This is a genomic window from Shewanella litoralis (genome assembly GCF_009828585.1).
Lineage (GTDB): Bacteria > Pseudomonadota > Gammaproteobacteria > Enterobacterales > Shewanellaceae > Shewanella > Shewanella litoralis.
The window spans coordinates 57672-114640 of sequence record NZ_WSRZ01000018.1; the positions used below are offsets into that span (position 1 = coordinate 57672).

General features: G+C 40.7%; 46 protein-coding genes, 2 tRNA genes and 2 pseudogenes (1 of these 50 only partly in view). 25 read left to right on the forward strand and 25 right to left on the reverse strand.

Going from position 1 to position 56969, the window contains the following annotated elements; translation table 11 throughout:
• The 6 genes and pseudogenes from GQA99_RS14540 to GQA99_RS14560 form a co-directional block, all read left to right on the forward strand.
• On the forward strand, nucleotides 1-1208 hold the 3' portion of the coding sequence (locus GQA99_RS14540; protein WP_160054823.1) for a heparinase II/III domain-containing protein. 946 nt of this gene lie to the left of the window's left edge; only the last 1208 of its 2154 coding nucleotides appear in the window; the start codon falls outside the window, past its left edge; its stop codon occupies nucleotides 1206-1208.
• Nucleotides 1209-1210: 2 nt separating this feature from the next.
• Nucleotides 1211-3361: a heparinase II/III domain-containing protein gene (locus tag GQA99_RS14545; protein ID WP_160054825.1), complete on the forward strand. Its 2151-nt coding sequence runs from the start codon at nucleotides 1211-1213 to the stop codon at nucleotides 3359-3361.
• Between the two features lie 128 nt (nucleotides 3362-3489).
• Entirely contained in the window at nucleotides 3490-3894 is a 405-nt protein-coding gene (locus tag GQA99_RS14550; protein ID WP_160054826.1) for a PaaI family thioesterase, read from the forward strand.
• A gap of 65 nt (nucleotides 3895-3959) precedes the next feature.
• A complete protein-coding gene (locus GQA99_RS20670) occupies nucleotides 3960-4100 on the forward strand; it encodes a hypothetical protein (RefSeq protein ID WP_206194580.1) in 141 nt (46 codons plus the stop codon).
• A 15-nt stretch (nucleotides 4101-4115) separates the two neighbouring features.
• Nucleotides 4116-4358: pseudogene (locus GQA99_RS20955) on the forward strand (DUF1801 domain-containing protein); the annotation flags it as partial.
• Nucleotides 4359-4394: 36 nt separating this feature from the next.
• The gene (locus GQA99_RS14560) at nucleotides 4395-4769 is read left to right on the forward strand and encodes a hypothetical protein (protein ID WP_160054827.1); all 375 of its coding nucleotides are present in this window, start codon (nucleotides 4395-4397) and stop codon (nucleotides 4767-4769) included.
• Nucleotides 4770-4944: 175 nt separating this feature from the next.
• Here GQA99_RS14560 and GQA99_RS14565 read toward each other — a convergent pair whose 3' ends face one another.
• The 3 genes from GQA99_RS14565 to GQA99_RS14575 all read right to left on the reverse strand — a co-directional run bounded on the left by GQA99_RS14565 (nucleotide 4945) and on the right by GQA99_RS14575 (nucleotide 8581).
• Nucleotides 4945-5658: a 3'-5' exonuclease gene (locus tag GQA99_RS14565; RefSeq protein WP_160054828.1), complete on the reverse strand. Its 714-nt coding sequence runs from the start codon at nucleotides 5656-5658 to the stop codon at nucleotides 4945-4947.
• A complete protein-coding gene (locus GQA99_RS14570) occupies nucleotides 5658-7523 on the reverse strand; it encodes a DUF294 nucleotidyltransferase-like domain-containing protein (RefSeq protein WP_160054829.1) in 1866 nt (621 codons plus the stop codon). The genes GQA99_RS14565 and GQA99_RS14570 overlap by 1 nt, the downstream gene beginning before the upstream one ends.
• Before the next feature lie 338 nt (nucleotides 7524-7861).
• The gene (locus GQA99_RS14575; RefSeq protein WP_229785911.1) at nucleotides 7862-8581 is read right to left on the reverse strand and encodes a FadR/GntR family transcriptional regulator; all 720 of its coding nucleotides are present in this window, start codon (nucleotides 8579-8581) and stop codon (nucleotides 7862-7864) included.
• Between the two features lie 502 nt (nucleotides 8582-9083).
• Between GQA99_RS14575 and GQA99_RS14580 the strand changes: the two genes are divergently transcribed.
• From GQA99_RS14580 to GQA99_RS14605, 6 genes are all read left to right on the forward strand, one after another.
• Nucleotides 9084-10448, forward strand: coding sequence for an MATE family efflux transporter (locus tag GQA99_RS14580; protein ID WP_229785912.1), 1365 nt, complete (start codon nucleotides 9084-9086; stop codon nucleotides 10446-10448).
• Between the two features lie 150 nt (nucleotides 10449-10598).
• The gene (locus GQA99_RS14585; protein ID WP_160054830.1) at nucleotides 10599-12032 is read left to right on the forward strand and encodes a LysM peptidoglycan-binding domain-containing protein; all 1434 of its coding nucleotides are present in this window, start codon (nucleotides 10599-10601) and stop codon (nucleotides 12030-12032) included.
• A gap of 263 nt (nucleotides 12033-12295) precedes the next feature.
• Nucleotides 12296-14332 carry a TonB-dependent receptor plug domain-containing protein gene (locus tag GQA99_RS14590; protein ID WP_160054831.1) on the forward strand — a complete coding sequence of 679 codons (2037 nt, stop codon included), beginning with the start codon at nucleotides 12296-12298 and terminating at the stop codon, nucleotides 14330-14332.
• Nucleotides 14333-14341: 9 nt separating this feature from the next.
• The gene (locus GQA99_RS14595; RefSeq protein ID WP_160054832.1) at nucleotides 14342-14875 is read left to right on the forward strand and encodes a YfiR family protein; all 534 of its coding nucleotides are present in this window, start codon (nucleotides 14342-14344) and stop codon (nucleotides 14873-14875) included.
• Complete coding sequence (locus GQA99_RS14600; protein ID WP_160054833.1) at nucleotides 14872-17223, forward strand: ATP-binding protein; 2352 nt, start codon at nucleotides 14872-14874, stop codon at nucleotides 17221-17223. Before GQA99_RS14595 ends, GQA99_RS14600 begins: the two co-directional genes overlap by 4 nt.
• Complete coding sequence (locus tag GQA99_RS14605; RefSeq protein WP_160054836.1) at nucleotides 17220-19307, forward strand: two-component system response regulator; 2088 nt, start codon at nucleotides 17220-17222, stop codon at nucleotides 19305-19307. Before GQA99_RS14600 ends, GQA99_RS14605 begins: the two co-directional genes overlap by 4 nt.
• Before the next feature lie 129 nt (nucleotides 19308-19436).
• Here GQA99_RS14605 and GQA99_RS14610 read toward each other — a convergent pair.
• The 3 genes from GQA99_RS14610 to GQA99_RS14620 all read right to left on the reverse strand — a co-directional run bounded on the left by GQA99_RS14610 (nucleotide 19437) and on the right by GQA99_RS14620 (nucleotide 21638).
• Nucleotides 19437-19513: transfer RNA gene (locus GQA99_RS14610), tRNA-Val, on the reverse strand.
• A gap of 48 nt (nucleotides 19514-19561) precedes the next feature.
• Nucleotides 19562-19638: transfer RNA gene (locus tag GQA99_RS14615), tRNA-Val, on the reverse strand.
• Nucleotides 19639-20276: 638 nt separating this feature from the next.
• Nucleotides 20277-21638 carry an MATE family efflux transporter gene (locus GQA99_RS14620; RefSeq protein WP_160054839.1) on the reverse strand — a complete coding sequence of 454 codons (1362 nt, stop codon included), beginning with the start codon at nucleotides 21636-21638 and terminating at the stop codon, nucleotides 20277-20279.
• Between the two features lie 29 nt (nucleotides 21639-21667).
• On the opposite strand from GQA99_RS14620, the gene GQA99_RS14625 reads away from it, so the two are divergent.
• A complete protein-coding gene (locus GQA99_RS14625; protein ID WP_160054842.1) occupies nucleotides 21668-22288 on the forward strand; it encodes a riboflavin synthase subunit alpha in 621 nt (206 codons plus the stop codon).
• A gap of 69 nt (nucleotides 22289-22357) precedes the next feature.
• Here GQA99_RS14625 and GQA99_RS14630 read toward each other — a convergent pair whose 3' ends face one another.
• On the reverse strand, nucleotides 22358-22558 hold the full coding sequence (locus GQA99_RS14630) for a CPXCG motif-containing cysteine-rich protein (protein WP_160054844.1): 201 nt from the start codon (nucleotides 22556-22558) through the stop codon (nucleotides 22358-22360).
• A 531-nt stretch (nucleotides 22559-23089) separates the two neighbouring features.
• Between GQA99_RS14630 and thrS the strand changes: the two genes are divergently transcribed.
• The 5 genes from thrS to GQA99_RS14655 all read left to right on the forward strand — a co-directional run bounded on the left by thrS (nucleotide 23090) and on the right by GQA99_RS14655 (nucleotide 27840).
• Nucleotides 23090-25018, forward strand: coding sequence for a threonine--tRNA ligase (gene thrS, locus GQA99_RS14635; protein WP_160054847.1), 1929 nt, complete (start codon nucleotides 23090-23092; stop codon nucleotides 25016-25018).
• A gap of 3 nt (nucleotides 25019-25021) precedes the next feature.
• Nucleotides 25022-25564: a translation initiation factor IF-3 gene (gene infC, locus GQA99_RS14640; protein WP_160054931.1), complete on the forward strand. Its 543-nt coding sequence runs from the start codon at nucleotides 25022-25024 to the stop codon at nucleotides 25562-25564.
• 82 nt (nucleotides 25565-25646) lie between these two features.
• Complete coding sequence (gene rpmI, locus GQA99_RS14645) at nucleotides 25647-25841, forward strand: 50S ribosomal protein L35 (protein ID WP_011865828.1); 195 nt, start codon at nucleotides 25647-25649, stop codon at nucleotides 25839-25841.
• An 18-nt stretch (nucleotides 25842-25859) separates the two neighbouring features.
• Nucleotides 25860-26219, forward strand: coding sequence for a 50S ribosomal protein L20 (rplT, locus tag GQA99_RS14650; protein WP_011637486.1), 360 nt, complete (start codon nucleotides 25860-25862; stop codon nucleotides 26217-26219).
• Nucleotides 26220-26646: 427 nt separating this feature from the next.
• Nucleotides 26647-27840: an amino acid aminotransferase gene (locus GQA99_RS14655; RefSeq protein ID WP_160054850.1), complete on the forward strand. Its 1194-nt coding sequence runs from the start codon at nucleotides 26647-26649 to the stop codon at nucleotides 27838-27840.
• A gap of 51 nt (nucleotides 27841-27891) precedes the next feature.
• On the opposite strand, the gene yvcK is transcribed toward GQA99_RS14655, so the two are convergent.
• Entirely contained in the window at nucleotides 27892-28860 is a 969-nt protein-coding gene (gene yvcK / locus GQA99_RS14660) for a uridine diphosphate-N-acetylglucosamine-binding protein YvcK (protein WP_160054853.1), read from the reverse strand.
• A gap of 247 nt (nucleotides 28861-29107) precedes the next feature.
• Here yvcK and GQA99_RS14665 point away from each other — a divergent pair, with 247 nt between their 5' ends.
• Complete coding sequence (locus tag GQA99_RS14665; RefSeq protein ID WP_160054856.1) at nucleotides 29108-29926, forward strand: glucosaminidase domain-containing protein; 819 nt, start codon at nucleotides 29108-29110, stop codon at nucleotides 29924-29926.
• Nucleotides 29919-30557: a DUF2987 domain-containing protein gene (locus tag GQA99_RS14670; RefSeq protein WP_160054859.1), complete on the forward strand. Its 639-nt coding sequence runs from the start codon at nucleotides 29919-29921 to the stop codon at nucleotides 30555-30557. The genes GQA99_RS14665 and GQA99_RS14670 overlap by 8 nt, the downstream gene beginning before the upstream one ends.
• Nucleotides 30558-30695: 138 nt before the next feature.
• Here GQA99_RS14670 and ttcA read toward each other — a convergent pair whose 3' ends face one another.
• The 11 genes from ttcA to ccoN all read right to left on the reverse strand — a co-directional run bounded on the left by ttcA (nucleotide 30696) and on the right by ccoN (nucleotide 40669).
• Nucleotides 30696-31640, reverse strand: a complete 945-nt coding sequence (ttcA, locus tag GQA99_RS14675) for a tRNA 2-thiocytidine(32) synthetase TtcA (RefSeq protein ID WP_160054863.1) — start codon at nucleotides 31638-31640, stop codon at nucleotides 30696-30698.
• 89 nt (nucleotides 31641-31729) lie between these two features.
• Complete coding sequence (gene uspE / locus GQA99_RS14680; RefSeq protein WP_160054866.1) at nucleotides 31730-32659, reverse strand: universal stress protein UspE; 930 nt, start codon at nucleotides 32657-32659, stop codon at nucleotides 31730-31732.
• A 99-nt stretch (nucleotides 32660-32758) separates the two neighbouring features.
• The gene (gene etrA, locus GQA99_RS14685) at nucleotides 32759-33511 is read right to left on the reverse strand and encodes an electron transport transcriptional regulator EtrA (protein WP_160054869.1); all 753 of its coding nucleotides are present in this window, start codon (nucleotides 33509-33511) and stop codon (nucleotides 32759-32761) included.
• Nucleotides 33512-33566: 55 nt separating this feature from the next.
• Nucleotides 33567-34256 carry a sulfite exporter TauE/SafE family protein gene (locus GQA99_RS14690; RefSeq protein WP_160054872.1) on the reverse strand — a complete coding sequence of 230 codons (690 nt, stop codon included), beginning with the start codon at nucleotides 34254-34256 and terminating at the stop codon, nucleotides 33567-33569.
• 5 nt (nucleotides 34257-34261) lie between these two features.
• Nucleotides 34262-34447 carry a cbb3-type cytochrome oxidase assembly protein CcoS gene (ccoS, locus tag GQA99_RS14695; RefSeq protein WP_160054875.1) on the reverse strand — a complete coding sequence of 62 codons (186 nt, stop codon included), beginning with the start codon at nucleotides 34445-34447 and terminating at the stop codon, nucleotides 34262-34264.
• Nucleotides 34444-36843, reverse strand: a complete 2400-nt coding sequence (locus GQA99_RS14700) for a heavy metal translocating P-type ATPase (RefSeq protein ID WP_160054878.1) — start codon at nucleotides 36841-36843, stop codon at nucleotides 34444-34446. The genes ccoS and GQA99_RS14700 overlap by 4 nt, the downstream gene beginning before the upstream one ends.
• 3 nt (nucleotides 36844-36846) lie before the next feature.
• Nucleotides 36847-37326 (reverse strand): FixH family protein, encoded by a 480-nt coding sequence (locus GQA99_RS14705; RefSeq protein ID WP_160054880.1) that lies wholly within the window; start codon nucleotides 37324-37326, stop codon nucleotides 36847-36849.
• Between the two features lie 116 nt (nucleotides 37327-37442).
• Nucleotides 37443-38411: a cytochrome-c oxidase, cbb3-type subunit III gene (gene ccoP / locus GQA99_RS14710; RefSeq protein ID WP_160054882.1), complete on the reverse strand. Its 969-nt coding sequence runs from the start codon at nucleotides 38409-38411 to the stop codon at nucleotides 37443-37445.
• A gap of 5 nt (nucleotides 38412-38416) precedes the next feature.
• Nucleotides 38417-38593 (reverse strand): cbb3-type cytochrome oxidase subunit 3, encoded by a 177-nt coding sequence (locus GQA99_RS14715; protein ID WP_160054885.1) that lies wholly within the window; start codon nucleotides 38591-38593, stop codon nucleotides 38417-38419.
• A gap of 9 nt (nucleotides 38594-38602) precedes the next feature.
• The gene (ccoO, locus tag GQA99_RS14720; protein WP_160054888.1) at nucleotides 38603-39229 is read right to left on the reverse strand and encodes a cytochrome-c oxidase, cbb3-type subunit II; all 627 of its coding nucleotides are present in this window, start codon (nucleotides 39227-39229) and stop codon (nucleotides 38603-38605) included.
• Nucleotides 39230-39241: 12 nt separating this feature from the next.
• Nucleotides 39242-40669 carry a cytochrome-c oxidase, cbb3-type subunit I gene (ccoN, locus tag GQA99_RS14725; RefSeq protein WP_160054890.1) on the reverse strand — a complete coding sequence of 476 codons (1428 nt, stop codon included), beginning with the start codon at nucleotides 40667-40669 and terminating at the stop codon, nucleotides 39242-39244.
• A 269-nt stretch (nucleotides 40670-40938) separates the two neighbouring features.
• Here ccoN and GQA99_RS14730 point away from each other — a divergent pair, with 269 nt between their 5' ends.
• The 3 genes from GQA99_RS14730 to GQA99_RS14740 all read left to right on the forward strand — a co-directional run bounded on the left by GQA99_RS14730 (nucleotide 40939) and on the right by GQA99_RS14740 (nucleotide 43393).
• Nucleotides 40939-41391: a hypothetical protein gene (locus GQA99_RS14730; RefSeq protein WP_229785913.1), complete on the forward strand. Its 453-nt coding sequence runs from the start codon at nucleotides 40939-40941 to the stop codon at nucleotides 41389-41391.
• 327 nt (nucleotides 41392-41718) lie between these two features.
• Nucleotides 41719-41979 (forward strand): hypothetical protein, encoded by a 261-nt coding sequence (locus GQA99_RS14735; RefSeq protein WP_160054893.1) that lies wholly within the window; start codon nucleotides 41719-41721, stop codon nucleotides 41977-41979.
• Nucleotides 41980-42106: 127 nt separating this feature from the next.
• Nucleotides 42107-43393 carry a tyrosine-type recombinase/integrase gene (locus tag GQA99_RS14740; protein ID WP_160054896.1) on the forward strand — a complete coding sequence of 429 codons (1287 nt, stop codon included), beginning with the start codon at nucleotides 42107-42109 and terminating at the stop codon, nucleotides 43391-43393.
• A 565-nt stretch (nucleotides 43394-43958) separates the two neighbouring features.
• On the opposite strand, the gene GQA99_RS14745 is transcribed toward GQA99_RS14740, so the two are convergent.
• From GQA99_RS14745 to hsdR, 6 genes are all read right to left on the reverse strand, one after another.
• Nucleotides 43959-45119: a PcfJ domain-containing protein gene (locus GQA99_RS14745; protein WP_160054899.1), complete on the reverse strand. Its 1161-nt coding sequence runs from the start codon at nucleotides 45117-45119 to the stop codon at nucleotides 43959-43961.
• The gene (locus GQA99_RS14750) at nucleotides 45104-45415 is read right to left on the reverse strand and encodes a type I restriction endonuclease (protein WP_229785914.1); all 312 of its coding nucleotides are present in this window, start codon (nucleotides 45413-45415) and stop codon (nucleotides 45104-45106) included. The genes GQA99_RS14745 and GQA99_RS14750 overlap by 16 nt, the downstream gene beginning before the upstream one ends.
• 206 nt (nucleotides 45416-45621) lie before the next feature.
• Nucleotides 45622-47418: a DUF262 domain-containing protein gene (locus GQA99_RS14755; RefSeq protein ID WP_160054902.1), complete on the reverse strand. Its 1797-nt coding sequence runs from the start codon at nucleotides 47416-47418 to the stop codon at nucleotides 45622-45624.
• Between the two features lie 118 nt (nucleotides 47419-47536).
• On the reverse strand, nucleotides 47537-49219 hold the full coding sequence (locus GQA99_RS14760) for a restriction endonuclease subunit S (protein ID WP_240904654.1): 1683 nt from the start codon (nucleotides 49217-49219) through the stop codon (nucleotides 47537-47539).
• Nucleotides 49220-49422: 203 nt separating this feature from the next.
• Nucleotides 49423-50916, reverse strand: coding sequence for an N-6 DNA methylase (locus GQA99_RS14765; protein WP_160054907.1), 1494 nt, complete (start codon nucleotides 50914-50916; stop codon nucleotides 49423-49425).
• Between the two features lie 171 nt (nucleotides 50917-51087).
• Nucleotides 51088-53571: an EcoAI/FtnUII family type I restriction enzme subunit R gene (gene hsdR / locus GQA99_RS14770; RefSeq protein ID WP_160054909.1), complete on the reverse strand. Its 2484-nt coding sequence runs from the start codon at nucleotides 53569-53571 to the stop codon at nucleotides 51088-51090.
• A gap of 405 nt (nucleotides 53572-53976) precedes the next feature.
• On the opposite strand from hsdR, the gene GQA99_RS14775 reads away from it, so the two are divergent.
• Both GQA99_RS14775 and GQA99_RS14780 read left to right on the forward strand, forming a co-directional pair.
• Nucleotides 53977-55908, forward strand: coding sequence for a S9 family peptidase (locus tag GQA99_RS14775; RefSeq protein WP_160054911.1), 1932 nt, complete (start codon nucleotides 53977-53979; stop codon nucleotides 55906-55908).
• 358 nt (nucleotides 55909-56266) lie between these two features.
• A pseudogene (locus tag GQA99_RS14780) lies at nucleotides 56267-56848 on the forward strand (helicase HerA-like domain-containing protein); the annotation flags it as partial.
• Nucleotides 56849-56969: the final 121 nt, after the last annotated feature.

Here is a 56969-nt window from a genome sequence, read left to right on the forward strand (position 1 = left end):
GTATGGCTAAAATTCAAGATCGAGTTTGGATGCATTCATGTGGATTAGTCTTGTCGCGTGCACTTGAACAAGCAGAGCAAAAGGCCAGTGTTGGTATGCCATTTTGGCCAAGTGTAGAATTAAATGAAGGCCCTGATGGTACCCATGGCGCTCAAGGTTTTATCCGCATGCAGGATAAAAAAGGCGATGTGTCGCAACTGGTGATGAATTACGGCCAGCATGGTATGGGTCATGGAAACTTTGACACCTTAGGGATCAGTTTCTTCAACCGTGGTCAGGAAGTATTGCGTGAATATGGTTTTGCCCGTTGGGTTAATGTAGAGCCTAAATTTGGCGGTCGTTACCTTGATGAAAATAAATCTTATGCACGGCAAACGATCGCCCATAATGCCGTTACCGTAGATGAAAAGTGCCAAAACAACTTTGACGTCACCCGTGCAGACAGTGTACACGGCATGCCGCACTTTTTTAGTGTCGACAGTGATGTCATTAGCGGCATGAGTGCTTTTGCTAATCAACATTATGATGGTTTATCGATGCAGCGTAGCGTGTTTATGTTGGCGTTAGATGAGCTTGAATCGCCACTGTTAATCGATTTATACCGTTTAGCGGGCGAGGATGAGCATCAATATGACTATTCACATCAGTATGAAGGGCAAATTATTCGCACCAATTTTGATTATCAAAGCCATCAAGAAGTGTCGACGTTAGGCGCTGACAATGGTTACCAACATTTGTGGAATATCGCCGGCGGTAAAACGAGTGATACCGCTTTAGTGAGCTGGTTACAGAACAATACTTACTACACCTGGCTTGGCACAAGCAGCAATGACTCTAGTGAGGTATTTTTTACACGCACAGGCGCTAATGACCCAAGCTTTAACTTGCGCAGTGAACCTGCTTTTATATACCGAACACACGGCAAAACCAGTTTGTTAGCATCAGTATTAGAAACTCACGGTTATTTTAATGAAGAGTTTGAGCAGTCGGTAAATGCTCGCGGTAAAGTGACTTCCATCAAGGTATTAGGTCACGATGATGTCGGTTCGGTGGTACAAATATTTACGTCTAATTCGCTTATTGTCCTAATGGTTTGTAACCAATTAACTACAGCGACAAGTCAACACAGAGTGACTTTTAATCAAATAAACTATCAATGGACTGGCCATTACGCTGTCGATATTACTGCCATTAAGCAGGAGAAATAAACATGAGTTACCAACCTTTACTATTAAATTTTGATGAAGCCGCGCAGCTAAGACAGTCGCTCAATACAAAGACACTATTAGGTAAAGCGTTAACCCGTGACATCGCTCAGACTGACGAATACATGACATCTGTTGGTATTGAAGTACCAGGCCACGGTGAAGGTGGGGGTTATGAGCATAATCGCCACAAGCAAAATTACATACATATGGATTTGGCTGGACGGTTATTTTTAATCACTCAAGATGATAAATACCGTAATTACATTGTGGATATGTTAAGCGCTTATGCCACTGTGTACCCAACATTGGAAAGTAATGTTAGCCGTGACAGTAATCCACCGGGTAAGTTGTTTCACCAAACATTAAATGAAAACATGTGGATGCTCTATGCCTCATGCGCGTATAGCTGTATTTATCACACCTTAGATGAATCACAAAAACGCCATATTGAAGACAACCTGCTTAAGCAAATGATTGATATGTTTGTGGTCACCTATGCCCATGACTTTGATATTATTCATAACCATGGTTTGTGGGCCGTGGCTGCTGTGGGTATTTGTGGTTATGCGATAAACGATCAAGCATCAGTGGATAAAGCACTGTATGGCCTTAAATTAGACAAAGTCAGTGGCGGATTTTTAGCGCAGCTAGATCAATTGTTTTCGCCAGACGGTTATTACATGGAAGGGCCGTACTATCACCGTTTCTCGCTACGTCCAATTTATCTATTTGCCGAAGCCATTGAGCGCCGCCAACCTGAAATCGGCATTTATCAATTTAACGATTCAGTGATTAAAACCACCTCATATGCCGTAATGTCGACCGCGTTTCCTGACGGCACATTGCCTGCGCTTAATGATTCATCTAAAACCATCAGTATTAATGATGAAGGTGTGATCATGGCCACCAGTGTGTGTTATCACCGCTATGAGCAAAACGATACCTTACTTAGCATGGCAAACCATCAACAAGATGTGTGGGTGCATATATCCGGATTAACCTTGTCTAACGCGGTTAATGATACCAAAGACATTAAACCCTTTAGCTGGGGAAGCTTGTTTGTAACCGATGGCCCAGAAGGCGAAAAAGGCGGCGTGGGCATTTTGCGTCATCGCGATGCTAAAAATGACGATACCATGGCACTGATATGGTTTGGTCAACATGGTAGCGATCATCAATACCATTCTGCGCTCGACCATGGCCATTACGACGGCCTGCATTTAAGTGTGTTTAACCGTGGCCAAGAAGTATTACACGACTATGGCTTTGGCCGTTGGGTCAACGTTGAACCTAAATTTGGTGGCCGTTACATTCCTGAAAACAAGTCGTATTGTAAGCAAACCGTGGCTCACAATACGGTTACTGTTGACCAAAAGACCCAAAATAACTTTGATACCGCCCGAGCTGAATCTAAGTTTGGTCAAAAGCATTTTTTCAAGGCTGATGACTCAAGCTTACAAGGTATGAGCGGCCGTATATCCGGTTATTACGATGGCACCGACATGCAGCGCAGCATTATTATTGCTGAGCTCGCTGAATTTGAAAAACCATTAGTGATTGATGTTTACCGTATTACGGCAGATAAACCACATCAATACGATTTACCTGTGCATTATTCTGGGCAAATAATCCGGACTGATTTTGACTATCAAACTGAGTCAACGATAAAACCACTGGGCGCTGACAACGGTTACCAACATTTATGGAATGTTGGTTCAGGTAATGTCAGCGGTAGCAGCTTACTTAGTTGGCTACACGGCAATAGCTATTACAGTTTAGTGTCGAGCGCGACACCAGACAGCAAAGTGATATTTGCACGTACTGGGGCAAACGATCCTGACTTTAACTTACGCAGTGAACCGGCGTTTATTTTACGTCAATCTGGACAAAATCATGTGTTTGCCTCTGTGTTAGAAACTCACGGATACTTTAATGAATCGATTGAAGCTTCAGTGGGTGCACGCGGTTTAGTCAGTAAGGTTGAAGTGGTTGGCCATAATGACAGCGCCACCGTGATTAACATCAGCACTACGAGTGGTAACGGTTACACCATCGCGATTTCAAACCTCAGTGGTGATGCCCTAGAAGGCCAGCATACTGTTGAGTTTAATGGTCAAACTTACCAATGGCAGGGCGCTTTTGCCATAGTTTAAAGCCAAATGTTGTGTTAGCTTACAAAAAGGTTGAACATCATGTTTAACCTTTTTTGTTTGCGTTAACGATATATGTACGGTTTTATGCATTTAAAAAGTTGAAAACAATTAAACAAAGAGCAGCGAATATGGCCACACAACAACAGATCCAGCATTTCTTTGATACTGAATTTACCGACTCAAATATAGTCATAGAGAGTATCGGACAGCGACAGTCTACCATTCGTAGAATCGTGACTGAGCGAGACCTTAGACCCGGTGGAACTGTATCTGGCCCATTTATGATGGCGCTTATTGATGCTTCACTTTACGCCACTATTTTCAGCGAACTTGGGTTAGTGGTATCTGCGGTTACCACTAATTTAAATATCAACTTTCTAAACAAGCCATCGAGTGAACTCGATGTCATCGCGGTTTGCACTTTAATTAAACTCGGTACTAAGCACGTGGTTGGCGAAGTGACTTTGTATTCAGATGGCAAACGAGAGCCTATTGCCCATGCTGTTGGTACGTATTCGATACCAAAGATGTAAACGGTATTTTAAATTGAGCTTGATGTTATCTCGTTCAGTTTATTAAGCGTAAAAGGATTTTGAAAATGAATGATATTCAGTTGTTTATATCAAAGATAGACAATAAAGCCCGCCAGCAAGATGCGCATAGCATGTTATCACTACTTGAAAGTGCATCGGGTTATCAGCCCTATTTAATGGGCCGTATTATTGGGTTTGGCCACTAGCATTATCATTATGAGAGTGGTCGTGAAGGTGACTCTGCGGTGATTGCTTTCTCGCCGCGAAAACAAAATACAGTCGTTTATATCATGCCAGGGTTTGATGAATATCAAGATTTACTTGCTAATCTTGGCAAACACAAATTGGGTAAATCGTGTCTGTACATCAATAAGCTGTCAGATGTAAATCAGAGTGTACTAAAAGAAATTGCTGAGCTATCGGTAAAACACATGCAACAACAGTATCAATGTACAGCGAGCTGAAGTCTTAATAGTTAAAAAACGGGATAGGAGATCCTCATGGTTAATAACGGCGATATAGAAATGCTTGCTCAATTTGAACTGGTCATTACCCATGAGTTTACCGCTGATAATTTAGCCGATGCAGGTGGCGATAGGGTGTTGATGCAACATCATTTTGAACAAGAAACTCAAATGGCATTTGCTGAGTGGGACATCGACATTCAGCTCGATAAAGATATTAAGCATACTAGTGCACAACACCACAGCTTTTTAGGCCGTTTACAGCGCGTCGTTGAATTACAAGCAGTTGAATCACCAAGCGATGATTTAATCACTAATGATTTGATGCTTAATCAGATGAAGTCAGATTTGGAACAATGTTGCGATATGATCCCCTATGAGACAACGCTAGTGTCGTTCCGGGTCTTGTAAATTATCGTTGTTTTTATTGCGTTGAACAATCGCCACAAAAGAGCGGATTATTCACAATGCTTGACTCTTAAAATAAACAATTTATTTCGCTCGTGCCACCTGCTGAACATAATTTTACATGGGTTACGTTTAGCCAATACCTGCTTTTTGTGCAAAGCCCACGTTATGGTCATTGTTACTGACTCATTTTATACAGCTGCCCAAAGCGCATTTTATGATTTGGTTGCAGCTTTTTTTGCTGTGCTAAAAACAACTCAGCGGTCGATACCGCGTCAGCTAATGCATTGTGGCTATTATACTCTGGTAAATTATAGCGCTCACGAGTACTGGCAAGTGTGAGATCGATATCAGGATTGTTTACCGACATTGCCATGTTTTTTTCGATGCTTAAGGTGTCAATCCACAACAAAGGTAGTGCCGTTAACTGAAAATTACGTTGCATATATTTTTGTAGGAACTGCGCTTCGACTATGCACCCGTGGGCAACAAGAATTTTGCCTTTTGATGCATTAAACAAAGCCTTAATGGCATCGTGAATCGATTCTCCCTCATCAAGCATTTGCGGGGTAATGTGATTAATGACTGCGGTCATCGGTTTAATTTGTGACTTTGAATTGATGTAGTGATGTTTGCATGATGCCAAATCAATGTATGAGTGATTAATCTCGACCCAGCCAATCGATAAGATTAAGTCATTATTCACATCCAGGCCTGTGGTTTCAAAATCGAGTGCTAAGTAATCAAACGAGTCGGCGGTATCGGTAAGTGTTGGTACGGTTTCGAGTAAATTTACATTGATAAAGTCAGGGACGTTTTCATGGTTTAAAAATTGTTGACGCTCACGCATTATGCGCATCAAAGGATGAAAGTAATGAAGAAATAATTTCATTAACGGCTCCCAAACCTGACTTTTGCCGCTTCTTGCAAGTCGGCGATAATTCTAAAGGCATCTTTTAAATGTTTTCGCTCAAAGCTGCCGAAATGATCTGGATTGATATTGTTATTAGGCTCTTCGCCTTGTTTTAATGCCACTAATTGATGATTAAACCTAAACGATAAAATGAATTTATACGCGCCAATGATATTTTTAAACGAATCATCACTGAGCATGCCTTTTTCGTTAGCGGCTTTAAAACGCTCATCGGTTGCAGAAAGATCGCACTCAACTGCAAGCCCATAGATGCGGGCGAGATCGATAATCAAGTTAATGGCGTATTTTTTAACGTCGAGTGTTTTCTTGTTTTCACCGGACTTTTCCAATACCAGTTTATTAAAAATCCCTAATGGTGGGTTGGTATTGACGGCATCTTTTACCAATGAGCTTAAAAATTCGCGGTTATTTTTAATGTTGTTGTGTAGCTCATGACGCAGTTCGGTTTCGTAATCTGCATTGCCATAGATGGTGCGGATTTCGAGAAAGACGCTGATATTAAGTAGGCATTCATATTCTGGGTTAGCGACCCATTTTTTATAATATGCTTTCCAGATAGACAAAGATTGGCACCATTTAGGGGTCGATGCCATATAGTTGCCTGAGCACAGTGAGTAATGACAACTGGCTAAGCCATGAGTGACTAAATTAGCCAAATGTTTAAAGTAAATTTTGTCGTTGTCGGTAGCGTTGTCCGCTAACACGATTGCGTTGTCTTGATCTGACAACATGTGCACTTCATTTCGGGCATGGGAGCCAGCCACTATCCATGAGAATTCACAAGGTGGTGGGCCTAATTTGTCGATAGCAATTTGAATTAACCGCCGATTATAAGCGTCCATAATCATGGTCATTACTTTACCAATGGTTTCAGGAGCAACTTTTCCTTCTACCAGGGCTTCAAATATTGCCTGGCGTTCAGGTGTAAAGCTGGCTAATACCGTGGTGCTTCCGGCATATTTAATTTTATCAATTAAGAATATTGCCTGCATACGGTGATTTTGTACCAGGTGGCTAGTAGTTAATAAGCCAATGACTTTGTTGTTTTTTACAACCGGAAGGTTGCGAATATTATACTGCATCATTAATGATGCAGCATGCAGCACTAAATCGTCGGGTTTGATGATGTGGGGTGATAATGTCATCACATCTTCGATGGGGCGGTCAACCGATACACCATCGGCAATCACTCGTTTAGTCATATCTCGATCGGTAATTAAGCCGACAATCTGACTGTCTTTATAAATCACTGCACAGGATGTCCGCAGTACGTTACGCATTTCATGGGCGACTTTTTTAATGCTCATGTCTGCAGTGACAATAGCAATGCGTCCGGTGGCAATATCACCGACCCGGCGCAAAAACAAGCCTTTCTCTTTGTTTGACCACACCACATCTAAAGCTGACTTTAATCTCACCTGTGCTTGTGAGGCAAAATGTTCTGCGACATGTGGAGAATGTTTGAATAAGGTTTGCAGTGCAGAATGAGGAATTAAGTAGAGTAGGGTATTTTCAATTGCGGTAGCGTAATAGCCTTCGTTATCGTTAACATCCGAATTTAAAAAAGTGAAACCAAAAAGATCTTCTGGCCCAAGCCTCGCACGCAATACTCCATCAGTTTTACGCTGTTCCATAGAACCGGTACGGACAATATACAATGACTTTTCTTTGTCTACTTCATCAAGGTCAACTTTTTCGCCTTTGCCCAAGTAGCAAATTTTAACATGAGCGCATAATTCTCTTAATTCGGCTTTATCTATTTTGTCGAAAGGATCGATCTGGCTGATAAAAAGCATAATATTAGGCAATAAAGATTGCGGCATGATAAAACCTCTAGCGTTTTATTAAATAAATCTACATACCATCGCCATGTCTTGATATGAGAGTCAGTAAATACGACAGTTTGGTAATTGTTGAAAGAGTATTGGCTTGTTGTGTATGGCACTAATCGTGAAGGGATTAGGTTTTTACAAGTCTGGGTTAATACCATTTCCATTAATTATGTGACCAATCAGAGTCACTCAGATTGTTCAGTTTGAGGCGCATTGTTGAAATAATGGTTATTCCCTTCTAAGACAGGTATAACACCAATATGCAGTTCAATAAGCACATCGTAGCGATGTGCTTATTGATTCAATCATACCGTGGTTCACTCCAGCGTTTATTCAACCGGATATTTGTCTTTGACCGTTAATAAATGAGCGGCTGATGCTGCACGAGCCTTGTCACTGTTACCCGCCATAATGGCACTGTATATTTTGCGATGCTCTTCAATGCAGGTGCTGCCATCTTCAGAGGTGTGATGAATAAAATTGGCAAACATAGTCGTTAAAATATTGCCAAACGGCAAATAGAACACATTTCCCGTCGCGTTAAAAATTAAGCTGTGAAATTGAGTATCTATTGCAATCCATTGTTGCTGATCAAACACATCAGCTTTTGCAATTTCACACATCGTTTCGAATATTTCCGATAACTTCATGCGTTGTTCTACAGTGGCATGACGAGCGGCAAGGGCACAGGCTTCAGGTTCAATTGCACCGCGTAGGCCTAAAAATTGTGAACAGAATTCGTCGTTATCCGAAATGCCATCCATCCATTCTATTAATTGAGAATCTAGAAAATTCCAATAAGCACGCTCAACCACTTTAGTGCCCACTTTAGGTTTAGATTTGAGTAAGCCCTTTGATGTTAAAAGTTTTACCGCTTCTCTCAGCGCTGTGCGGCTAACACCAAATTGTTCGCAGAGGTCAACTTCGCTCGGAATTATGGAATTTTGAGCGAGTTCACCCGATAAAATCTTCCTCGCAATTTCACGAGCAACTTGCACATGCAAACTTCGTTTAGAGCCTGCAATTGATTCAAAATCACCGATCATCATAATCTCTATTTGGATTAATACTATTTAAGAACAACTATACACCTAAAAAATAGCGATACAAACGACTAATCTGTTAAATGTGACATAAATGCTTTTTGTTTAATTTGGGCGATGAATATTGAGAGAATATGTGGAGGGCAACACTAAAAAAACTAAAGGTTAATGTTGAATTTGTACGCTTGGATAACGGTTTAAGCTAATGGGCAAGTATTGATACGACTATTTATTGGTGAGGTTATTCGATACCGATAAACATGACCGTCGTTTAAATTTTCTCTTATTTAGCACAAAAATTAAAAATAGATCTGTTAATTTTTGCTGATTAGCTTAATGTATTTGTATTACTTAATACTTAGGGGCTGATGTTGATTAACTCATCTCTCAATATCGTTGCCAATGAGTGCGAGTCCATCAAGACTGATGGTTATTTTAGGATGGTTAATTCTTGCAGAAAGCAGTTTTAAATTAATCATTTACAAGATTACTAGTTCGAGGGCGTACTGTGTTTTTATCAATGGCATCTAATGCTTATATCAAACGTAATATCTCGTTAGGCTGGCCACTGGCACTCAATGCATTATTAATGCAGTCGATGTTAATGATTGATACTTTGCTGGTAAGCCCTCTGGGTGAAGTGTCATTAGCGGCGATGGGCATTGCTACGACTATTGTGTCGTTTATTTTGGGTATCCAAATGGCGCTGGCCAATGGAACTCAATTGGTGATGAGCCGCGCAGTGGGATCCGCTAGTAAGCAAAAGCTAGCTAACGCATATTGGTCTGGTATGTTGATTAACTTGTTAGTTGCAATCGTGTTCTGGGTATTACTTTCATATTTTGATCAAGATTTGATTCATTGGCTGACCGACAATAAGACGCTGTACGTTGAAGTGGGTGCCTACCTTGATTTTGCAAAATACTTGGTATTATTTACTGCGTTTACCCAAGTGATTACCGCCATGTTCAACGCGTTAGGTCACAGTAAAATACCGTTTAAAAGCTATTTGATTGAGTTGCCAATTAATGCATTTGCTTCTTATTTTTTAATCCATGGTGTTGGAGATTGGTCTGGTTTAGGGGTTGTGGGTGCTGCCATCGGCAGTGTGATTGCAATCAGTTTAAGAATGATTTTTTTATCGGTTTGCTTAAAGTATCAACAAGATCTAGACCTGACCTTTAGCAGCAAAACGGCATTATTTGTAAATAATATGAAGTTGCACTTCATTGAGATATTTCCCGTCGCGGCCAATGTCACTATGTTGTCTATAGGGGCAACGATTTATCAACTATTGTATTCACAACTTTCAATTAATGCCTATGCAGCCATTACCGTATTAATGCCATGGATAAGAGGCGGTACGCAGTTTATCACCTCATGGGCGCATGCATCTGCCATCACCATTAGCCAGGCAATAGGTTCAGCAAAATTAGACAATCTCACTGAGGATGTTGATATTAGCATTAACATGGCGGTGATATTGTCTGTGCTGTCTTGCGGGTTATTTTTGGGGTTAAGCTTTGTTATTGACGATATTTATCCGGGTTTAGATCCCGAAACTTACTTAGCGCTCACCTTAATTGCACCTTTATATATATTACTTCCACTTATTCGTGGCTATAACACTGTGCATGGTCATATATTGCGTGCATTAGGCAAAACCACTGCGGTGTTTAAAATTAATTTTACAGGGCAATGGCTAATCTCAATTCCTCTGTGTGCGTTATTAATTTTGTATTTCGATGCATCCATTTTTTGGGCTTTTGCCGTGATGCCTTTTGAAGAAGCGGTTAAAGCATTTCCTTTTAGATACCTGGCGAGAAAGACGCTAGCCGAATTTGACCATACCCAAGCCCAAAAGCTGATATAGCCGATTTTGTAAATGTTAATCAGCTAAAATTTGGCTCATTGATTTCAATAGCAAGGTCTAGCGATCTAAATTATAATGACCGACTTTTGCTTCAATTTTGCTTACGCATTAATCCAATAATACAGCGTAATATCTGAGGAATACCATTAATTGAAAACATCACTTTTCCTTATCTCAACGGGATTTATGCTGTTAAGTGGTTGCCAAACCGCAGCAGTAAACGATGTAAAATCAGATAAAACCGTCAATAAAATCAAAAAGCCGACAGAGTTTTCCATCCCCAAGTCATTAGTTCGTCGACAATATAAAGAGTCTGGTGATGTATGGGAACGTATCCGGTTTTCTATGGATATGCCTATACCTGACCAGCACTTAGTCAATCGTTATCGCCAATGGTACATTGATAATCCAAAGCACCTTGAACGTATTTCACAGCGCGCTCGGCCTTTCTTGTATTTAATTGTGCAAGAGTTTGAGCACCGTGATTTGCCGATTGAACTGGCGTTGTTACCGATTGTAGAAAGCTCATTTAATCCGCTTGCCTATTCCAGTGCTGATGCCTCTGGTTTATGGCAATTTACCTCACCAATGGCGAGCCACTTTGGCTTAGACATGAACTGGTGGTATGACGGACGCAAAGATGTCCCTGCTGCCACATCTGCGGCGTTGGATATGTTGGAATATCTGTATAAAAAAACCGACAACTGGCTTTACGCTTTAGCGGCATACAATGCGGGCGAAGGTAGGTTGAGAGAAGCAATAAGATATAATGAGGCAAGGGGGCTTGATACCGATTTCTGGTCGTTGAAGTTACCGACCGAAACCAGACAATATGTGCCACAACTCTTAGCCATTGCTGATGTGGTTAAGAACGCTGAAACTTATGGCATAAACCTGAACTCCATTCCCAATAAACCACTGGTAGAGGTGATTGATGTGGGCAGCCAAATCGATTTAGCGGTGGCGGCTAAACTGGCGAAAATACCAGTAACACGACTGCAGAAATTAAACCCAGGTTTTAATCGTTGGGCGACATCACCACAAGGGCCGCATCAATTAGTGGTGCCGGTAAGTAAAGCACATAAGTTTAAGCAGGCGTTAGCCAACACGGATGTGAATGAGCGGGTGAAATGGTACAAATATCAAATCCAAAATGGTGACAATATAACGGTTATCGCGCACCGCCATCAAACCACGGTCGATAAAATTAAAGCCATGAACGATATTAACGGTGATAAAATTGTCGCCGGTAAATTTTTATATATGCCTCATACCGCATCGCAGGTGATTTTAGATGTTGAACTAGCGGCGACGAAATCAGCCGCAAAGCAGACACATCTAAAGCAAGTCGACACAGATCCAGTACAATCGCAACATGCCAGTGTATCTTCATCACCTGAATCCAAGGCAGGACATACTGTTCAGTATGGTGATACGTTATGGAGTATCGCGAGAGTGTATAAAGTCAGTGTCGAGCAAATTATCAGTTGGAATAATATGACCGACAGAGACAAGCTCAGCGTCGGTAAAACACTTAAGCTTTATCAACAGGTGCAACATAACAATCCACAAATGCGCCTATAATTAGCAGAGCTCCCAGATTTAAACTAGAGTAAAATTCTAATTAAAACCTAGATTAACCCCCTAGGTTTTTACTTGATCAATTTGCAAACGTCACAATTGTGGTATTTCAATTGCCTGTTTATTGGGTATATCCATCAATTTTGATAAAAATAAATACCCTACGGCATACTTTTATTGTTTGTTAGTGTAAATTAATTGTATAAATGTATAAGTTTGTTCGTAAAATTTTACATCGACAGATTATTTACGAGGGTATTGCTGCAATGTTGAAATCGAATGTGTTTCCTTATTCTGCGTTAGCGGTTTTATGTGCAAGTTCAACTGTTATGGCACAAGAATCAAATTCATTAGACCTCAGTTTGCAAGAGTTGATGAATGTTGAAGTCACATCGGTTTCAAAGCAAAAGCAGCCTTTATCCAATTCTCCCGCTGCGATTTATGTCATTACTAACGATGCCATCCGCCATTCTGGTGCGACATCCATCCCTCAAGCTTTGCGTGATGTACCCGGCTTACATGTTGCTCAAATTGACGCGCAAAAGTGGGCTGTCAGTAGCCGCGGCTTTAATGGCCGATATAACAATAAACTGTTAGTGATGATGGATGGCCGAACCCTTTACTCTCCTGCATTTTCTGGCGTTTATTGGGAAGTTCAAGATACGTTAATGGCTGATATTGAGCGCATTGAAGTCATTCGCGGTCCCAGTGCTGCATTATGGGGCGCCAATGCGGTTAATGGCGTGATTAATATCATTACCAAACACAGTGCTGATACGCTTGGTGGTTATGCTGAGCTCGGCGCAGGTGATTTTGAGCAAGGTTTTGTTGGCGCACGATACGGCACTAAATTAGCTGACAACGCTAGCTCAAGACTATATATCAAAGGCAATAGTCGTGATTCTTTGGAGCATAACCCTCAAGATCTCGACAGTTCACTTGCTGACGCTGCGACTTCCGTTGATAAAAATAATGATTGGCACCATTTGCAATTAGGCGGCAGGGTAGACATTCAGCTAGAAAACGACACTAGCCTCACCTTAAGCAGTGATTTATATACCAGCAAAATGCATCAAGCATCCAATATCGCATCAATGGATTCGCCGGTGTACCGTGAGTTTTATTCTGAAGAAGTTGAAACTCAGGGGGTTAATTTATTATCTCGATACACTAAAGCGTTATCTGCTACTTCCGAATACAGCCTGCAAATGTATTATGATTTTGCCGACAGAAATGAACAACTTTATCATTTACGGACCAATACCGTCGATATTGATTTTCAGCATCAATTTATCGCAGCTCAAGACCATAATATCGTTTGGGGTTTAGGCTATCGGTATATTAGTGATGATTTAGATATGATGTCTATTTTAACCAGCTTTGAACCCGATTCAACACAAACGAATTTATGGAGTGCATTTGTCAGCGACGAAATTACCATTTTAGACGATGCGCTGTGGTTAACGTTAGCGTCACGGTTTGAGCACAATGATTATACTGGGTTTGAAATTCAACCCAATATTCGATTAATGTGGCAAGTCGATACCAAAAACAGTGTATGGACGTCCATTGCCCGAGCAGTAAGAACGCCGTCTCGTGTAGAAAATAACTTATCAGTTAATGCCCTCAATATTCCACCTTCGGATGTGTCACCACCGGTTAAAGTGTTTGTTGAGGGCAGTGATGATTATCAATCAGAAGAGATAGTCTCTTACGAAATAGGTTACCGTTTTGTACCTGCTAATAAATGGTCTTTTGATACCACATTTTTCTATAATGCTTACGATAAACTGCGCAGTACATCTGATGGCACCACCGATTTCAGCGCTTTCCCTAATTACCTTTCACAATACACCGTTTTTGAAAATCAATATGATGGCTATAACTATGGCGCCGAGTTGTCGTCCATGTGGGCTGTGACTGATTCATTGCAATTAAAGCTCAACTACAGTTACATTCAAAACGAATTTGGTGACATCTTAGGTCAAAATACGCAAGCGCCACAAAATATGGCGTCAACCATTATTGATTGGAGCATGACCGAAAACATTGATGTGAATATTGTCTGGCGTTTTGTTGATAGTACAGAGCTACTCAGCAGCAACGGTACCAGCTTTAAAACCATAGATGGTTATAAAGGAGTTGATTTAGGCGTAGCCTGGGCGGTGACTCCAGAGCTCATGTTGTCGGCATACGGTAAAAATTTATTTTACTCATCACACCTTGAATATGAAGCCGAAAGTATTTTGCTGCCATACCAAGTCGGCCCAAGCTATTTTGTTAAAGCGAGCTTGAGTTTTTAAGCCTTATTTATGAAAAAAGATAACCTGTATCGACCGTTACTTTATTCATTGTTAGCGATAGTGACCCTGTTTTCAGGCCACACAATCGCAGAGGATTCGTTCGACTTAAAAGCGGCTTTTACCTATAACTTTGCCAAATTTACTCAATGGCCTCAAACACGTCTTGAGCAACCTTCTGCCTGGAAAATCTGCTTTTATGGCAATCAATACCGAGAAAGCTTTAAAGGGCTTGAGAATAAAAAGATAGCCACTCACGCCATTTCGGCTATTCAACTCTCAGAAACCAGCCAACTTGATCAATGTGATGTGGTCTTTATCGACTCAGGCTCACGTGAATTAACGCGACGTATATTTTTGGCTGTTGACAGTAAGGCCATTTTAACTGTGTCTGATATTGCTGGTTTTACCTCACAAGGCGGCATGATTGAAATTGTTGAACAAGATAAGCGGCTATTTTTTAAAGTGAATATGCAAGCGTTAGAGCAATCTGGATTAACGATAAGCTCACAGGTATTAAAGCTAGCGCTTGAGGTTAAACGATGAGCATAATCAATTTATCTTCTATTAGAACAAAACTGATAAGTTCAATGCTTGCCATTGCTGTCATCGTAATCGTGATTATTTCTAGTGCGTTAATTAGCCAACAATTCACCATTACCAGGCAAAAAGCAGAGCAAAACTTAACCGTGCTCAGTGATATTGTTGCCAGTAATAGTTTGTCTGCTGTGCTATTTAACGACCCCGATTCAGCTCAGAAAACCTTATCTGCTTTAACTGCTCAGCCCGATATTATTAATGCGGTCATTTATGATCCCCTTGGTGATGTTTTTGCAGTTTATCCGGGCGATAAAAAATATCAAACGGATAAGCAAGCAGAAAACGTGATAGATACACAGACCGGTAATAAGAAACAGATTGTTTTTATCAAAGACAAAGTGCATTCATATACGCCTTTATTATCAGAAGGTGAGTTTGTTGGCATGCTCCACATTACTGACAACATGAACACCTTGACCAAGCAACTTGATGATTACCTGTTGCTAGTGATTTCTGCCAGTGTGTCGGCATTTTTTGCCAGTTTGTTGGTTATGTTCTGGTTACAGTCGTTATTTACTCGGCCCATGAATACACTGTTAGGTGTTATTGAACAAATTTCAAATAATAAAGACTATAGTCAACGTGTTACGATCAAATCTAATGATGAGTTCTCACAACTTGCTGATAGTTTTAACGTTATGATTGCCGAAGTTGATACTCGTGGTCGACAACTCGAAACCATCAACCGTGAATTAGAACATCGTGTTTCTGAGCGAACGTTTGAATTACAGCAAACCTTAGAAATTGCCAAAAATGCCAATCAAGCTAAATCTGAGTTTTTAGCGGTAATGAGTCATGAGATAAGAACCCCACTTAATGGGATCATTGGTTTTTCAGATCTGCTTAAATCTTATGAATTAAATAAAGATGTTAGCCATACCGTTGATATGATCAACGATTCTGCGCAAACCTTATTGGTGTTGTTAAATGAAGTATTGGATTTTTCAAAAATCGACGCCAATAAAATGGATTTAGACATCCGTGAGTTTAATCTACCAGATTTAGTTCATTCAACCTGCCAATCTCATCAGGTTGTTGCACAAAAGAAAAAACTCTCATTTACAATTGATATCGCCCCATTAACGCAATTGAACTATTTAGGCGACCCTGTACGGATCCGCCAAATTATTAACAACTTTATTTCTAATGCGATTAAGTTTACCCGCATAGGTGGCATAAATATCAACGTAAGCGAACAGATCCAAGGTTCTGATACGGTGATAAAATTCATTGTTAACGATACTGGGATAGGGATTTCTGATAATAAATTAGAATCCATTTTCACCCCGTTCACGCAAGCCGATAACTCCATTACCCGCGAGTTTGGTGGAACTGGTTTAGGATTAGCTATTTGCCAGCAACTGATTGTATTAATGAACGGTCGCTATGGCGTTGAAAGCACCGTTAATCAAGGCAGTTCATTTTGGTTTAGTATTCCGCTTGTTGCTGTTAATAGTTCATCTGAGCCCGTCAGTGAACTGTTTAACAGCAATAATGTCAGCGAAGCAGTTTACCGTAAAACGCACGTCCTCGTCGCTGAAGATAACGTCGTCAATCAATTAGTGGTTAAAAGTTTACTGGCATCGTTAGGGCATGAGTGTGAAATCGTCGATAATGGTGAAGAGGCCATTAAACGGGCCAGCGAGAAAAAGTTTGATGTCATTTTTATGGATTATCATATGCCAATAGCCGATGGGATTGCTGCTACTGAAGCGATTACCAAACAAGGTCCTGAGGGTGTAAACTTTACCACGCCCATTATTGCACTAACCGCAGACATTCAACCTAATGTGAAACGCCGTTTTCGAGAAGCAGGCGCCAAAGATACCTTGCTTAAGCCTTTCACTCGACAAACACTCAGTGAGTGCTTAAATAACTGGGTATTTGACTCAATTAAACCACCCGTGCAACAGGATCAATCTAACGATGATGAGCCGCACATCTTTGTGGAAGGCCCACTTAATGACATTATGCAAATATCGCCAGATGATTCAGTGGATTTGGTGAAAACCATTGTTGATATTTATATTAACAGCACGCCTAAATTGATCAGCGATATTACTCAGGGTCTAGCAGAGCGAAATGCCGATCGGGTGTTCAAAGCGGCGCATTCGTTAAAGTCCAGTTCAGCCAATCTAGGCGCGAGTAAAATGCAATCTTTAGCCAGTCAAATTGAGTTATTAGCACGCAATAGCCAATTAGATGACGCCAAACCGTTAGCTGCAACGCTGCAACCTGCATTTCAACAAACTCAACACGCATTAATGGACAAAATTGTGGAGCTGAGTCAATGATGCATAATGTAATACATGATGTCATTTTAATTGTGGATGACGACCCTGTCATACGCATGCTAATGCGCCGAGCATTGAATCCATCGATGACTCATATTCTAGAAGCAAGCAGTGGTGAAGAAGCCATTGAATTATTCCGTTTACATTCGCCCGATCTTATCCTGCTTGATGTCTCTATGGATAAGATGAATGGCTTTGAATGTTGCTCTGCAATTCGCGATATGCCAGAAGGTGATAGCGTTGCGATTATTATGGTGACTGCGCTAGACCAGCCAGAAGACATTAAAAAGGCTTTCGATGTTGGTGCCACTGACTTTATGACCAAACCTGTCAAATGGCCTTTGTTGAATCATAGAATCCACTATGTCCTAAAAGCCAATAAAACCATCAAGGAACTCACTAAAAGTAAAAATAGATTGGCCAGAGCACAAAGTATTGCCCATCTAGGGTCTTGGGAGTGGGATTTTAAAAATCAAACATTAGACTGTTCTGATGAGGTTTATCGCATGATTGGCATGCAACCGCAAGAACGCGAACTCGACTTTGCAAATTTAATCGAAATCGTTCACCCAGACGATCGTGAGTTTTTGACCAAAACGCTCAAAGATGCACTAAAAAACAAACAGCCTTACGATGTAGAGTATCGAATATTACAAGGCAATGGTGACATTATAACCCTACATGACCGAACCGATATCACTGATGATTTTGGCGGTCAGCGTTTAAATGGCACGTTACACGACATTTCTAACCGTAAAAAGTCAGAACAAGAAATTGCCTATTATGCTTATTTCGATACCTTAACTGATTTGCCTAATCGACGTAAGTTTTTGGTCCAGTTAGATTCTTCCATCGCATTAGCAAAGCGCCACGGAACAAAATTAGCATTACTCTTTATCGATTTAGACCATTTTAAACGTATAAATGACACATTAGGACACAAAGCGGGTGATGAATTATTATGCGAAGCAGCCAGACGTATTAAAACGTCCGTCCGTGGGGCTGACGAGCTCAGTATTACCATAAATCATACCGCCTATGATAACGAACACATTGCACGATTAGGCGGTGATGAGTTTACTTTATTACTCACTGAGCTTGATACATTTGACAGTGTCGCCATTATTGCTCAACGCATTATTGATGAGTTGACGAAGCCATTTTTTATCCAAGATAAGCAAACCTTTATATCAGCAAGTATTGGTGTGTCGTTTTATCCAGACGATGGACTCACTGGCGACATACTGTTGCAACATGCCGATACCGCAATGTATGAAGTCAAAAACAATGGTAAAAACGGATACCAGTTTTTTTCTCATGAAATGCACAAATCGTTAATGAATAGATTACAACTAGAGGCCGAACTCAGAGAAGCGATCAGCTTAGGGGATCAACTTCAATTACATTACCAACCTCAAGTCAGCTCATTAAGCGGTAAAGTTGTTGGCTACGAAGCATTATTACGCTGGAACCATCCTACTAAAGGCATGTTGTCGCCATTCGATTTTATCGCTATTGCAGAAAGTAGCGGATTAATTATTCCGATAGGTGAGTGGGCGTTAATTGAAGCCTGTAAAAAAGCCAAGAAAATCCACGCTGCTGACAGTCATTTTACTCGAATGGCGGTAAATTTATCTGCGCTGCAATTTAACCATGCCAACATTGTCGACCACGTTAACAATGCATTGTTGCTAACATCGCTTCCAGCTCATTTACTTGAACTTGAAATAACAGAATCTGCCATTATCAGTAACGTAGACGATGCCATCGCATTATTGTTTAAACTCAAAGAACTCGGCGTTCTTTTAGCTATTGATGACTTTGGTACGGGATACTCGTCACTCAATTATTTAAAGAACTTTCCAATCGACACCTTAAAAATCGATAAGTCATTTGTCGATGGTATCGTTAATAATCAAAAAGATGCTGCCATCGCCCGCACTATAGTCCAGCTCGCACTCAACCTGGGTTTAGGTACAATCGCTGAAGGAGTAGAGCACGAAGAGCAGTATGAATTATTAAAAGCAATGGGATGCAATGATTTACAAGGCTATTTGTATGGCAAACCACTCGCGCTAGAATAGTTTTAATATGGAGAATAGTTTACTTAATAGCAGATAGTGCAGACTATTCTAGTGCATTTACATCGAGAGGTCATAAAATTTAGATATTAAAAAACCAACTTTCGTTGGCCTGAATTTCTTTTTAAGAAATGGTACACCCGAGTGGACTCGAACCACCGACCCCTACCATGTCAAGGTAGTGCTCTAACCAGCTGAGCTACGGGTGTATTGTTTGACTTGTAATAAAATCTCACCTTTTAAACTCTGTGAAAGAGTGGTACACCCGAGTGGACTCGAACCACCGACCCCTACCATGTCAAGGTAGTGCTCTAACCAGCTGAGCTACGGGTGTATTGTTTACTTTTAATAAAATCTGACTGTTTATACTCTATCAGAAGAGTGGTACACACGAGTTGACTTCTCTTTGTTAGAGAATACCGACCCCAACCGCCAGCATTCAAAAGAGTAGGTAGTGCTTCTCTTTTTTACCAGCTGAGCTACGGGTGTATTGTTTACTTTTAATAAAATCTGACTGTTTATACTCTATCAGAAGAGTGGTACACACGAGTTGACTTCTCTTTGTTAGAGAATACCGACCCCTACCGCCAGCATTCAAAAGAGTAAGTAGTGCTTCTCTTTTTTACCAGCTGAGCTACGGGCGTATTGTTTACTTTTAACAAAATCTGACTGTTTATACTCTATCAGAAGAGTGGTAGACCCGAGTGGACTTCTCTTTTTTAGAGAACACCACCACTACCGCCAGCTTTCAAAAGAGTAGGTAGTACTTCTCTTTTTACCAGCTGAGCTACGGATGCTTTGTTTGAAGTAAACATTAATTACGTTTTGCTTCAAATCGGTCGCTATAGTAAGTGGGATAGCCTACCGCTTGCAAGCAAAAAAAACAATTTTATGACTAAATGGTGATTTGCTGTGCAACTTGATTCAAGGTTAAGCAATCTACATGGTTAAACCTTGAAAATGTTGCCCTAATTACCCAATCTGTTGAAACTCAAATCCTTTCTTTTGTATGTACTTTAAGCGGACAGCAAACAATATAGCGGCTACGGTTAAACCGGCGATTAAACCAATCCAAAATCCATGTGCACCAATTGGCTCAACAATGATGTTTGTATAACCTAAAATATAGCCCGTCGACATACCCACAAACCAATATGAAAACAGCGTAATGTAAAATGCACTGCGGGTGTCTTTATAACCGCGTAAAGCACCTGCTGCGACAACCTGGACAGAATCCGATATTTGATAAAAAGCTGCAAGCATCATTAAGCTGCCAGCTAATGCAACCACTTCAGGGTTGTCGTTATAAAGCAAAGCGATTTCATGTCTGAATGTCACCGTTAATAATGCAGTACAAACAGCTAATACTAACGATAGTCCTAATCCGACTCTGGCAACTAACGCTGCAATTTCTGGTTGATTACGGCCAAGGTAGTAACCTATACGGATTGAAACTGCAATGCCGATAGATAACGGCAACATAAATACAATAGATGAAAAGTTAAGCGCAATTTGATGGCTAGCGACGACATTAGCGCCCAAAGGCGCAAGAAAGAGTGCAATCACCGCAAATAAGCTCACTTCAAAAAACAAAGCCATTGCGATTGGCATACCGAGTTTTGTCATTGACCACATGCTGGTTAAATGCGGACGGTAAAACTGCTTAAAGGGTTCAAGTTCTTTAAAAGTCTTATCGACCAACATATAAATAATCATCGCGGCTAACATTGCCCAGAATACTAATGCTGTTGCAACACCACATCCTGCGCCGCCCATTGCGGGTATACCGAAGCCACCATAAATGAAGATATAATTAGCAGGGATGTTTACCGCTAAACCAACAAAGCCAATTATCATGGTTGGCATAGTGTAAGAGATCCCTTCACTGCACCCACGTAAAACTTGATAAAGTACAAAGGCAGGAGCACCCCATAAAATAGCATCGATATAACCCACAGTGAGCGCGTGTAATTGCGGTTCTAAATTCATCAAATCAAGTAAATAGGTAGAAGATGCGAGAAAGATCATCACACCGATGCCGCCAATTATGGCAATATAGCCAGCCTGAAAGATAAGAGATGGGATCACTTTTTGATTATTTGCACCATGGTGTTGAGAAAACACAGGTGTAAAAGACATTAATAAGCCTTGAACAAATAAAATGGCAGGTAACCAAAGACTAGTACCTACAGCCACAGCAGCCATATCGACTGCACTCACTCGACCCGCCATCACAGTATCGATAAATCCCATCATGGTCTGAGTCACTTGGGCAATAAGTACTGGAAGCGCTAATTTTATTAAGCGCTGAATTTGAAAACCTGTATTATTCATTAAAAAGCCTATTATGGAACGAGAGAAATATGTTTACTGGTATAGTTCAAGCCACTTGTGAAGTGGTCTCGATACACAAAGCAGCAGGACTTAACACCTTTGAGGTCGCGATGACACCAAAGTTGACACAAGGATTAGTAACAGGCGCAAGCGTAGCCAATAACGGCGTTTGTTTAACAGTAACCAAGATACTAAATGATAAGGTTTTCTTCGATGTAATGGAAGAAACATTAGCCCTAACTAACTTAGGTAATACCAGTGTCGGTGACCACGTCAACATTGAACGTTCTTTGACCTTTGGAACCGAAATTGGTGGTCATATTTTATCTGGACATGTGCATACTCAAGCAACTGTAAAAGCCGTCAGTAATACTGCCGAACATTATAATATTGAGTTACAAGTCGACTCTAAATGGATGAACTACATTTTTTATAAAGGTTTTGTTGGCATTAATGGATGCAGTCTAACAGTAGGTAAGGTGAGTGATAGCGGCTTTATGTTGCATTTGATCCCTGAAACATTGAAATTGACAAATTTAAGTCAGTACAAAGTTGGCGATAAGATTAATATTGAAATCGATAGCCAAACACAGGTCATTGTCGATACGGTTGAGCGGATACTAGCAAAAAAGCAATTGCTTAATAATTAAGCTAGTAGTAGATGTTAAGTGATGAGCATATAGTGCTTTAGGTATGCTCATCTACTGTGGTGGTTATACCTAATAAATTTGCTCATCATCTGAATCGACATGCAGCTCAATCATCCGTCGGTTATCATCTAAATGCATCCGGATATGAATAGGGTTACAACAAATACGGCAATCATCGTAATATTCTTGATCGCCAGCACTCGCGTCGATAGTGACATGTTGATGATGACCGCAATGCGGACAACAAATTGTTCGTGACAATAATCTCATTGTAAAACCTCCCACATATATTGTTATAAACAGTATAGTTGGCTTCTGTTATTACAGTTCATCCATTAGATTGATTTTTCTTGCATCAAAAATATTGAGGCAAACTTTGAATGGTAGTTTTAAGTTAAATATTATCCATATATATCAATAGTATTTATGCTTAATAATATTCACTCTTATAAATCTATTTATCAAAAAACACGGTGTATATCGCTGTGTTAATAGCTAATTGCTTGTATTTACATGTAAATAATATTGAATAACCAGAGTACTTACTGACAATATTTAATCAGATTTTCAGTCGATTTAAACTGATGCGATGGTTAATGACACAAAACGGTTAAATAATGGCGTTATTTAGCCTTTAAGGTTGCGCCCTAAATGGCTTATCACATAGAATAACCACCACGTTTATGGGTAACTAAGACTCCTGTACTGTCTTGATTTCATTAACGTGTCTCTCGTTCCAAAAGAACATACTTAATTACCATGTGGCCCTACGTGTGGGTCACCACTGGACAAGGACATTTCATGCCTATTATTACATTGCCTGATGGCAGCAAACGCGAGTTTGCCAATCCTGTTTCAACTCTTGATGTTGCATTAGATATCGGCCCTGGTTTAGCCAAAGCGTGTATCGCTGGCCGTGTTAACGGTGAGCTAAAAGATGCAACAGACTTAATCACAGCAGATTCAGAGTTAGCTATCATTACGGCTAAAGACGACGAGGGTGTTGAAATCCTTCGCCATTCTTGTGCGCATTTGTTGGGTCACGCGATCAAACAAATGTGGCCTGAAACAAAAATGGCAATTGGCCCTGTTATCGATAACGGTTTTTATTACGACATCGACCTGGACCACAAATTAACGCAAGATGATATTGAAGCACTTGAAAAGCGTATGCTTGCACTTGCAAAAACCAATTATGATGTCGTTAAGAAAGTGGTTTCATGGCAAGACGCGCGTGACGCATTTAGCGAACGTGGCGAAGACTATAAAATTGCTATTGTAGATGAAAACATCAGTAAAGATGCAACACCAGCACTGTATCATCACGAAGAATACGTTGATATGTGTCGTGGACCGCACGTACCGAATATGCGTTTTTGTCAAAACTTCAAATTAATGAGTGTCGCGGGTGCGTATTGGCGTGGCAACTCTGATAACAAAATGCTGCAACGTGTATACGGGACAGCATGGGCAGATAAGAAAGCCCTTAAAACTCACTTAGTGCGTTTAGAAGAAGCAGCCAAACGCGATCACCGTAAAATTGGTAAGCAGCTAGATTTATATCATATGCAAGAAGAGGCACCAGGAATGGTGTTTTGGCATAATGACGGCTGGAGCATATTCCTTGAACTTGAAAAGTTTATTCGCCAAAAATTGGGCCAATACACCTATCAAGAAGTGAAAGGGCCATTAATGATGGACCGTTCATTATGGGAACGCTCAGGTCACTGGGATAAATACTCAGAAGCCATGTTCACAACAAACAGTGAAAGCCGTGAATATGCCATTAAGCCAATGAACTGTCCTGGCCACGTGCAAATCTTTAATCAAGGTTTAAAATCGTACCGTGACCTGCCATTGCGTATGGCTGAGTTTGGTTGTTGTCATCGTAACGAGCCATCGGGTTCATTACACGGATTAATGCGCGTACGCGGATTTACTCAAGATGACGCGCATGTATTTTGTACCGATGATCAAGTGCAACAAGAAGTGAGTGCATGTATCCAAATGGTATATGACACTTACGCCACGTTTGGTTTTGAAAACATCGTTGTTAAATTATCAACACGCCCAGAAAAGCGTATAGGTGATGATGCAATGTGGGACCGTGCAGAAGAAGCACTTAAGCAAGCTTTAGCCGCAAATAATATTAAATATGAAATATTACCAGGCGAAGGTGCGTTTTATGGCCCAAAAATCGAATTTACCTTACATGATTGTTTAGATCGTGCATGGCAATGTGGTACAGTACAGCTCGATTACGCATTACCGACTCGTTTAGGTGCTACTTATGTCGCAGAAGACAACAGTCGCCAGACGCCGGTAATGATCCATCGTGCTATTTTAGGTTCATTAGAACGCTTCTTAGGTATATTGATAGAAGAATACGCAGGTAAATTCCCAACTTGGCTTGCTCCAATGCAAGTCGTTGTAATGAATATTACCGATAAACAAGCTGATTATGTTGAAGAAATCGTTAAATTCTTCAAAGAACAGGGTATTCGAACATCTTTTGACTTGAGGAATGAGAAAATAGGCTTTAAAATACGCGAACACACACTAAGACGTGTGCCTTATTTGTTGGTCGTTGGTGATCAAGAAATGGAAAATAAGGAAGTCGCGGTGCGTACACGTGACGGTATTGATTTAGGCAAGTTAAAACTAGAAGATTTCGCCTCTAAAATACGTCAACAAATTTCGCTCCGTAGTCTCAAATTGTTGGAGGAATAGGTCATAAAGATCAAAAGAACAGCAGGGCGACAGCCAGCCCCTAATAGAATCAATGATGAAATCACTGGTGTTCCTGAAGTCCGTTTATCGGATTTAGAAGGTGAAGCAATTGGTATCGTTAGCATTAAAGAAGCTCAGAGTATTGCAGATGAAGCAGGCGTTGATCTCGTAGAGATTAGCCCTAATGCTGAGCCTCCGGTCTGTCGCATAATGGACTACGGTAAGTTCCTTTTTGATAAAGCGAAAGCTCAAAAGGAACAAAAAAAGAAGCAGAAACAGGTCCAGGTTAAGGAAATAAAATTCCGTCCCGGCACTGATGAAAACGACTATCAGGTAAAACTACGCAACCTGATTCGTTTTCTAGAAGATGGTGACAAAGCGAAAATTACGCTGCGTTTCCGTGGTCGCGAAATGGCACACCAAAACCTAGGTATGGATCTTTTGAACCGTATCAAGGCTGATTTGGAAGAGTATGCGGTTGTCGAATCTTTCCCGAAAATGGAAGGTCGTCAAGCAATTATGGTGCTAGCACCTAAAAAGAAATAGTAGGGCAACCTAAAGTAGCAAAAGTCTCTTGAGGCTTTTGCTCGCCTTACGTTTATTAACGTCCCAATGCGGAGTTTTAGAAATGCCTAAAATGAAAACAGACAAGGGTGTACAAAAGCGTTTTAAGAAAACCGCTAATGGTTTCAAGCGCAAACAAGCACACTTACGTCACATTTTGACCAAGAAGAGCACTAAGCGTAAGCGTCACTTACGTGCTAAATGTTTAGTTGCTAAGTCTGATGTGCCAGCAATTGCACGTCAACTACCATACGCTTAATTAAAGGAGAGATAAACAATGCCTAGAGTTAAGCGTGGTGTAACCGCTCGTGCTCGTCACAAGAAAGTACTTAAACTAGCTAAAGGTTATTATGGCGCTCGTAGCCGTACTTACCGTGTTGCTGTTCAAGCAGTAACTAAAGCTGGTCAATATGCTTACCGTGACCGTCGTCAGAAAAAACGTCAATTCCGTCAATTATGGATTGCACGTATTAATGCGGCTTCACGTCAAAATGGTCTGTCTTACAGCCGTTTCATTAACGGTCTGAAAAAGGCGTCTATCGAAATCGATCGTAAGATTTTGGCTGACATCGCTGTTTTCGATAAAGTTGTATTTGCAACTTTAGTTGAAAAAGCAAAAGAAGCATTAACTAAGTAATTAGTGAAACGCTTTGGAAAAAGGAGCCTTCGGGTTCCTTTTTTTATGCCTAAAATTCAACATGCCGCTCCAATTTACAATGTCTGTCCGCCTTAGTTCGATTTTCAGTTTAATTAACACACTATCTTATCTACTGTGAAAATCATACGCTAAACACCGTCTTTAAAGCACGGTATTCAAAACAAAGCCTGTTTAACCGTTATCGCAAAAATGAATATAATCCCAATATTAACCGACGTAATCAGATGCAATATTGTTAAAATGTCATCAAGCTTAATCATTTTATTGCGATATCCTCAAACTTTATCAATTTAATTTATTGATTGTGACTTTTTATCTCAACAATCAAAAATCTCACTACTCAGCTTGCCGATACAATGGTATAAATAAGCCAAATATGTCTCTTCCCTCACTTAGGATAGTTGTAATGATCTTTTCTGACGTAACGCTTGCTCCAGCGGACCCCATTTTAGGCTTAACAGATGCATTTAAGGCCGATACTCGCGCACACAAAGTCAACCTAGGTGTTGGTATTTACAAGGATGAGGCAGGGCAGACGCCTGTGTTGAAATCAGTAAAAAAAGCAGAAGCGATTTTACTTGAAACAGAAATGACCAAAAACTATTTAGGCATTGAAGGCGTTCAAGCTTATAACCTAGTTGTTCAAGGTTTATTGTTTGGTGAAAACAGTCATATCGTTAGCGAGAAGCGTGCCGCAACTGCACAAGCCCCAGGTGGAACAGGTGCACTGCGTGTTGCTGCTGAGTTTTTAGTTCGTAATACTCAATCTTCAACGATTTGGGTCAGCAACCCGACATGGGCCAACCACCAAAATATTTTTGAAACAGCAGGTTTAACGGTTAAAGAGTATCGTTATTATAAAGCTGAAACCCACGACATGGATTTTGATGCAATGCTGGCCGATCTTAGCCAAGCACAAGCAGGCGACGTGGTGTTATTACACGGTTGTTGCCATAATCCAACCGGCATCGATTTGTCATTAACGCAATGGGCTCAAGTGGCTCAAATTTGTTTAGACAAACAGCTTTTACCTTTGTTTGACTTTGCGTATCAAGGATTTGGTGCGGGTATTGATGAGGATGCTCAAGGCTTACGCACTGTTGCTGCTGTCGTGCCTGAACTGCTCATTGCTAACTCATTTTCCAAAAATTTCGGCTTGTACAATGAACGTATTGGTGCTGTAACTGTGGTAGCAGAAGATGAAAAATCGGCCACAAACAGCTTTAGCCAAATCAAAAAAACCATTAGAGCAAATTACTCTAACCCTCCTGCACATGGCGGATTAATTGTCAGTACTATTTTGGCCAATGCAGAACTACGTCAAGAATGGGAAACTGAGTTAACTGAAATGCGTCTGCGTATTGCAGAGATGCGTACATTGTTTGTTAACAGTTTAAAAGCTGAAGGTGTTGAGCAAGACTTTAGTTTTATTTCACGTCAAAATGGTATGTTCAGTTTCTCTGGTTTAGACAAGCAGCAAGTTGCGCGTTTAAGAGATGAGTTTGCCATTTACATTGTTGGATCAGGTCGAATTAGTGTTGCAGGCTTAACAAAAAACAACATGCCAGCAGTGTGTAAAGCGATAGCACAAGTATTGTAAGACCCAATACATTGATTAAGGCTGCATTAGCAGCCTTTTTATTTATGGTATTTAATCAGTCATGTGCATAACTGTATTCATTTTTAAATCAGGCATTTGTCGTTGAGCTAAATGAAATTGACATACCCGTTCAATCGCTTCTGCTAAAGCCGCTTTATCATGCAAACCTGGATGATGCTGACTAACCAAATTAAATTGATTGAAACGCACTTCTTCGCAGTAATGACTTGCAAGCATTTGTTTATCGGCATGTTGAATAACATCAACAATCACTTTTTTACCGATGATTTGATTTAACCAAACAATTTTATCCTCAATACTAAAGGTACTGGCGGGTGAATATTCAGCGGTTAAGTTATCGATAAGGATGACATGTGCATTTGAGTTTCTAATACTCTCAGCGATTTCAGCAATGAGTAGTGGAGGTAGAATACTCGTTAAAAAACTACCAGGTCCCAAAATAATTAACTGTGCTTTTTCAATGGCTAAACAAGCCTCAGATGTTGCCTGCACCAGCGGTTCAAGTGATAAAGCAATGGGTGCCTCGGTCATACCATCAACATTTAACTCGCCAAACACTTTAGTACCACAATGACTCAGTGCAACTAAATGCGTTGAAGCTTCTGACATCGGGATAATTTGCGTTTCAATTTTTAATATCCCCCGAATGAGATTAACAGCATCGAGTGGGCGAACGCACAATTGGTCAAGCGCGTGTAGCACTACATTACCTAAATTATGCCCTGCAAGTTCATTGTTACCGGTAAAGCGGTGATCAAATAGCATTGAGCCTAAAGAAGGGCGAAGAGCTAAATGCGATAAACAATTACGTAAATCGCCCCAGGCGATAGTTTGTTGGTCTTGTCGTAACCTGCCTGTGGAACCGCCATTGTCTGTAGTGGCAACAATACCGCTTAATTTAGGGCCTAAAAAAGCGAGTGCAGCAAGTATTCTGCCTAATCCATGACCGCCGCCGATGGCCACGACATGATCGATATTCAATAATTGTTGATTCAACATAGCATTAATCTCAAGTCCGTGAGTGTTGAATGTGACACGGCGAATAATAAGTAAAGGATGCGCGCCGCAAAATATAGCCTTGATTCTAACTGTTTAGTGACATTAACGTGTAATTAATTTTAAGCTTTCGTGAACATAGAGCTATGATGAAGCTATGAACATGAAAGGCAATCGACTTTAATGAATCAAAATGGTTTTAAGGTTATAATTCTTCAGTTAAATAAAGCATAAAATAAGGCAGGTACGTTTGAAGCTAGGCAGTATTGGTCAAATGACATTTGCGTTAGGATTAGCCGTAATCACATTACTAGCCATTAGAGTATTTTTTATACCTAACGCCACATCTCCAGCACCCCGTTCCGCTTTAGGGCAATTGCAAAGTCTTGAATTAGGCAAAATGCCAGATTTTGCCAATATAGAAGACATCTCGACTAAAAAATCCACATTCTTTAATTACTTACGCCCAGCGATTGAAGCACAAAACCAAATTATTATTCACGAGCGACAATTTTTGCTCGCGATGATTGAACAAATAGATAACGGGATTGGTTTAAGCGAAACAGACATTGAACGTTTACAGTCGATAACGGAAAAATACCAATATGCCGTCAAATCATATACACGCACAACATTAATACCATTACTCAAACGTATTGATATTATTCCTGTCGATATGGTGCTCGTGCAGGCGGCAAACGAGAGTGGTTGGGGGAGTTCGCGTTTTGCAGTTGAAGGCAATAATTTTTTCGGCCAATGGTGTTTTTCACAAGGTTGCGGCTTGGTGCCATTAGCACGAGACAATGATAAAAATCATGAGGTTGCAGTTTTTGATTCACCAAAGGACTCAATCATTGCTTATATGATTAATTTAAATACCAATCAAGCTTATCGGCTATTTCGCTCCATTCGTGCTGATTTACGTGCACAAAAAATAAAACCAACTGCAGAGAAGTTAGTATTCGGGTTGATTAATTATTCAGAGCGCAAAGATGAATACATTGATGAACTACTGGAAATGCTAAAACATAACAAATCTTTTTTAACAGGAAACCAAGCCAATGCTTAATCGTCCGCTACGTCATGGATTATTTATATTAACGGCCGCTTTTGTTGCCAGTAGCAGCGTTGCTGAAACCGTTTCACTTGAGTACGTTGGCTTTTATGATCGTTTAAAGCAAGTGAACAAACAAAATTATCAGCTTGTTGAGCTCGCTTTTAGTGTTCCAGTGACCACTGATTGCACTATCACCTCTGGTAGTATCACAACAGAAAATGAAACATACCCATTAACCTATACTGCACAACAACGTTTATTCATTCCTTACGATGCGCAATTAAAATCAGATCGTGGTTTGGTCAATATCGAAGTTGCTGGAGATGCGAGTCAATGTGCTATTGCCATGCAAGTGCGCGCGCGCTCAACACAGCAACAATATACACAAGCAGAGTTACTTGCGCTCAATGCTGATATGAATCGTTTACTTGATGGCTTACAAGGTTTTCCGATGAAGTATTTTCGTAAGCCAATTGACGGCATTACATTTGAGTTTTTAACTGACAATATTTTTATCACAGTCGATGATGTGCAACAATCGTCCAGTGGTAAGTTCACACTGACCCTGGATCAAATTAATCAGTTACACCAGATTTCATTTAGTGAAAAACCAAACGTGGTGAGCCCTTTGGTAATCCAGTAACCACTGCCTGACAAATAAGACGATATCGGTGTAATGGATTAAACCAAAAAAGGCGTTGAATTAAATCAACGCCTTTTTTTGATGATTACAAAGATAAATTAACCTGAGCTCGGGTTAAATTAAATCAGCAATATAGGGTTATGGCTTAAATGTAGCTACAATATCAATTCGATTACTTATGTCTAGATTAATGTGGCCGTTGTTACTGATGTCGACAAAATCAAAAGCCGGTAAGTCAGCGTCTGCCACATCACCTTTATTGACAGCATCAGGATTACGCTTGAGTGAGACAAAATCAAATTGTTCACGGTCAACACCTTGAGACGGCGCAGTATTTTGCATCGCAGTAAAGATGGTTTCAATACGACCGGGTGATTGTTTATCCCAAAGTTTTAGCATGTTTTTAATTTCGCCGCGCTTTAGGTTTTCTTGTGAGCCACACAAGTTACACGGAATAATCGGGAATTCTTTAAGCTCTGAATAAGCTTCAATGTCTTTTTCACGGCAATATGCCAATGGACGGATCACCATGTTAGCGCCGTCATCAGACAATAACTTAGGTGGCATCGCTTTTTGTTTACCGCCATAAAACATATTCAAAAACATTGTTTCGATAATATCATCACGGTGATGGCCTAAAGCAATCTTCGTTGCGCCGATATGTTGGGCAAATCCATATAAGGTGCCACGACGTAAACGAGAGCACAACGCACAAGTGGTTTTACCTTCAGGCACTTTTTCTTTCACGATAGAATAAGTGTCTTTTTCAAGGATGTGGTACGGCACGCCAATTTTGTCTAGGTATGCTGGCAGGATATGCTCAGGAAAACCAGGTTGTTTTTGGTCTAGGTTAACGGCAACAATTTCGAACTTGATGGGGGCACGTTGTTGAAGATTTAATAAAATATCTAGCATGGTGTAGCTGTCTTTACCGCCAGACAAACAACACATCACACGATCACCATCTTCGATCATATTGTAATCTGCAATCGCAGAGCCGACTTCACGGCGTAAACGTTTTTGCAGTTTATTCATACGAGTAATATTTTTTTTTGCGATTGTATCGACTTCAACTTCAGACATAAAAATGCGCCCAGTAACCAAGTGTTTCAGGGCGCGTATTATTCCAGTAATCGAGGGCAGGGTAAAGGTTTTCGCTTACTCTTAATCGACTAATCTTCTAAAGGTGATTTATACCCGTCTGGTTTAATCGCTAATAAGTCACAATTAATGCTATCGATAACATGTTCAGCCGTATTACCGATCAGTGCCGCAGAAAAACCAGTACGGCCAACGGTGCCGAGCACAACTAATTCAGCATCTAATTTAGCAGCAAGCTCAGGAATAACATCTTCTGGTAGCCCTTCTTCAACATGACAATTTTCGAGCGGAATATTGTAAGCTTGCGCAAGGTATTGTACGCGTTGTTCGTGCTGCATTCTCACGGTGTTGTTATAAATGTTAGCGTCAAAGTCTGGTAATTCAATGGCCAAATTAACTGGCGTACCTGGGTAGCCGTTAACAAGATGAACACTGGCAGAGAATTTTTTAGCCAAATCAAGTGCATGATTAATAATTTTGCCATTAAGATTTTGATGATCATCATCTTCAGAAACCACATTAACAGCACAAACAATTTTACCTTGAACTGGCCAATCATGTTCTTTTACCATCAACACAGGGACCGGAGATTTACGCATTAAATGCCAATCTGTTGGAGTAAATATCACCGCTTTGAGCTTATCATGTTGATGTGTACTTTTAACGATAAGGTCATAATCGCCTTTCATGGCAAAATTAATCACGCTTTCAAACGGGCGGTTATGCCAAACGACTTCAGTATTAATGGTGAGTTTTTTACTGCTAAAGCCACTAATTGCGTTTTCTAACCAGGCTACACGTTGGTCAATCACGCCCTGGCGCATTGCTTCACGTTCTTGGCTAGACAATATAGAGGTCATTTCGTATGAGAAATCAAAGATAGATAAAAATGCAGTGATGACAGCATCACTTTTACTCGCAAGTTCGACTGCACGAGCTAATGCTGGTTGATGATCTGTTGTAGGGTTAATCACCACTAAAATCTTTTTATAATCCTTCATAAAACCTCCAAAGCTGTTGAATTTTGTTTTTATATTAACTGCTTATAGTATTACCGTTTACTAATAAATAAACCTTGAGGTAGATCATACTAATTAACTTTAAGTCGCCAGGCGTGAATTACCTGCCAGTTTTGCAAGTGCTTCATGGTTCACAATACTGATGTATTTACCATTGACTTCAATTAACCCAGCCTTTTGAAAACGGCCCAATAAACGACTAATGGTTTCAACCGTCAGGCCAAGGTAATTACCGATGTCGCCGCGAGTCATGGTTAATCTAAATTCTTTAGAGGAAAAGCCACGGCTACCAAAACGTTTTGCTAAATTATTAATAAACGCCGCTAAGCGTTCTTCGGCATTTTTCTTCGACAATAATAAAATCATTTCCTGATCGGTCATAATTTCACTACTCATTAAACGCATAATTTGTTGGCGAAGTTTGGGCATAGTGCCAGAGAGGGTGTCGAGGGTGTCGTAAGGTATTTCGCACACCATTGAGGTTTCTAATGCCTGCGCAAAACTTTGATGTTGCTGTGCATGTATACCATCAAAACCAATCACATCTCCCGCAAGATGAAAGCCGGTAATTTGTTCATCGCCTTGTTCGGTGATGGTGTAGCTTTTAATTGTGCCTGAGCGAATAGCATACAGAGACTTGAGTCCGTCACCAGACTTGAAAATAAGGTCACCTTTTTGAATAGGCTTCTTACGTTCAATAATATTATCGAGTTTGTCTAATTCATCATTATTGAGAGTAAAAGGGATGCATAATGCTTCCATACTGCAGTCATGGCAATGAATTGCACATCCGCTAGTTGACGGTCGACGAGCTTTGATTAGTTCTGAAGTCATACCCATTCTCAGTTTGTATAAACTTTACTATGTTAAACCAAATTAACGTTACTAACTAGTTTAGCTGATTAAAAGCAATGTAGAGTGTTTGTAAACCAAACAACACCAGTAACAAACCACTCAGCAATCTTACTGCACGCTTTTGTACCCATTGCGCTAAGGTTTTTGCTGCCATTCCGGCAGCAAATAATGCCGGCAATGTCCCTAAACCAAACGCCAACATAATCAGGCCGCCTTGCAACGCACTGCCAGAAGCCACTGACCAGGTGAGTGTGCTATAAACTAATCCACACGGTAACCAGCCCCACACCATTCCAGCGAATAATGCCTGATGTGGATGTTGAATCGGCAAAACTTTACGGGTTAATGGTTGTAAATAACGCCATAAAACCTTGCCCACTTTCTCAATATGTACAATGCCAAACCAAATTTGTGCAATGTATAAACCGGTTAATATCATCATCACGCCGGCAAAAATACGTAAACACAACAGATAGATATCGGCATCAAATAGTTGGCCTAATGCCGATGCACTGCCACCGACTAAAGCGCCCGCAAGGGTGTAACTGCTGATCCGCCCAAGGTTATAACTTAATAAAAATCGTAACTGGTTAGCTAATTTACTTTGGCCGTTGTTAGGGATATTGGCAGAAAAAGCGCCAATTAAACCACCGCACATACCAAAACAGTGAGCTGCGCCCATTAACCCCACAATAAACGCACCACCAACATTATATTCAATCACGCTGTTTACTCTGGTTTGTTGGCTAAATCGTCAGTGTGTTGTGGTTTTTTTGTTTCATCGTCAAATAATATCGACACACTTTGTCTGTCTAAATCATCAAACTGTTCTGACTTAACCGCCCAGAAGAAAATGGCTACTGCAATTAGTACAAACAACATCGCAATGGGGATTAGTACGTAGATGATACTCATAGTTTTATCCTAAGAAGCCGTAAACTGTTACTCACCACAATCAGTGAGCTAACAGACATACCAATAGCAGCAATATAAGGCGCGACGTGCCCAGTCACTGCCAATGGCAAAATAATCACGTTATAAGCAAAAGCCCATAATAAATTTTGATGAATGATGCGTTGCGCTTGTTTAGCTACAATAATCGCATCATTAAAGCGAGACAAGTGATCTCCTAGCAAAATGAGATCCGCACTGTTTTTAGCAATAGCGCTGCCACTGCCCATGGCAACCGACAAATTTGCACCCGCCAATACAGGGGCATCATTTATCCCGTCGCCAAACATGGCTACTTTTTTAGTCTGTTGTAATTGGTTAATAAATTGCAGCTTACCTTGAGGTGACAAACCTGCGTGTACATCTGTGATCCCCAGCTTTTGCGCCAGGTACTCAACATGGCCAGAACTGTCGCCACTGGCAATACTTAACCCGATTTTAGATTGAGAGAGTTGATTAACCGTTTGCAAACTGTCGCTGCGTAATTGGTCTAGCATCTCGATTTGTGCGACGAGTTGATTGTTTATCGACAAAAAAATCAGTTGTGAGTGTTGAATATGTCGGCTTTGTTGCAATGTTTGAGTTTGTGGCAATACAAACGCAAGTTTACCAATTTTAACCGATTGATTATCAACAGTTGCCGTGATCCCAAGCCCGACATGATGTTCAACATCAGTCACCTGCCAAGTGTTATCAAAATAAGGTTTAAAAGCATGGGCAATAGGATGCAATGAACCTTGCTCCATTGCTGCAGCAATAGCCAATACTTGCGCCTGTGAATAGTTATGTTCGGCGTTAACTTCACCAATCGATAATTGCCCACAGGTTAGGGTACCGGTTTTATCAAACACCACATGGTTAATTTGCGTGAGTTTTTCAAATACTCCTGCTTTGCGGGTAATGATACCTAATTTAGTAAAAATAGCCGTAGCGCAAGTGACTGCCGTGGGCGTTGCAAGGGCGAGGGCGCAAGGACACGTTGCCACAAGTACCGATAAGGTGACCCAAAATGCATCGTTTGGTGAAATAAACGACCATACAATATAGGTAATAAGTGCAATAGATAAAATAGTTGCTGAAAAGTACCTTGCCAGTCTGTCGGCAACTAACGCAATAGCGGGTTTATTATTTGATGCCATCTCTTGTAAACGAATAATTTCGGCCACTAATTGATCTTGACCTAATGCATTGACTTTGACGTGTATTGGTTGTTCAACATTAATGGTGCCCGCATAAACAATATCATCTAACTGTTTGATGATGGGCATTTGTTCACCGGTGAGCATGGCTTCATTAACACTTGATTTACCCGACACAACAACAGCATCGGCAGCAATAACCTCACCAGGTTTGACTAAAATAATATCGTTAATGCGTAACTGTTTTGCGGCTATTTCTGTGGTTTGTCCGTCTTTAATCAGATGGGCCGTTAACGGGATTAGCTTATGTAAATTACTTGAACTGACCGAAGCACGTTGTCTAGCGGTTTGCTCAAAATAGCGCCCGAGTAGCAAGAAAAAGGTAAACATTGAAACCGATTCAAAATACACCTCTCCATTGCCCTGGATAGTTGCAACACAACTGGCAATAAACGCGCCAGCGATGGCAATCGAGACCGACACATCCATATTGAGCTTGCCACTTAACAAGCTTCGCAGCGCACTAAAATAAAAAGGTTGTGCCGAGTACAACACCACAGGCGCCGCAAAAATTAAACTAACCCAGCGGAAGTAATCTCTAAACTCGACATCTAAATCGGTAAAGTAACCCGTGTACAAGGCCAGGGCAAACATCATGACTTGCATAGTTGCAAAGCCTGCTAAACCAAGTCTAAGTAAAAACTTGCGGCTGTCAGCTTTAGATTGTTTTTCTTGTTCGTCGACTTGATAAGGTGCGGCTTGATAACCTATTTGACTAATAAGCTGTAATATTTCACTTAACTTAATGGCATTGTTATCCCAACTCACCATCGCCCGTTGTGTGGTTGAATTAACCAGCACGTTAGTGACACCATTAACCGGTTTTAGTTTGTGTTCAATCAACCAGGCACAAGCTGCGCACGTTATCCCGTCGATTGATAATGAGGTTGAATCTATCTCACCTTGTTTATGAACAAAATCTTGTTGTACTTCAGGTAAGTCATAGGCGCTATATTGAGATAACTGCTCTGGTATTAATGCGGTTTGGCGGTTACCCGGTTCACTGCGAAACTGATAATAACTGGTTAAACCCGCATCAATAATGGCTTGCGACACCGCCTGACACCCCGGGCAACACATAGGTTGTGCTTGCCCATTAATGACGGTCGTAAATTGATCACCAGTGAGTACGGGTTCATTACAATGAAAACAAGATGTCATAAATTAATTAAGCCAATATTCAACGTTATCTTTAATATCGATACGTTGCTGAATTCGCCATTTACCATCAAAGCCTTCAAGTCGCACTTCCCACGGACCGCTAATTGCCGCAGATAACGGAATACGATAGACATAATTGGCATCAGCAGTGGCTTGAAGACTAAAATCATTGTCTTCAATGGTTGGGTGATAAAATTGAACATTTAACGCGGCGCGATATTCAGGTCCACCTTGTTGGCTAATCAATAACTCTTGGTCTGACACTTTAACTAAAAATTTCATGCCTATTTGCTGCGCATACTTTATCTTGCGCAAGTCCATATTAATGCCTTTACCTTCTTTGTAATATTCTTCAGCAACTAATGAGTCAGAATTATCGAGGGCAATTTTTAATGTGGTTAAGCTGGCAATAACGGCACACATTGGTAAAACGATTAAAAACCAAGGCCAAAATTGTTTATACCAAGGGAGTTGTTTTGACATGATACATCCTAAAAATACTGTAAAAATTTACCGCACTATTTTAACGCGTAACAGCTTAATAATCACTTAAAAAAAAGGCCTCGATTAACTCGAGGCCTGATATTAGTTAATGATAACTATTTGTTTGATAAGCTATATACATAAGCAGCAATAACGTGGACTTTCTCTTCACCGAGAATGTCTTTCCACGCTGGCATTACACCTGCACGGCCATTGATAATAGACTCTTCAATCGTGCCACGGCTACCACCATATAACCAAACATTGTCTGTTAGGTTAGGGGCACCCATGAACTTGTTACCTTTGGCGTCCATACCATGGCAGGCAAAACAGCCTTTCATGAACGAACCTTGGCCTTGAGCAGCTAATGCTTCATCGTGCTCACCACCAGACAGTTTGATCACGTATTCAGCTAGACCTTTAATCTCGCTGTCTTCGATAGGTAAACCACCTTTAGGCGGCATCATACCGTTACGACCATTCATTAGCGTGGTTTTAATTGTGGCTAAATCACCACCGTATAACCAATCGCTATCTGTGAGGTTAGGGAAGCCTTTACCACCACGCGCATCCGAACCATGACATTGAGCGCAGTTTTGTAAAAACAAACGGCCACCCACTTTCAATGCTTCTTCATCTTTAACTAACTCTTCTAACGGAGTAGCTAAATACGCAGCAAAGATAGGACCATATTTTTCATCAGCATGAGCCACTTCGCGGTCATATTGTGATAAACGGTTTTCTGCTTTTGCGGCTTCAAGTGCTGCTGCTGAATCGGCTTTTAGACCTTGTTCAGTACCAATGCTTTGGTTAGAACTAGTCCAACCAAATAGGCCTTTATAGTTACCAAGGCCTGGGTATAGAGCTAAATAGATCACACCGAACACGATAGTAAGATAGAACATATAAGCCCACCACTTTGGTAGCGGGTTGTTTAGCTCTTCAATACCATCAAACTCGTGGCCCATTGATTTACCTTCTTCAACACCGGTGTAATTATTATTCACCAATTTAAGAAGGATAAAACAACCAACAATGACCACAATCGTCAGTACAGAAATCCAAATGCTCCAGAAGTTACTCATAATCATTACTTCTGCTCTCCTGAGTCTTTAGACATTTTAGCCAGTTCATCTTCTGAAAATACTAAGTTTGCAGCTTCGTCAAATTTTGACTTACTGTGTTTACTGTATGCCCAGTAGAAAATCCCAACAAACGTCACCATTACAATAATGGTTAAAATGCCTTGAAAAGTACCGTAATCCATTATTGCCTCCTACTTGAGTGCGTGACCCAAAGATTGCAAATACGCGATTAGTGCTTGTAGTTCAGTTTTGCCTTCAACCGCTTTTTGAGCGCCAGCAATTTCTTCGTCAGTGTACAAATCATTACCTTTATAACCGCCTTTATGCAGGTTACGTAAGATAGTCATCTTGTCACCGGTTAATTTGCCGTCAAGCGTGTTTTCAGCTAACCACGGGAAAGCAGGCATGTTCGATTGTGGCACTACGTCACGTGGATTGATTAAATGCACTTCATGCCATTTATCACTGTAACGTCCGCCAACACGAGCAAGATCTGGCCCTGTCCGTTTAGAACCCCACTGGAAAGGGTGGTCCCAAACCGATTCACCGGCAACAGAGTAGTGACCGTAACGTTCTGTTTCGGCACGTAAAGGACGGATCATCTGGCTGTGACAGTTATAACAACCTTCACGGACATAAATATCACGACCTTCAATCTGTAGCGCAGTGTAAGGAATTAAGCCTTCAACCGCTTCTGTGGTGTCTTTTTGAAAAATCAGCGGTGTAATTTGCACCAAACCACCAAAACTAATGGCGATAACAGTGAAAATGGCGAGTAAGCCCACATTCTTTTCAATTAATTCATGATTAAATTTCATCGAATCGGCTCCTTAAGCTTCTGCTAACGCTGGTAGTGAATCTTTAGGCGCTTTAACAGTGCGAAGCACGTTATAGGCCATGATCAACATACCGGTTAAGAAGAAACAACCACCAAGAAAGCGTACAAAGTAGAATGGGTATGAAGCTTCTAAACTCTCAACGAAACTGTACGTTAACGTACCGTCAGAGTTTACTGCACGCCACATAAGACCTTGCATAACACCAGAAATCCACATACTCACGATATATAACACAGTACCGATAGTCGCTAACCAGAAATGCACGTTAACAAGCGAAGTGCTATACATGCGGCCTTGATTAAACAACACAGGCACTAAATGATACAACGAACCAATCGATACCATTGCAACCCAGCCTAGTGCGCCAGAGTGAACGTGACCAACGGTCCAGTCAGTGTAATGAGATAACGCATTAACCGTTTTAATTGCCATCATAGGGCCTTCAAAGGTAGACATACCATAGAAAGACAATGACACAACGAGGAAACGTAATACGGGGTCTGTACGCAGCTTATGCCAGGCACCAGACAGGGTCATAATACCGTTAATCATACCGCCCCAAGAAGGTGCAAATAGGATTAATGACATCACCATACCTAAAGACTGAGTCCAGTCAGGAAGGGCAGTGTAATGTAAATGGTGAGGACCGGCCCAAATGTACAACGCAATCAATGCCCAAAAGTGGACAATCGACAAACGGTAAGAATACACAGGGCGACCAGCTTGCTTAGGTACGAAGTAATACATCATCCCTAAGAAACCAGCAGTAAGTAAGAAGCCTACAGCATTATGACCATACCACCACTGAACCATTGCATCGACAGCGCCAGAGTACAATGAGTAAGACTTAAACAGACTTACAGGTACTGCCATTGAGTTAACAATGTGCAATACAGCAACAGTGATAATAAAGGCACCAAAGAACCAGTTAGCCACATAAATATGCGACGTAGTTCGTTTAGCGATTGTGCCAAAAAAGACAATTGCATAGCAGACCCAAATAACAGTAATGGCAATATCGATTGGCCATTCTAATTCGGCATACTCTTTACCTTGAGTGAAACCCATAGGCAGAGTAATTGCAGCAGCAATAATAACAGCTTGCCAACCCCAGAACGTAAATGCGGCCAATTTAGGCGCAAATAGACGGATTTGACAAGTACGTTGCACAACATAGTAGGATGTAGCGAAAAGAGCTGATGTTCCGAACGCAAAAATCACCGCATTGGTATGTAAAGGTCGTAAACGACTAAACGTTAACCACGGTGTTTCAAAGTTCAGTTGTGGCCAGATTAACTGAGCCGCAATCAATACACCCACTGCCATACCAACGATTCCCCACAATACTGTGGTGAGTGCGAATTGGCGGACAATAGTGTAGTTGTAATCAGCGCCTGTAGACTGGGAATGGTTCATCATAATGCTTCCACGGCTTATTACTTATACTTTTAATATTTAGTAAAGCGAGCTTTACCAGTTAAGTTGACAAATGGTTACAAAACGAGCCGTGAAGGCTATTTTTACAACTGTTTGTCAAGGTGTTACCTCGTTTTTGTTGTCTCTATCACGAGGCGGTGTAATGATACTTGAGCTGAGTCAAAAAAGATACTTCACAACATGCATCAAAGTTGATCTAGATCAAGCTCTCAAAGAGAATGTTATCAATTAATGGAAAAAGGCTAATACTCGTGCGTAAAATCACTACTATCACATTATTAATAATTTCTTCAATGTTTTTAATGGCATGTGATAATGCAAAAAATGAAGAAAAAAATACGTTTCCAAAAGATCTCACCCTCTGCCAATTTTCAGCCGGACAATGTTATAAAAACGTTGCCGATTTGAAAGTCGGCTTAATGATCGATCCAGTGCATACTCCGAGTGAAAAACCACTGAATATTACGCTCAAATCAACACAAGCGATCACTAATGTTTCAATTCGAATAGAAGGGCGGGACATGTTTATGGGAGTCATACCTGTTGCATTATCTTCTGTAACAGACAATGAAGCGCAAGGCACACTCATTTTTGGCTCATGCAGCAGTAATTATATGGTGTGGCGTGCATTTGTTACGTTCGATTATCAACAGCAACAGCGTACTCTCATCTATGATTTTTTGGCAGACAACCCAAATCCGTAAAATCTGTGGTTACCAAGGTAAATATTCATCATGAACACAAATAACAGGGAAGTACTATTTAAATCAGTAGCTGACTTCATCGCAATAAATGAAAGGTCATAAAAAAATCGTTGAAAAAACGGTGTGAGTGTTCATTGGTACAACAATTAGGTCCCACAAATAACACTAATCATCAAGTGGTAGGTGAGCGCCTATGCATAATGCTAACAAAGTAGGGGATTTAGTCCGTATAAGCGCACAAAATGAAAAACACAGTCAATAATCTAATTGATAATCATTCTCAACAATGTATGATAAAATACATAATGTGATAATGAGGTAGGCGAGATGGCCAAAATCAATGTAGCAATAGAAAGCACTAAAGTTGCGCAGCTAATTAAAGCAGGGCATCTTTGTGCTGCTGATTTACAGTGTTTAGACCGTGACAGTAAGCAAACCTTATGGCAGCTGTGCCTATTAAGTTGCCAAAATCGTATCGGATGTCAAAAAACACAGTGCCAACAAAACTGCCAATTATCCAAGATGTCTAAGTCAAACGAACACACGACATACACGCACAACATAAATCTGCAAACCACCATTATTTAGCTAAATGCATCAGCTAAGTGCATCAGTGAGTCACATCCATTGATGCCGATAAATAACGTTATCGGCATCAAGCATAAATGGCTATAATAGTCATTAAAACAATAACCTAAACTGTAATGTATTCGCTATGACAACAGAGCCATTGCCTCCAGTATTACCACTTTTTGATGCAGCAGAGTATGTATTACAAGGTAATGCATTCGTGAACCAATATATAACACGCATCTCAATCGATAAAGTCAGTGATGCAGGACTCATTATCGAGCATTGTGCTGATTGGTTATTTGAACAAAAACAGTCGGAAAACAACTACAAAGCATATCGCAGCGAACTGACGACTTATTTGCATTGGTGTTTTGATGTCGTGTCATTGTCACCAATTGCAGTGACACGCAAAGACATCGCAAAGTACATCGATTACTGTCAATCACCACCAAACAACTTAATTGGCTACTTCAATGTGGCGCAATTTAAACTCGATAAGGCCAGCGGTGAGCGTATACCCAATGCACAATGGCGACCATTTATTGGCAAAAAACAACTTGGTAAATGCCTGCCGTATCAATTAAGTGACAATGCTTTAAAGACAAAAGTAGCCATATTATCATCATTTTATGGTTACTTAATTAGCGAAGAATATACCGAGCGAAACCCAGCACAGTTGTGGCTTAAGCACAGCCGTTTTGCCATTAAACGTAAATTTAGCCTCGATGAAGATAACAATCATCATGCATTTACCCAATTACAATGGTCTTATGTTGTCAGCACCGTAGAGCAATTAGCTCAAGAACAACCTGAACAACATCAGCGCAGTTTATTTTTAATCACACTATTATATAGCTGCTATTTACGCATATCAGAAATCAGTGCTCGCGCAGGTTATGCGCCCATAATGAGCCAATTCAGACAAGATCCACATTCACGCATTTGGTATTTTCACGTGCCATATTCTAAAAGCGGTAAAGCTCGCAACATCGCCATATCCAAAGTACTACTTAAAAGCCTTGTGCAATACCGGCAATATTTAGGGTTAACAGATTTACCCAACATTAACGATCAACATCCTATCTTTATTAGACACAAAGCCGCAGCCCACGGACGAGAATCTGGAAGCGTCAATGCCAATTTAGGCATACGACACATCCGAGATGAAATCGATAAGCTCATCAGCCAGGCTGCCGACAATGCAGCAAAAGATGGATTCGATCACGACAGCCAATTAATGCGTAAGCTTACTGCACACAACATTCGCCACACAGGTATTACACACGACATCAATATTAATCAGCGTCCATTGTCACATGTACAAGCCGATGCTGGTCACGAAAGTATCGATACCACATCGCAGTATTTACACACAACACAAACCGAACGCCACCAAAGTGCAGAAAACAAACCCTTAAACCATGTTTGAGATTGCATCATTGGCTGCCATGGCTGGTAAAAAACAAAAGCACGCAATGTCAGCACGATTTAAAGCGGGTTATTTAAACGATAATGTTGATTTGAACGACATAAACGATATACCAGGCAATAATCCTATCCGTTATGCTAGTGAACATAACGGCAAATGTGCGCATACATAGACTCATAGGTTTATGCGCACAATGTATATTATGTTAAATAGAGTGTTTGTGTTTATGAGCTGATAACCTGTTGTGTTCTTTTCAAACCAAATGGTTTTTGTCTCACTTCGTGGATCTGGCCCTTTAATATTTATAATCATATAGTTATATTAATATTGACGATTTGACCGCACAACTATGGTGCAATATTCTATTCAGAGCGCTTTTTATGTCAGTTTTCACCACCTGACTTTTTTAAAATGCGTGGTATATTTATTTGAGCTGTTTGTGCATGCTTTACGACTGTTACCTAATATTGGTCTATCGAAATTAGAGCTTACCTGGTGATGTGATGTTGAAATTGTTGAAACGCATCTTTGTAATCGCCAAAGCCAGAGTTTGTGAATTAGACAACTAAGCTTTTAACTCCACCTGATGATCATAACCTTGCTTATAGATTTTCTTCACTCTTTCAAACCATGCATAGACTAACTCTTGGGTTTCATTAGTTGCGATTGCATTGCGTATTCCCTTGATTTGGTCCAATTCAAGCATGCCAATGCGTTTATTGACTTTCACTCCAATAGTCATTCTTTGTGGGTGATCCATTTTAAACGCGCAATAATGTCCTGCGACAATACGATTGTGATAAACAGCAATACAATGCTTTTGGGTCATACCTTCATTAATAAGCGCATCATAATTGTCAATTGCGATAAAGTTAGGCTCACTTGCGATCAATTGTGGATATGGTGCATCAGCATCGACTGGCCTGTGTTCCAATCTTTCAATATCATTACGTTGATCAATCCATTGTTGGTGCAATCTTTCAAGTTCATCAAATGACGAAAGCTGGCCAATTCTATTCGCAGGCTCATTAACACCGAGCGCTAAACCAAGTGTTATGGTGTCAGCCAAACAAGCACGTAACGGCCCTCTTTTGATACTTTTGTCATTTGCTATAGCATGGCCCAATTTTGTGCAGGTTAAAAATGGGTATCGGTTATCCAGGCTTATGGTCAAATAGTTTATTACCTGATGATGTTTAAACACTTTGTAACGACACATTCTCTTATCTAACAGTTTTTTCAAAAACTTTAACTCTATATCTCTATCAAACTTGAGTGTTAGCTTGTCGATAAATTTGAGTGTGGCTTTCGAATTGTCGTATCCGAGTTCACTCAGAATGTCGCGTTGTCCTAGCTGACTTAATGCTAATGCCTTTTCGTTATCAATTGGGTACTGCTCACAAATAAGCACTAATAATAACGGGCGCATTAATAGCAATTGCGCGGCTTGTTCACTATTAGCGGCAAGCCACAAAAGCTGATACTGATGCTCAGGAAAAGCATTCGTGATTGAAATATACTGCTCGGGAATTTGCGCCAACCATTCATCACCTAATGCAAACTGAGTGATAAAGTTAAGCCCTAACCCTAACCCACCTTCTAATAACTCTTTGCGCTCAGTGTTATTAAATACTCTATAAGCACATAGTTTTTGATGCCAACTATGCAGCTCTATATCATAGTCAAAACCCAGGTGAGTCGTTTGTATGGTTAGTTGTAAATCCATTTTTTTGCCTGTTTTATATTAAGAATGCCATTAACATACACCACAATATCTGGGCGTTTCTTAAGTTCACCTTTTACCGTCATTTCCTCGGCAATGGCAAAATCATTTTCACTGGGATTTTGCCAATCAATTAACCACACGATTTGATTAAGCTCACCGCTGCTCTCTTTCTCTTTAACGCCGTAACGTAATAGTCGATACTCTTCTTTGTTGGTATCAAACAGTTTTTTACCTTCGCCAAGCGCCGCAGCAATATCGAGTTTACGTAATGCACGTACTATCAAGGCCTCAGACACACCACGCTTCCTAAGCCATTGCGTCAGTAATAGAGTTTCGATATTGCGATTATCTTCGCAGTATTCCTAATTGCCTTAATATTCATAGCCAAGCTGATCACGAAAAATGTCTCCACACGCTGTTGCGTTGCCCTTTCCTTTGGGCCTACATTACTCATGTATATTCCTTGTGCCTGTACTTATGGGGCAAATAAGCAAGTTGGTATTTAGGCTTTTACGCCCCAGTGCTGTTCGATAAACGCAGTTAGCTTAACTTGCCTATTTTTAATAGCATAAACGTCCCATGTGTTAGATTCTGGTGAAATATAGTTTTTTAGTTCACCTTGGCTCAAGTAAGTTGAGCTTGCTGACAGTTTTTGCCATTTTTTATCAAAATCATGATCTTGTTTAGACGAATTAGACGATATGCTATCAAGCACTAAATTACCTAGTCGATGTAAGGCGATATCTTTGAATTCAGATTTTTCATCACTCTCATTCCAACTCACTAAATGTGTCGACTGCTCGTTATTTTGAGCTGCAATGTGCTCAAGACTCAATTTTTCAGAGTGATTTTTAGGCATAACGATGTCTCGCCAAGACAATTTTGACCACTTATTTTGATTGTCATTACCGCTTCGCAAGTAGTTTTCATAACGCCACAAAATGTATAGAGCTGATGCTTTACTATTGTTGTAAAAATGGGGGCTTTGCAGGTTCGTGTTCATACGCTCAGGAATACCCCACCAACTGCACATGTTAGTTAGCTCTTCAAATAGCCATTTAAAATCTAAAACGCAATCGTTTTGAATTGTTTGAAATTGCTTTGTAATCCAGAGCAGATGCGAATTACCCGCATTAGAGCGTAAGTTAGCTAAGCCGTATGCTCTAAGGCTAAACAATTCCATCAAATGACACGCTTTTTTAAAATGCGCTTTATTGCTATAACCATCTTCGTGATAGGTTTTAATGAGTAACGGCCAAAATGGGGCAAGGCGATTTAAAATAACAATATGTGAAAACTCAGTAAATTCATCCATTTTCTTATAAATAGTTAGCACATTTTTATAGCTCTGCTTTAGATTGGTAATAAACTGGTTAATCCAATCGATTATTGCCTTAGGGTCTTGTTCTTCAATCGCATTGAGTTGTTTTTTTATGAGTTTCTTCGGCTGTAAATACTCAGCATCAGTCCAAGGCAGAAAAGCAGCGCAATGGTAAGAGAGTATACTGTCTTCTTCAGGCGTTCTTGGATAATGAGCAAGCTCTTCAATATCGCGAAAAATGGATTCAAAATGACTATGGATAGACTCAAGCTTATTAGCAGATGCACCTTTTGAGTTTAAATGCACGTTATGCATTAAGAAACTCTTAACAGCTTCTAAGTTAGTGAGCTTTTTGCCGCGGTCATTTTGAAACTCAAAAATTTGTGTCGCGGTAGAAAGGTTATCAATAACGTATGCTAACACTTCCGCATTACGTAGCTGCGTTACCATTTCAGGCCATTCTTCAGTCTTTACATTTTGACGGAAATAATCACGAGCAAAGATGAGTTTTTGTGAAGAAAGACTCTCTGGTGCTTCATTAGCAATATCAATCCCTAAAATGCTCCCCCTAAAACAGTTATTATCTTTTCCGATTGTTTTGAATTTTTGCTCAAACTCAGGGTGCTCAATATAGTGCGATGTTAAAAAATCACGCCCCTCGATTTCAGCAACCTCTCGCAGCGCTGTAGCAATAAAAATTAATAACGTAGTTAAACGTTGCTGACCATCAACAACGTCAACAGACAAACATTCGGTATCGCCATTTTGCTTTGCATGCAATAACAGTGTGCCCATAAAATAAGGCTTACGTTTTTCATCTGCGACAGTAGTTTTATGCGCATTCAATTGGTGGCGCAAGTCTTCAATAAAAACTTCTAATTGCTCTTCTTCCCACGCGTAAGAACGTTGATAATTTGGAATGCTAAATATGTGCTGTTTAAATAACTCATCAACTGTGGTTAGTATATTGTCACTCATCTTTAAGCTTCCTTGCTTTGAATAAACGGTAAGCGGGTTTTACCCGTTAGCAATTCTTGCATCATGCCTTGTTTGACTTGGCGCGTTTTGTTCAAGCGTTGCTGTAATTTATTCATGATTACAGCGCCTGTTCGACGATGGCGTCGGTGAGGTGGAGTTGGGTGGTTTGGGCGTCACTTAAACGGGCTTTGAGTTGGTCGCAAAGTGCCATTAGCTCATCGACTTTGGCGACGATGCGGTATTGTTCTTCTAGTGGAGGAAGAGCAAACCAAGTTGCTTTGATTATGTCAGTATTTAAGTTAGGCTGACCCTGGCCTCGAGAGGCTATGTCTAAAAACCATTTACTTAGTGTGGATAAATATAAATATAGATACTCATCAAAAATAAATTGTGATCTTTCTACAAACGCAGCAACACCATCATTAAAAGTGGCAGGGAATGTGCAAATTGCAGGAATACCAAGTGTTGCGCCACTATTTGAAAGAAGAACAGTTCTTGTTTCAATGAGTCTTGTTTTATGGAGGCCAGCTTCAGTAATCGAGGAATTAAACCCTTCTACAAATTTCGAGCTTTTTCGAGTGATATCCCCTACTTTTAAAAATGGAATATCACCGCCATAAAATCTTGGGTCACCAGCGGGTCTCGGTGAACCACCTCGAACTAAGTCTGCAGTATCGGCTAATCGAATCCATTCCCAGCTATTTGGTAGAGGTTTCTTCATTTCACCAAGTCCTTCAAAATCAACTAGTGGTTTCTGCTTTTTGATTTTGCCGTCTTTAATCAGTTGGGCTTTTTCGGCGGCGATGCGTTCGAGTAGTTTGGCGGCTGGTTCGTCGTTCACATTTTGTGGTACAAGCTTGCCCATTACGGCGAGTTGGAGGATGGTTTGTTTTAGGGTGTCGATGCTGGCTGCTGTGGTGAATAGTGTGTCGAAGTGTTCGGCGATGCGTAGCCAGGCCTTTTCAAAGCTGTTTGTCAAAGATGGCTCAGGGCTGCTTGCATCACTATTGTCAAAAGCGGGTTCTAGGCTGTCAGCTAAAGTGTTGCTCGTATTCGTCGTCGTTTGCTGAGTTGTATTAGGCAGTAGCAGTGCATTGAGCAAGGTTTCGACTAAGGTTTGGTGTGCAACAATACTGGCTTCTGTTTGTGCTTCAAGGGCATCACACAACAGCATTAACTCATCGACTTTAGCGACGATGCGGTGCTGTTCTTCGAGTGGAGGGATTGGTACAAGAAGTTCTTCCCATTTTCCACGGTTAATAATCGGTGTTGCTGAACCCGTTGCTTTTTCTAATACAGAAGAATAAAAACTATAAGTTGATAACGCAAAATACAAATAAGTACTTATTATATAAATTGGCGAAATACAGTTAATTTGCTGATTAAAGCCAGAGCGTTCAACAACAATAGCCGCTTTACCTATAGAACCACCAATACAAACCATGAAAATATCATCTGGTAATGCTTCACTACTATGTCCAAGACCACTTTCACTTAAAAATTTATCTGATTTTAAAATGATTCCAGCCGGTGTAATTTGCCCAGGGCCGATGAATGGAATATTGCCTTCAAAGAAAATTGGTTGTTTAGTACTGGGAGTTTTACCAGTTGAACCTAAACCAGTTTGAGAAAGCCTCGACCACTCCCAACCTTGCGACAATTCAAATGGCTTTTCATCTTCGCCAACCTCAGGCAATGGCTTTTGTTTTTTAAGCTTACCTTCTTTCACCAATTGCGCTTTTTCAGCAACTATACGTTCAAGTAATACTGACGCTGGCTCGTCATTTGGATGTTGCGGCACTAACTTGCCGCGAACGGCGAGTTCTAAAATCAGTTCACGCAGTTTTTTTATGCCGTATAACGAAAATTTGTTCGATGTGCCGCGACCTGCTGACGATTTTTGCTCTATGGCTGAGGTCCAAATATCAATGTGGTCTGTTATTAATTGCTCAGAGCTAAGGCTTTCTGCGTTTACGTTTGTTTTCAACTCAAGAGATTTAACCATTACTTGTCACCTTCACGCTTTGTTGAAGTTGAAGTTGATGGTGTGAGTGCTGCAGAGAGAATGCCTTTTAGTTGATCGCGTATAGCCTGAATATCAGCTTGTTGATTGGCGTAATCAGTTAACAATTCGAGTGGATCGTGGCTGATAACCTCGCCCACATGGGGATTTTTAATATCGAGATTGTAGTTGCGGGCAATAATGTCATCGATTGACACTTTCCAGGCTTGCTCGTTTTCTACTCGCGATGCAAAGCCATCAGCTTCGTTGCCCCACCATGCCAGTTCCGTCTCGAACTCTTCAAACTTCATTGGCTTAGTTTTGTTGTAGTTTTTAACTCCAGCTGGGTATGGGTGCTCGTAAAACCACACGTCTTTTGTCGGCGTGCCTTTGGTGAAAAACAGGATGTTGGTTTTAATACCGGTGTATGGGTTAAACACGCCATTAGGTAAACGCACTATGGTGTGTAGATTACATTCATCCATTAACATCTTTTTGATTTTGGTTTTAACGCCTTCACCAAACAAGGTGCCGTCTGGCAATACCACAGCGGCGCGCCCTTTCGTTGCTAACACCTCGATAATTAACTGTAAAAACAAGTCGGCGGTTTCACGGGTTTGAAACTCGCTTGGGAAGTTCTTTTCAATACCGTCTTCTTCGGTGCCGCCAAAGGGCGGATTGGTGATGATGACATCAATTTCTTCATCCCAACTTGAAAGCGGTTTATTCAGCGTATTGCCGTGTTTGATTTGTACCGGTACTTCAATACCGTGCAGCATCATGTTGGTGGTACAGAGTAAATGCGGCAGCTGCTTTTTTTCAACGCCATGAATTTGCTGTTGTAGGGTTTGGTGGTCGTCACTGGTTTTAACGTAATTAACTTTAACATGGTCAAATGCGCACGCTAAAAAGCCGCCCGTGCCGCAGGCTGGGTCCATGATAGATTCACCGAGTTGTGGGTTAGTGACTGCCACAATAAATTTAGTAATCGCTCTTGGGGTATAAAATTCGCCTGCATTTCCCGCGCTTTGTAAATCTTTTAAGATTTGCTCGTACAAGTCACCAAACAAATGACGCTCGTTTGAGTCAGTAAAATCAATCTCATTAAGCTTGTTAATCACCTGGCGCAGTAACGTGCCGTTTTTCATGTAGTTAAACGCATCTGAAAAAGCCGCTTTTACCACAAAACCGCGTGGGTTTTTATCAATTGGTGCGGTTAAGTTTTTAAGCTGTGGGAATAGCTCATCATTTACAAACTCAAGCAGTTCGTCACCGGTAATGCCTTCGTTGTCGGCTGCCCAGTTGCGCCATAAAAACTCAGCAGGAATTGGCTCGCGGTAATCGTCCAGTTCAAGCTCTAACTCTTCTTCTTGTGCATCAAACACTTTTAAGAAAAGTAACCAAGACATTTGCCCTAATCGCTGAGCATCGCCGTCAACGCCGGCATCTTTACGCATAATATCTTGGATGGATTTAATTGCTGAACTGATAGACATAGTATTCTCTTAAACAGTTACAGCGGCTGTCATTAGCCGCAGTATAAAATGATGTGGTGTATCTAATTGTTTATAAACCGGGCTCATATAGCGCACGGTTTCTACGCTTTCAAAAAAGCTTTAAACAATAATTCAAATAAGCAACCAATGGCGCGAATAATGACACGTACATTAAGCTGATTGCTGATGTATTTGATAAATTTGCGCTTCTAACTCACTAATGGCCTGCTCGTATTCTTGCTTGCCGCCAAAGCCTTTTTTAACGATTTCACTCAAATTACCGTAGTCGGTAAAGGGTGCGACTTTAAGCACTTGTATGTTTTCGATTTCTTGCACGCCGACATCGGCATATTTTACCAGTAAATTTTGCAGTACTGCTTGTGCAGTATCAGAATATTTAGTGAAGTAATTGCGCTTTTGCACGTTATTTACCCGTTCGGCACGAGTAAGTGGCGGTTGGTCGTAAACCACATGGCAAATCATGTCGAAGGGATCCATGTCTTTGCCGACTTCATCTTCTAGTGCCGACCAAATAATACCCTCTAGCGCGAGCTCGTCGATGATGGCTTGTTTACGATCGGAGTCGTTCCAACGCTTTACGAACTCATCGAGTGAGCTGAATTGTTTGGCCATGGTTTTGCGGGTGTAATCTTTGAATGATTCGGTGACTAACTTGCCGTCACTGTCGTAATACTGCACTCGCTCAGCCACTTTGCTGACGGTAACGCCAGACACGCGATATTTGTTTATTTTACGGGTTTCGCCATCGTCCCATTCACCGTCGCCCCATTTATCATTACCTAGGCCATCACCTTGAGGTTCATTGATGGTGTCAGTTTGATTACTATCATCATCTGGATGTTCGCCTTGAATATCTACCCCATCAGCACCAGCAAAATCATCATCCGCATCAATATCAACATACTCATCTTCGATATCTTCAGGGGTAACTTTGATGATTTTTTCTGGTGTACCGTCAAAGCGTTCGTCGGCAAACAGTTCGGTGGCTTTTTTAAAGTCTAAAATGGTAAACCAGAGTTTGCCGTATCTGTCGTCAATGCGGGTTCCACGGCCAATAATCTGTTTAAACTTGGTCATCGACTGAATGTTTTGATCCAGCACCACTAACTTACAGGTTTTGGCGTCTACGCCAGTGGACATCAATTCGGATGTGGTGGCGATTACCGGGTAGGCTTTCTTAGGATTGATGAAATTATCAAGCTGGGCTTTACCCAGTTCATCATCACCGGTGATTTTCATGACGTACTTTTCGTTTTTAGCCATCTGCTCAGGATTGAGATTAGCAAGTGCACGGCGCATACGGTCTGCGTGGTCAATATCGTTACAAAACACAATAGTTTTGGCCATCGGGTCAGTACGTTTTAGGTAGTTAGTGATTGTCTCGGCCACAAGTTGAGTACGTTCATCAATCACCATGGTGCGGTCGAAATCTTTTTGGTTGTAGATCCTGTCTTCAATCACTTCGCCGTTATTATCTACTTGCCCTTTTGTGGGGCGCCAACCTTGTAAATCAACATCGATATCAACGCGAACGACCTTATATGGCGCTAAAAAGCCATCTTCAATGCCTTCTTTAAGGGAATAGGTATAAACAGGCTCACCAAAATAATCCGTGTTAGAGACTTCATCGGTTTCTTTAGGGGTGGCCGTAAGACCAACCTGGGCTGCGCTTTTAAAGTACTCAAGAATTTCTCGCCAGGCACTGTCTTCAGAAGCACTGCCACGATGACACTCGTCGATAATGATTAAATCAAAAAAGTCTGGGTCGACTTGTTTAAAGGCTTTTTGGTGCTCTTCTGGACCGGTTAATGCTTGATAAAGCGCTAAATGAATTTCAAATGCAGGATCTACCGTGCGCCCAGTAATTTTGGTCATTGCAGAGCCAAAAGGTTGAAAATCACCAGCCTTAGTTTGATCAACCAGGATATTACGGTCGGCTAAAAACAAGATGCGCTTTTTAGCGCGGGACTTCCATAATCGCCAAATAATTTGAAACGCCGTATAGGTTTTACCCGTACCGGTTGCCATCACAAGTAAGACTCGGTCTTTGCCAGATGAAATGGCTTCGATGGTTTTATTGATAGCTTGAAGTTGATAATAGCGTGGATGCTTACCCGTGCCATCATCATGATATTCTTGATTGATAATCGGTAATTGCGCTGGGGTGTAGCCTTTCCAAATACAGTATTTAGTCCAAAGCTCTTGTGGTGACGGGAAGTCTACTAAACGGATTTCTGTTTCGAGTTGGTGCGCTTCGCTAGTTCCGAGACTGTTTGTGACTGCATGGGTTTTATCATGAAAGATAAAACCATCACCGTTAGAGGCAAAGATAAAAGGTACATCGAGCAAACGAGCATAATCGAGCGCCTGTTGCATGCCCTTACCCACTTCATGCTTATTGGCTTTCGCTTCAATTACCGCAAGTGGCATGCTGGGTTTGTGATACAGCACAATATCAGCAGACTTAACCGTTTTCCGCACGCCCATTTGGCCGCGCACTATCACTTTACCGTCGCGCAATTTCACCTCCTGGCGAATTTGCGACATGTCATTCCAGCCCGCTTGTTTAATGGCTGGCATGATGAATTTGCTAATGATATCGGTTTCGGAAAGCTTGGCTTTATTGATGCTCATATGAAATCTAGGTCCTTCTAGCACAGCAACAAACTGCAATTAAAAATTAGTTTGCCACAAAATAGCTCAAACACCAATGATTACATGCAGATACAGAACTAAAATCATAAATTTCTTAGCTTACACGTTAAAAGGCTTTTTAATACTTAAGAACAACATACAGTGTTAAAAATCTTACAAGCCCGAATTGACAGTTTTAAGTTTGCTAGTTCCAAATTTTCGTGGCTGTACCCTCCTTGTTAATATGTGTTTTTACGACTAGCTTGAATACGGTAATAATCAACATTAATAGCAGGCTCAACTAGCCTATTATTATGCATTTTACTAGGTGATTGAGATGAAGTTGTTCCGAAAGTGTTTGCGGGTGTTCTCGATTAATATGATCAATAAAAAAAGGATATTTTTATGTATAAGTTTGTCGTCACAACTGTCATTGCATTCGCTGTGCTCAGCGCTTGTTCGACGGTGGATAAACCCAATGCTGTAACAGCTTCGTCTACTCCAATTAGTTCAGTTGCTTTTGAAACCTATAGTGCTGAAGAGTTTTATAAAACGACGAGTGTGTACGGTTCTTCAATAAATCATTCAAGCGATGCTGTGTTAGTGAGTAATGATGCCAGTGGCATTTTTAATGCTTACCGAGTGCCGGTAGATGGCGGGCCAGCAAAACAACTCACCTTCTCGACTAAAGAATCGATTTTTGTTGCGTCTTGGTTTCCTAACGATGAGCGGTTTTTATTTAGCGCTGACAAAGGCGGTGATGAATTAGATCATCTTTATGTTCAACAATTAGATGGTTCACAGCTCGATTTAACCCCTGGTGAAGGTTTAAAAGCCTTGATGTTGTCTTGGCATGAAAATGACCGTTCATTCTTTGTTGCCACTAATGAGAGAGACCCCAAATTTTTTGATGTTTATCAATACAATGCTGATGATTATAGTCGTGAATTAGTGTTTAAAAATGATTCAGGTTTTAATGTTGAGAGTGTCAGCCCAAATGGACGTTTTATTGCGCTGAGCAAAACACATTCAAATAGTAACTCAGATCTCTACCTGGTTGATTTACAGTTAACGATGGCCAAACCAACGCTGATCACCCAGCATAGTGGTGATGTTTCATATTACGTTCATACCTTTTCAAAAAATAATAAACAGTTGTTATATGCAACAGATGAGTTTGGTGAGTTTAATCAGGCTTGGGCCTACGATTTAGACACGAGTAAAAGTACGTTAAATTATAAAGCTGACTGGGATGTTAGCTTTAGTTATTTTTCAAAAGACGGCAGATACCAAATTATCGGTGTTAATGCTGATGCGCAAACACAATTAATTATTAAAGACTTAAAAACCCAGTCAGAGCTGAAATTACCTGTATTACCCAGTGGCGATTTAAGTGGCGTAAATTTCAGTAATGATTCTAAGTCTATGGTGTTCTATCTCAACTCGGATACTTCGCCATCTAACTTATATGTTCACACACTGGGTTCAGACTCGATTACGCGCTTGACTAACTCGGGTAATCCCATCATAAAAGAGCAAAATTTGGTTACTGGTGAGGTGGTGCGGTTTAAAAGTTTTGATGGCATAGACATTCCAGCAATTTTGTATAAACCAAAGCAAGCGAGCATGATAAATAAAGTCCCTGCATTGGTGTTTATTCATGGCGGCCCTGGTGGGCAGTCACGAAAAGGATACAGTGCAATGATTCAACATCTTGTCAATAACGGTTACGCCATCATCATGATTAACAATCGTGGTTCAAGCGGGTACGGAAAAACCTTTTTCCATTTGGATGACAAACGCCATGGTGAAGATGACTTACAAGATGTCGTTTATAACAAAAAGTATCTTCAAACATTAGATTGGGTTGATGCTGAAAAAATTGGCGTGATGGGTGGCAGTTACGGCGGTTACCTTACTATGGCCGCAATGACATTTACTGATGAGTTTAAGGTGGGTATTAATATTTTCGGTGTGACTAACTGGGTGCGTACCCTCGAAAGTATTCCGCCCTATTGGGAGTCTTTTAGAAAAAGTTTGTACGATGAATTAGGCGACCCCGCTACAGATAAAGAAAGATTACACCGCATTTCACCGGTATTTTTTGGTGAAAAAGTTAACAATCCGGTTTTAGTTGTGCAAGGCGTTAATGACCCTCGGGTACTCAAGATTGAGAGTGATGAAATGGTCGAAGCCATTCGCTCGGGTGGTACCTATGTTGATTATCTGCTTTTTGATGATGAAGGCCATGGTTTTTCAAAAAAGAATAATCGGATTAGTGCATCTAATAAATATCTCGAATTTTTAGATGCTTACTTACTGAAAACAAGTAAGTAAATACTCGGCCAAGTTGATTTTGAATGGTGTTCTTGCAGCAGTTTTTACTTAGCTTGTTAAGCGTGATAAAGCCCCTTTGCTTAATCGGTTTTATATTGAGTAACATTTAACCTGCGTTTTACACCAAATCAAGCCATTGCATACCAATGGCTTGATACTATTTAAATTTTTCATCAGCAGATTATCGCATAACTGCTGGGCTGCCTGTTAAGTTAATAGTAGCGCGTCAGCAGCATTTATGCGCCAGCCAATCAATTCGACATTCATATTTTACATTCTTGTTCTACACTGTCATTGCCATAAATATTAAAAATCCCCTTTGTGCTTTTCCCGAAAACAATATCTGCAAGGAGCTAGAATGAAGCAAAGTTCAACAAACACTATATTGATAGGTAAAGGCGATAATCCCGTTGAACTACAACTGCGTTATGGTAATCGTCATGGCTTAATTGCAGGGGCGACTGGTACGGGGAAAACGGTCTCGTTGATGATGTTAGCTGAAAACTTTTCCCGTCGAGGTGTTCCGGTTTTTGTCACAGATATTAAAGGGGACATTTCAGGTTTAGCCGCTGCAGGTAAGGTGTCCGATAAACTATTAGCCCGCGCTGATAAAATTGGTATTAGCAATTTCACCCCCCAAGCTAATCCATGTGTTTTTTGGGACTTACTGGGTCAGCAAGGTCACCCTATTCGCACCACAGTTAGTGAGATGGGGCCAACATTATTGGCCAGAATGCTGGGACTAAATGACATCCAAAGCAGCATTTTAGAAATTGTTTTTGCCTTAGCCGACAGTCGAGGCTTATTATTGCTGGATTTAGACGATCTTAAAGCGCTTCTGACCTTAGTCTCAAAAGAGCGTAAAACCATCAGTGCTGAATACGGTTTAGTCAGTGCGCAATCATTAGCGGCGATTCAGCGATCGTTGATGAACTTTGATGTGGTCAAGTAAATCTGTACACAAACAAGAGATATGCTTTAAGCAGCATTTTCAGCTGCTGTTGGGGTCATATAATTATTATAACTATGCCCACGTTTTGTATTGTAGTGCTTCAATATAT

Coding starts and splice junctions, on each gene's coding strand:
- GQA99_RS14605 (WP_160054836.1), top strand. CDS start 17,220: ATGATGCATAATGTAATACATGATGTCATTTTAATTGTGGATGACGAC.
- rplT (WP_011637486.1), top strand. CDS start 25,860: ATGCCTAGAGTTAAGCGTGGTGTAACCGCTCGTGCTCGTCACAAGAAA.
- GQA99_RS14745 (WP_160054899.1), bottom strand. CDS start 45,119: ATGGATTTACAACTAACCATACAAACGACTCACCTGGGTTTTGACTAT.
- GQA99_RS14550 (WP_160054826.1), top strand. CDS start 3,490: ATGGCCACACAACAACAGATCCAGCATTTCTTTGATACTGAATTTACC.
- GQA99_RS14735 (WP_160054893.1), top strand. CDS start 41,719: ATGGCCAAAATCAATGTAGCAATAGAAAGCACTAAAGTTGCGCAGCTA.
- GQA99_RS14565 (WP_160054828.1), bottom strand. CDS start 5,658: ATGAAATTATTTCTTCATTACTTTCATCCTTTGATGCGCATAATGCGT.
- GQA99_RS14765 (WP_160054907.1), bottom strand. CDS start 50,916: ATGTCTATCAGTTCAGCAATTAAATCCATCCAAGATATTATGCGTAAA.
- GQA99_RS14755 (WP_160054902.1), bottom strand. CDS start 47,418: ATGAGTGACAATATACTAACCACAGTTGATGAGTTATTTAAACAGCAC.
- GQA99_RS14700 (WP_160054878.1), bottom strand. CDS start 36,843: ATGACATCTTGTTTTCATTGTAATGAACCCGTACTCACTGGTGATCAA.
- rpmI (WP_011865828.1), top strand. CDS start 25,647: ATGCCTAAAATGAAAACAGACAAGGGTGTACAAAAGCGTTTTAAGAAA.
- etrA (WP_160054869.1), bottom strand. CDS start 33,511: ATGACTTCAGAACTAATCAAAGCTCGTCGACCGTCAACTAGCGGATGT.
- GQA99_RS14620 (WP_160054839.1), bottom strand. CDS start 21,638: ATGAATAATACAGGTTTTCAAATTCAGCGCTTAATAAAATTAGCGCTT.
- thrS (WP_160054847.1), top strand. CDS start 23,090: ATGCCTATTATTACATTGCCTGATGGCAGCAAACGCGAGTTTGCCAAT.
- GQA99_RS14600 (WP_160054833.1), top strand. CDS start 14,872: ATGAGCATAATCAATTTATCTTCTATTAGAACAAAACTGATAAGTTCA.
- ccoO (WP_160054888.1), bottom strand. CDS start 39,229: ATGAAATTTAATCATGAATTAATTGAAAAGAATGTGGGCTTACTCGCC.
- GQA99_RS14570 (WP_160054829.1), bottom strand. CDS start 7,523: ATGCCGCAATCTTTATTGCCTAATATTATGCTTTTTATCAGCCAGATC.
- GQA99_RS14630 (WP_160054844.1), bottom strand. CDS start 22,558: ATGAGATTATTGTCACGAACAATTTGTTGTCCGCATTGCGGTCATCAT.
- GQA99_RS14560 (WP_160054827.1), top strand. CDS start 4,395: ATGGTTAATAACGGCGATATAGAAATGCTTGCTCAATTTGAACTGGTC.
- ccoN (WP_160054890.1), bottom strand. CDS start 40,669: ATGATGAACCATTCCCAGTCTACAGGCGCTGATTACAACTACACTATT.
- ttcA (WP_160054863.1), bottom strand. CDS start 31,640: ATGTCTGAAGTTGAAGTCGATACAATCGCAAAAAAAAATATTACTCGT.
- GQA99_RS14625 (WP_160054842.1), top strand. CDS start 21,668: ATGTTTACTGGTATAGTTCAAGCCACTTGTGAAGTGGTCTCGATACAC.
- ccoP (WP_160054882.1), bottom strand. CDS start 38,411: ATGAGTAACTTCTGGAGCATTTGGATTTCTGTACTGACGATTGTGGTC.
- GQA99_RS14590 (WP_160054831.1), top strand. CDS start 12,296: ATGTTGAAATCGAATGTGTTTCCTTATTCTGCGTTAGCGGTTTTATGT.
- ccoS (WP_160054875.1), bottom strand. CDS start 34,447: ATGAGTATCATCTACGTACTAATCCCCATTGCGATGTTGTTTGTACTA.
- hsdR (WP_160054909.1), bottom strand. CDS start 53,571: ATGAGCATCAATAAAGCCAAGCTTTCCGAAACCGATATCATTAGCAAA.
- GQA99_RS14575 (WP_229785911.1), bottom strand. CDS start 8,581: ATGATGATCGGTGATTTTGAATCAATTGCAGGCTCTAAACGAAGTTTG.
- GQA99_RS14715 (WP_160054885.1), bottom strand. CDS start 38,593: ATGGATTACGGTACTTTTCAAGGCATTTTAACCATTATTGTAATGGTG.
- GQA99_RS14740 (WP_160054896.1), top strand. CDS start 42,107: ATGACAACAGAGCCATTGCCTCCAGTATTACCACTTTTTGATGCAGCA.
- GQA99_RS14545 (WP_160054825.1), top strand. CDS start 1,211: ATGAGTTACCAACCTTTACTATTAAATTTTGATGAAGCCGCGCAGCTA.
- uspE (WP_160054866.1), bottom strand. CDS start 32,659: ATGAAGGATTATAAAAAGATTTTAGTGGTGATTAACCCTACAACAGAT.
- GQA99_RS14775 (WP_160054911.1), top strand. CDS start 53,977: ATGTATAAGTTTGTCGTCACAACTGTCATTGCATTCGCTGTGCTCAGC.
- GQA99_RS14655 (WP_160054850.1), top strand. CDS start 26,647: ATGATCTTTTCTGACGTAACGCTTGCTCCAGCGGACCCCATTTTAGGC.
- GQA99_RS14705 (WP_160054880.1), bottom strand. CDS start 37,326: ATGTCAAAACAACTCCCTTGGTATAAACAATTTTGGCCTTGGTTTTTA.
- GQA99_RS20670 (WP_206194580.1), top strand. CDS start 3,960: ATGAATGATATTCAGTTGTTTATATCAAAGATAGACAATAAAGCCCGC.
- GQA99_RS14595 (WP_160054832.1), top strand. CDS start 14,342: ATGAAAAAAGATAACCTGTATCGACCGTTACTTTATTCATTGTTAGCG.
- yvcK (WP_160054853.1), bottom strand. CDS start 28,860: ATGTTGAATCAACAATTATTGAATATCGATCATGTCGTGGCCATCGGC.
- GQA99_RS14670 (WP_160054859.1), top strand. CDS start 29,919: ATGCTTAATCGTCCGCTACGTCATGGATTATTTATATTAACGGCCGCT.